At 37.7% G+C, this 57,492-nt stretch carries 64 protein-coding genes and 1 other RNA gene (2 of these 65 cut by a window edge); 38 read left to right on the top strand and 27 right to left on the bottom strand.

Translation table 11 applies throughout. The features are described 5' to 3' along the window. Positions 1–42 carry the start of a polysaccharide deacetylase family protein gene (locus tag W908_RS02630; protein WP_053819807.1) on the bottom strand. Its footprint begins 981 nt before the window's first position, so 42 of the gene's 1,023 nt are visible here — the first part of the coding sequence; the start codon lies at positions 40–42; its stop codon lies beyond the left edge, outside the window. A gap of 81 nt (positions 43–123) precedes the next feature. Here W908_RS02630 and W908_RS02625 point away from each other — a divergent pair, with 81 nt between their 5' ends. The 14 genes from W908_RS02625 to W908_RS02560 all read left to right on the top strand — a co-directional run bounded on the left by W908_RS02625 (position 124) and on the right by W908_RS02560 (position 10,785). Continuing rightward, a complete protein-coding gene (locus W908_RS02625) occupies positions 124–1,038 on the top strand; it encodes a PhoH family protein (RefSeq protein ID WP_053819806.1) in 915 nt (304 codons plus the stop codon). Further along, a complete protein-coding gene (gene mnmA, locus W908_RS02620; RefSeq protein WP_053819805.1) occupies positions 1,039–2,127 on the top strand; it encodes a tRNA 2-thiouridine(34) synthase MnmA in 1,089 nt (362 codons plus the stop codon). Further along, positions 2,120–2,725 (top strand): high frequency lysogenization protein HflD, encoded by a 606-nt coding sequence (gene hflD / locus W908_RS02615; protein ID WP_053819804.1) that lies wholly within the window; start codon positions 2,120–2,122, stop codon positions 2,723–2,725. Before mnmA ends, hflD begins: the two co-directional genes overlap by 8 nt. Before the next feature lie 82 nt (positions 2,726–2,807). Beyond that, a complete protein-coding gene (gene rpsT / locus W908_RS02610; protein WP_053819803.1) occupies positions 2,808–3,068 on the top strand; it encodes a 30S ribosomal protein S20 in 261 nt (86 codons plus the stop codon). Positions 3,069–3,165: 97 nt separating this feature from the next. Beyond that, on the top strand, positions 3,166–3,660 hold the full coding sequence (locus W908_RS02605; protein WP_053819802.1) for a Smr/MutS family protein: 495 nt from the start codon (positions 3,166–3,168) through the stop codon (positions 3,658–3,660). Next, on the top strand, positions 3,653–4,918 hold the full coding sequence (xseA, locus tag W908_RS02600) for an exodeoxyribonuclease VII large subunit (protein ID WP_053819801.1): 1,266 nt from the start codon (positions 3,653–3,655) through the stop codon (positions 4,916–4,918). Before W908_RS02605 ends, xseA begins: the two co-directional genes overlap by 8 nt. A gap of 22 nt (positions 4,919–4,940) precedes the next feature. Next, the gene (locus tag W908_RS02595; protein ID WP_053819800.1) at positions 4,941–5,360 is read left to right on the top strand and encodes an RDD family protein; all 420 of its coding nucleotides are present in this window, start codon (positions 4,941–4,943) and stop codon (positions 5,358–5,360) included. Further along, a complete protein-coding gene (locus W908_RS02590; protein WP_053819799.1) occupies positions 5,350–5,709 on the top strand; it encodes an FtsB family cell division protein in 360 nt (119 codons plus the stop codon). Before W908_RS02595 ends, W908_RS02590 begins: the two co-directional genes overlap by 11 nt. A gap of 36 nt (positions 5,710–5,745) precedes the next feature. Beyond that, a complete protein-coding gene (gene ispD / locus W908_RS02585; protein ID WP_053819798.1) occupies positions 5,746–6,444 on the top strand; it encodes a 2-C-methyl-D-erythritol 4-phosphate cytidylyltransferase in 699 nt (232 codons plus the stop codon). Then, positions 6,441–6,917: a 2-C-methyl-D-erythritol 2,4-cyclodiphosphate synthase gene (ispF, locus tag W908_RS02580; protein WP_053819797.1), complete on the top strand. Its 477-nt coding sequence runs from the start codon at positions 6,441–6,443 to the stop codon at positions 6,915–6,917. Before ispD ends, ispF begins: the two co-directional genes overlap by 4 nt. Beyond that, positions 6,914–8,323, top strand: a complete 1,410-nt coding sequence (gene murC / locus W908_RS02575; protein ID WP_053819796.1) for a UDP-N-acetylmuramate--L-alanine ligase — start codon at positions 6,914–6,916, stop codon at positions 8,321–8,323. The genes ispF and murC overlap by 4 nt, the downstream gene beginning before the upstream one ends. An 8-nt stretch (positions 8,324–8,331) precedes the next feature. Continuing rightward, positions 8,332–9,165 (top strand): UDP-N-acetylmuramate dehydrogenase, encoded by an 834-nt coding sequence (gene murB / locus W908_RS02570; protein WP_200908878.1) that lies wholly within the window; start codon positions 8,332–8,334, stop codon positions 9,163–9,165. Then, positions 9,162–10,040: a D-alanine--D-alanine ligase gene (locus W908_RS02565; RefSeq protein ID WP_053819794.1), complete on the top strand. Its 879-nt coding sequence runs from the start codon at positions 9,162–9,164 to the stop codon at positions 10,038–10,040. Before murB ends, W908_RS02565 begins: the two co-directional genes overlap by 4 nt. Further along, the gene (locus W908_RS02560) at positions 10,033–10,785 is read left to right on the top strand and encodes a cell division protein FtsQ/DivIB (protein WP_053819793.1); all 753 of its coding nucleotides are present in this window, start codon (positions 10,033–10,035) and stop codon (positions 10,783–10,785) included. The genes W908_RS02565 and W908_RS02560 overlap by 8 nt, the downstream gene beginning before the upstream one ends. Here W908_RS02560 and W908_RS08690 read toward each other — a convergent pair. From W908_RS08690 to W908_RS02540, 4 genes are read right to left on the bottom strand one after another with little or no spacing between them, the layout of a single operon-like run. Beyond that, entirely contained in the window at positions 10,727–11,395 is a 669-nt protein-coding gene (locus W908_RS08690; RefSeq protein WP_020026081.1) for a hypothetical protein, read from the bottom strand. The two genes, W908_RS02560 and W908_RS08690, sit on opposite strands and share 59 nt — an antisense overlap. After that, complete coding sequence (locus W908_RS02550; protein ID WP_053819791.1) at positions 11,392–12,876, bottom strand: LysM peptidoglycan-binding domain-containing protein; 1,485 nt, start codon at positions 12,874–12,876, stop codon at positions 11,392–11,394. The genes W908_RS08690 and W908_RS02550 overlap by 4 nt, the downstream gene beginning before the upstream one ends. A 56-nt stretch (positions 12,877–12,932) precedes the next feature. Further along, positions 12,933–13,235: a BolA family protein gene (locus W908_RS02545; protein ID WP_053819790.1), complete on the bottom strand. Its 303-nt coding sequence runs from the start codon at positions 13,233–13,235 to the stop codon at positions 12,933–12,935. Continuing rightward, entirely contained in the window at positions 13,228–14,244 is a 1,017-nt protein-coding gene (locus W908_RS02540; RefSeq protein WP_053819789.1) for a CDP-6-deoxy-delta-3,4-glucoseen reductase, read from the bottom strand. Before W908_RS02540 ends, W908_RS02545 begins: the two co-directional genes overlap by 8 nt. A gap of 69 nt (positions 14,245–14,313) precedes the next feature. Here W908_RS02540 and miaA point away from each other — a divergent pair, with 69 nt between their 5' ends. Then, positions 14,314–15,243 carry a tRNA (adenosine(37)-N6)-dimethylallyltransferase MiaA gene (gene miaA, locus W908_RS02535; RefSeq protein WP_053819788.1) on the top strand — a complete coding sequence of 310 codons (930 nt, stop codon included), beginning with the start codon at positions 14,314–14,316 and terminating at the stop codon, positions 15,241–15,243. On the opposite strand, the gene murD is transcribed toward miaA, so the two are convergent. Next, on the bottom strand, positions 15,215–16,519 hold the full coding sequence (murD, locus tag W908_RS02530; protein ID WP_053819787.1) for a UDP-N-acetylmuramoyl-L-alanine--D-glutamate ligase: 1,305 nt from the start codon (positions 16,517–16,519) through the stop codon (positions 15,215–15,217). The genes miaA and murD overlap by 29 nt on opposite strands. A 62-nt stretch (positions 16,520–16,581) precedes the next feature. On the opposite strand from murD, the gene W908_RS02525 reads away from it, so the two are divergent. Further along, entirely contained in the window at positions 16,582–17,241 is a 660-nt protein-coding gene (locus tag W908_RS02525) for a Bax inhibitor-1/YccA family protein (protein ID WP_020024604.1), read from the top strand. Next, on the top strand, positions 17,241–17,774 hold the full coding sequence (locus W908_RS02520) for an RNA pyrophosphohydrolase (protein ID WP_053819786.1): 534 nt from the start codon (positions 17,241–17,243) through the stop codon (positions 17,772–17,774). The genes W908_RS02525 and W908_RS02520 overlap by 1 nt, the downstream gene beginning before the upstream one ends. Here the strand turns inward: W908_RS02520 and W908_RS02515 are convergent. Then, the gene (locus tag W908_RS02515) at positions 17,769–18,437 is read right to left on the bottom strand and encodes a GntR family transcriptional regulator (RefSeq protein WP_053819785.1); all 669 of its coding nucleotides are present in this window, start codon (positions 18,435–18,437) and stop codon (positions 17,769–17,771) included. The genes W908_RS02520 and W908_RS02515 overlap by 6 nt on opposite strands. Before the next feature lie 99 nt (positions 18,438–18,536). On the opposite strand from W908_RS02515, the gene glaH reads away from it, so the two are divergent. Both glaH and lhgO read left to right on the top strand, forming a co-directional pair. Then, entirely contained in the window at positions 18,537–19,463 is a 927-nt protein-coding gene (gene glaH, locus W908_RS02510; protein WP_053819784.1) for a glutarate dioxygenase GlaH, read from the top strand. A gap of 31 nt (positions 19,464–19,494) precedes the next feature. Then, a complete protein-coding gene (gene lhgO / locus W908_RS02505; RefSeq protein ID WP_053819783.1) occupies positions 19,495–20,706 on the top strand; it encodes an L-2-hydroxyglutarate dehydrogenase in 1,212 nt (403 codons plus the stop codon). Here lhgO and W908_RS08855 read toward each other — a convergent pair. The 6 genes from W908_RS08855 to W908_RS02480 form a co-directional block, all read right to left on the bottom strand. Further along, positions 20,698–21,015, bottom strand: coding sequence for a type 1 glutamine amidotransferase family protein (locus W908_RS08855; RefSeq protein ID WP_236849161.1), 318 nt, complete (start codon positions 21,013–21,015; stop codon positions 20,698–20,700). The two genes, lhgO and W908_RS08855, sit on opposite strands and share 9 nt — an antisense overlap. Further along, positions 20,991–21,413 (bottom strand): glutamine amidotransferase-related protein, encoded by a 423-nt coding sequence (locus W908_RS08850; RefSeq protein WP_236849160.1) that lies wholly within the window; start codon positions 21,411–21,413, stop codon positions 20,991–20,993. Before W908_RS08850 ends, W908_RS08855 begins: the two co-directional genes overlap by 25 nt. Before the next feature lie 18 nt (positions 21,414–21,431). Further along, the gene (speB, locus tag W908_RS02495) at positions 21,432–22,403 is read right to left on the bottom strand and encodes an agmatinase (RefSeq protein ID WP_053819782.1); all 972 of its coding nucleotides are present in this window, start codon (positions 22,401–22,403) and stop codon (positions 21,432–21,434) included. A 30-nt stretch (positions 22,404–22,433) separates the two neighbouring features. Next, positions 22,434–23,702, bottom strand: a complete 1,269-nt coding sequence (locus W908_RS02490) for an NAD(P)/FAD-dependent oxidoreductase (RefSeq protein ID WP_053819781.1) — start codon at positions 23,700–23,702, stop codon at positions 22,434–22,436. A 13-nt stretch (positions 23,703–23,715) separates the two neighbouring features. After that, positions 23,716–25,089, bottom strand: a complete 1,374-nt coding sequence (locus W908_RS02485) for an aminotransferase (RefSeq protein WP_053819780.1) — start codon at positions 25,087–25,089, stop codon at positions 23,716–23,718. 193 nt (positions 25,090–25,282) lie between these two features. Continuing rightward, positions 25,283–25,888, bottom strand: a complete 606-nt coding sequence (locus tag W908_RS02480; RefSeq protein WP_236849159.1) for a GntR family transcriptional regulator — start codon at positions 25,886–25,888, stop codon at positions 25,283–25,285. A gap of 104 nt (positions 25,889–25,992) precedes the next feature. Here W908_RS02480 and W908_RS02475 point away from each other — a divergent pair, with 104 nt between their 5' ends. The 12 genes from W908_RS02475 (at position 25,993) to W908_RS02420 (ending at position 39,145) form a co-directional block, all read left to right on the top strand. Beyond that, the gene (locus W908_RS02475) at positions 25,993–27,351 is read left to right on the top strand and encodes a glutamine synthetase family protein (RefSeq protein ID WP_053819779.1); all 1,359 of its coding nucleotides are present in this window, start codon (positions 25,993–25,995) and stop codon (positions 27,349–27,351) included. A 95-nt stretch (positions 27,352–27,446) separates the two neighbouring features. Next, positions 27,447–28,541 carry a polyamine ABC transporter substrate-binding protein gene (locus tag W908_RS02470; protein ID WP_053819778.1) on the top strand — a complete coding sequence of 365 codons (1,095 nt, stop codon included), beginning with the start codon at positions 27,447–27,449 and terminating at the stop codon, positions 28,539–28,541. Positions 28,542–28,609: 68 nt separating this feature from the next. After that, complete coding sequence (locus W908_RS02465; protein WP_053819777.1) at positions 28,610–29,740, top strand: ABC transporter ATP-binding protein; 1,131 nt, start codon at positions 28,610–28,612, stop codon at positions 29,738–29,740. Between the two features lie 5 nt (positions 29,741–29,745). Further along, positions 29,746–30,660: an ABC transporter permease subunit gene (locus W908_RS02460; protein ID WP_053819776.1), complete on the top strand. Its 915-nt coding sequence runs from the start codon at positions 29,746–29,748 to the stop codon at positions 30,658–30,660. Continuing rightward, the gene (locus W908_RS02455) at positions 30,657–31,451 is read left to right on the top strand and encodes an ABC transporter permease subunit (protein ID WP_053819775.1); all 795 of its coding nucleotides are present in this window, start codon (positions 30,657–30,659) and stop codon (positions 31,449–31,451) included. The genes W908_RS02460 and W908_RS02455 overlap by 4 nt, the downstream gene beginning before the upstream one ends. A 76-nt stretch (positions 31,452–31,527) precedes the next feature. Continuing rightward, positions 31,528–32,982 carry an NAD-dependent succinate-semialdehyde dehydrogenase gene (locus W908_RS02450; protein WP_053819774.1) on the top strand — a complete coding sequence of 485 codons (1,455 nt, stop codon included), beginning with the start codon at positions 31,528–31,530 and terminating at the stop codon, positions 32,980–32,982. Positions 32,983–33,105: 123 nt separating this feature from the next. Next, the gene (locus W908_RS02445; protein WP_053819773.1) at positions 33,106–34,383 is read left to right on the top strand and encodes a homoserine dehydrogenase; all 1,278 of its coding nucleotides are present in this window, start codon (positions 33,106–33,108) and stop codon (positions 34,381–34,383) included. Positions 34,384–34,396: 13 nt separating this feature from the next. Beyond that, positions 34,397–35,470, top strand: coding sequence for a threonine synthase (thrC, locus tag W908_RS02440; protein WP_053819772.1), 1,074 nt, complete (start codon positions 34,397–34,399; stop codon positions 35,468–35,470). 39 nt (positions 35,471–35,509) lie between these two features. After that, positions 35,510–36,409 (top strand): cysteine synthase CysM, encoded by a 900-nt coding sequence (gene cysM / locus W908_RS02435; protein WP_053819771.1) that lies wholly within the window; start codon positions 35,510–35,512, stop codon positions 36,407–36,409. A 108-nt stretch (positions 36,410–36,517) separates the two neighbouring features. Continuing rightward, positions 36,518–37,375: a transporter substrate-binding domain-containing protein gene (locus W908_RS02430; RefSeq protein WP_053819770.1), complete on the top strand. Its 858-nt coding sequence runs from the start codon at positions 36,518–36,520 to the stop codon at positions 37,373–37,375. A gap of 46 nt (positions 37,376–37,421) precedes the next feature. Further along, complete coding sequence (locus W908_RS02425) at positions 37,422–38,387, top strand: amino acid ABC transporter permease (RefSeq protein ID WP_053819769.1); 966 nt, start codon at positions 37,422–37,424, stop codon at positions 38,385–38,387. A gap of 2 nt (positions 38,388–38,389) precedes the next feature. Further along, positions 38,390–39,145, top strand: coding sequence for an amino acid ABC transporter ATP-binding protein (locus tag W908_RS02420; RefSeq protein ID WP_053819768.1), 756 nt, complete (start codon positions 38,390–38,392; stop codon positions 39,143–39,145). Here W908_RS02420 and ltaE read toward each other — a convergent pair. Genes ltaE through hemJ form a run of 3 tightly spaced genes read right to left on the bottom strand, consistent with a single transcriptional unit; the run spans position 39,138 to position 41,311 of the window. Continuing rightward, positions 39,138–40,208 (bottom strand): low-specificity L-threonine aldolase, encoded by a 1,071-nt coding sequence (gene ltaE, locus W908_RS02415; RefSeq protein ID WP_053819767.1) that lies wholly within the window; start codon positions 40,206–40,208, stop codon positions 39,138–39,140. The two genes, W908_RS02420 and ltaE, sit on opposite strands and share 8 nt — an antisense overlap. Positions 40,209–40,220: 12 nt before the next feature. After that, entirely contained in the window at positions 40,221–40,877 is a 657-nt protein-coding gene (locus W908_RS02410) for a hypothetical protein (RefSeq protein WP_053819766.1), read from the bottom strand. An 8-nt stretch (positions 40,878–40,885) separates the two neighbouring features. Further along, positions 40,886–41,311, bottom strand: coding sequence for a protoporphyrinogen oxidase HemJ (gene hemJ / locus W908_RS02405; protein ID WP_053819765.1), 426 nt, complete (start codon positions 41,309–41,311; stop codon positions 40,886–40,888). A 153-nt stretch (positions 41,312–41,464) separates the two neighbouring features. On the opposite strand from hemJ, the gene ftsY reads away from it, so the two are divergent. Continuing rightward, positions 41,465–42,418 (top strand): signal recognition particle-docking protein FtsY, encoded by a 954-nt coding sequence (ftsY, locus tag W908_RS02400; RefSeq protein ID WP_053819764.1) that lies wholly within the window; start codon positions 41,465–41,467, stop codon positions 42,416–42,418. Here ftsY and W908_RS02395 read toward each other — a convergent pair. Together W908_RS02395 and hemC are read right to left on the bottom strand one after the other, a co-directional pair. Beyond that, entirely contained in the window at positions 42,415–42,699 is a 285-nt protein-coding gene (locus tag W908_RS02395) for a 4a-hydroxytetrahydrobiopterin dehydratase (RefSeq protein ID WP_053820774.1), read from the bottom strand. The two genes, ftsY and W908_RS02395, sit on opposite strands and share 4 nt — an antisense overlap. Positions 42,700–42,706: 7 nt before the next feature. Then, the gene (gene hemC, locus W908_RS02390; protein ID WP_053819763.1) at positions 42,707–43,615 is read right to left on the bottom strand and encodes a hydroxymethylbilane synthase; all 909 of its coding nucleotides are present in this window, start codon (positions 43,613–43,615) and stop codon (positions 42,707–42,709) included. 220 nt (positions 43,616–43,835) lie between these two features. On the opposite strand from hemC, the gene argH reads away from it, so the two are divergent. Together argH and fmt are read left to right on the top strand one after the other, a co-directional pair. Continuing rightward, positions 43,836–45,221, top strand: coding sequence for an argininosuccinate lyase (argH, locus tag W908_RS02385; protein WP_053819762.1), 1,386 nt, complete (start codon positions 43,836–43,838; stop codon positions 45,219–45,221). Beyond that, the gene (gene fmt / locus W908_RS02380; protein WP_053819761.1) at positions 45,221–46,150 is read left to right on the top strand and encodes a methionyl-tRNA formyltransferase; all 930 of its coding nucleotides are present in this window, start codon (positions 45,221–45,223) and stop codon (positions 46,148–46,150) included. Before argH ends, fmt begins: the two co-directional genes overlap by 1 nt. 16 nt (positions 46,151–46,166) lie before the next feature. Here fmt and W908_RS02375 read toward each other — a convergent pair whose 3' ends face one another. After that, positions 46,167–46,616, bottom strand: a complete 450-nt coding sequence (locus W908_RS02375) for a tRNA (cytidine(34)-2'-O)-methyltransferase (protein ID WP_053819760.1) — start codon at positions 46,614–46,616, stop codon at positions 46,167–46,169. 148 nt (positions 46,617–46,764) lie between these two features. Here W908_RS02375 and prmC point away from each other — a divergent pair, with 148 nt between their 5' ends. Continuing rightward, positions 46,765–47,550, top strand: coding sequence for a peptide chain release factor N(5)-glutamine methyltransferase (prmC, locus tag W908_RS02370; protein ID WP_053819759.1), 786 nt, complete (start codon positions 46,765–46,767; stop codon positions 47,548–47,550). Here the strand turns inward: prmC and W908_RS02365 are convergent. After that, a complete protein-coding gene (locus tag W908_RS02365) occupies positions 47,542–48,489 on the bottom strand; it encodes a DMT family transporter (RefSeq protein ID WP_053820773.1) in 948 nt (315 codons plus the stop codon). The two genes, prmC and W908_RS02365, sit on opposite strands and share 9 nt — an antisense overlap. Before the next feature lie 220 nt (positions 48,490–48,709). On the opposite strand from W908_RS02365, the gene W908_RS02360 reads away from it, so the two are divergent. Next, entirely contained in the window at positions 48,710–49,903 is a 1,194-nt protein-coding gene (locus W908_RS02360) for a cystathionine gamma-synthase family protein (RefSeq protein ID WP_053820772.1), read from the top strand. An 11-nt stretch (positions 49,904–49,914) separates the two neighbouring features. Further along, positions 49,915–51,093 (top strand): M24 family metallopeptidase, encoded by a 1,179-nt coding sequence (locus W908_RS02355; RefSeq protein WP_053819758.1) that lies wholly within the window; start codon positions 49,915–49,917, stop codon positions 51,091–51,093. Positions 51,094–51,103: 10 nt separating this feature from the next. On the opposite strand, the gene W908_RS02350 is transcribed toward W908_RS02355, so the two are convergent. The 7 genes from W908_RS02350 to W908_RS02325 all read right to left on the bottom strand — a co-directional run bounded on the left by W908_RS02350 (position 51,104) and on the right by W908_RS02325 (position 56,665). Next, on the bottom strand, positions 51,104–51,595 hold the full coding sequence (locus W908_RS02350; RefSeq protein WP_020026131.1) for an Lrp/AsnC family transcriptional regulator: 492 nt from the start codon (positions 51,593–51,595) through the stop codon (positions 51,104–51,106). A gap of 104 nt (positions 51,596–51,699) precedes the next feature. After that, on the bottom strand, positions 51,700–52,434 hold the full coding sequence (locus W908_RS02345) for a maleate cis-trans isomerase family protein (protein ID WP_053819757.1): 735 nt from the start codon (positions 52,432–52,434) through the stop codon (positions 51,700–51,702). A 6-nt stretch (positions 52,435–52,440) separates the two neighbouring features. Further along, the gene (locus tag W908_RS02340) at positions 52,441–52,770 is read right to left on the bottom strand and encodes a DMT family transporter (protein ID WP_020026133.1); all 330 of its coding nucleotides are present in this window, start codon (positions 52,768–52,770) and stop codon (positions 52,441–52,443) included. 115 nt (positions 52,771–52,885) lie between these two features. Beyond that, positions 52,886–53,731 carry a hypothetical protein gene (locus tag W908_RS02335; protein ID WP_053819756.1) on the bottom strand — a complete coding sequence of 282 codons (846 nt, stop codon included), beginning with the start codon at positions 53,729–53,731 and terminating at the stop codon, positions 52,886–52,888. Continuing rightward, complete coding sequence (locus tag W908_RS02330) at positions 53,731–54,621, bottom strand: inverse autotransporter beta domain-containing protein (RefSeq protein WP_053819755.1); 891 nt, start codon at positions 54,619–54,621, stop codon at positions 53,731–53,733. Before W908_RS02330 ends, W908_RS02335 begins: the two co-directional genes overlap by 1 nt. A 128-nt stretch (positions 54,622–54,749) precedes the next feature. Further along, an RNA gene (rnpB, locus tag W908_RS08660) (RNase P RNA component class A) lies at positions 54,750–55,101 on the bottom strand. 67 nt (positions 55,102–55,168) lie between these two features. After that, entirely contained in the window at positions 55,169–56,665 is a 1,497-nt protein-coding gene (locus W908_RS02325) for a fumarate hydratase (RefSeq protein WP_053819754.1), read from the bottom strand. 90 nt (positions 56,666–56,755) lie between these two features. Here W908_RS02325 and W908_RS02320 point away from each other — a divergent pair, with 90 nt between their 5' ends. After that, positions 56,756–57,492, top strand: partial view of a rod shape-determining protein gene (locus W908_RS02320; protein ID WP_020024554.1) — the 5' portion only. Its footprint extends 295 nt past the window's final position; only the first 737 of its 1,032 coding nucleotides appear in the window; it begins with the start codon at positions 56,756–56,758; its stop codon lies off the right edge, out of view.

Genomic DNA, 57,492 nt, shown 5'->3' with positions numbered 1-57,492 from the left:
AATTACTACTAAGAGCTTTAAGAGGATTTTAGATAGATTCATAAGTTAAATGATAAATTAATTATGAAGCAAAATCATGCAACTTAACATTTGTTTTCAATGGAATTCAGTAAAATATAAATCATGAAATTTACTCTCAATATAAAGCGCTCTGAACAGCTTGTTAATATTTGTGGAAGCTTAGATAAAAATCTAGAAAATTTAGCCACTAATCTTGATGTAGATATCTCTAATAAAGGGGCTGATTTTAATATTAAGGGTGACAATGCTGACAAAGCCGTTTCTGTCCTTCAAGAGCTATTAATCCTGTCCGAAAAGAAGACGATTGATTTTAGTGATATTGATCTCAGCATCAAATCACTCAGCCGTCCAAATGGAGAGGCAAAATCAGTCACAATAAAGACCAGTAAAAAGCATATACATATTAGAAGTGACAACCAACAAAAATATGTGAACTCGATCATTGAAAATGATGCAGTTTTTGCGATTGGACCTGCAGGAACAGGAAAGACATATTTAGCTGTTGCAAGAGCTGTTGAGGCCCTTGAAAATTCAAATGTAAAAAGAATAGTTTTAGTCAGACCAGCAGTCGAGGCTGGAGAAAAATTGGGCTTTCTACCTGGCGACCTGAGTGAAAAAGTGGACCCATACCTGCGACCGATTTATGATGCTCTATACGAGTTTATTGGCTTTGAAAGAGTCAATAAATTAATAGAAAAACATGTCATAGAAGTTGCCCCATTAGCTTTCATGAGAGGCAGAACACTTAACGAGTCATACATCATTCTTGATGAAGCTCAAAACACCACAATACCCCAAATGAAAATGTTTTTAACGAGGATGGGTTTTGGCTCAAAAATGGTCATAACAGGTGACGTGACTCAGATTGATTTACTAAATCCAAGCCAATCTGGACTAACTGATGCAATCAAAATTCTTCAAAATATTGATCAAATTGCTTTTTGTCATTTCGGTGCGCATGACGTTGTAAGACACCAGTTAGTTAAAAAAATTGTAGGTGCTTACGACCAAAACTAAATGAGTTCTCAAAATAAAATTATAGTTGGTCTTTCTGGCGGTGTCGATTCGTCAGTCACTGCATACTTATTACTTCAACAAGGCTTTCAGGTTGAGGCCTTATTTATGAAAAATTGGGATGAGGATGATGATGATGAATATTGCAGTGCATCAGAAGATCTTGCAGACGCTCAGCAGGTCGCTGACTTATTGGGAATTAAGCTGCATACAGTCAACTTTTCTCACGAATACTGGGAAGATGTTTTTGAGCATTTTTTATCGGAACATAAAAAAGGTAGAACGCCCAATCCTGACGTATTGTGCAACCAAAGAATCAAATTTAAAGCTTTTCTAGACTACGCAAAGGACCTTGGTGCAGATAAAATTGCTACAGGTCACTACGCCAGAATTGCAAATGAAAATGGAAAATACTTCCTTAAAGCTGGAGTGGATGGTAACAAAGATCAGAGTTACTTTCTGCATTTACTGAACCAGGATCAACTCTCACAAAGCTTATTTCCTTTAGGTGAAATTGATAAAAAAGAAGTGCGTGAAATTGCGAAGAATCAGCAATTTGGGAACGCAGATAAAAAAGATTCAACAGGTATATGTTTTATCGGTGAAAGACCATTTTCAGAATTTTTAACTACTTTCCTTCCTAAAGAAAAAGGCGATATCATTGACCAGGATGGTTCGTTTATTAAACACCATAATGGCCTCCCCTTTTATACAATAGGCCAAAGAAAGGGTTTAGAGATCGGAGGTGGATTTGGAGACTCTCAAGAACCCTGGTTTGTTGCAGATAAGCTTGTTGATTCGAATAAAATTGTCGCTGTTCAAGGTAATCATCAAATGCTCTACCATAACTCACTTGTGGCAGATGACGTTCATTGGATTGATGAAGAGCCTCAGTTTCCAATCAATTGCAGCGCAAAAATACGGTATCGACAGGCTTCCCAAGAATGTTGTGTCAATATCAAAGATGATGGAACTATACAAGTTAACTTTAGTGATCCTCAAAGAGCTATTACACCAGGGCAATCAATCGTTTTTTACAATAGTGATACTTGTCTTGGAGGGAGTGTAATAAAATCAAGGGCCAATGAATAAATCAGCAAAACAAACTATTGCTCTAGCGAGTATATTTCAGTCTTCAGCGCTAGTTCATCAGCTTGCCGTCTCTGGAAAATGTGATAGTCACTCGAATAAAGCAAGCCTTAACAGTATTGTAAGTAATAGCGACTCAATAGATGAAATTTTTACTTCACCTGAAGATCTTAAAATTGGCTTTGACTCCTTAAAGCTTATTCTTGAGAAGAAAACCATTGATATGCATAACGTTATGATCTATACAACAGCTCTCATTAATCTAGAAAAAAAATTAATGAAAAAACCTAAACTCTTAACTCAAATCTCAGAAGAAATTAATCTTATCAATAAGCAAGAGTTTTTTGATATTTATCATAGTAATTCGATTGCCCGACTGGCTGAGCTCTATAAAAACACTTTGGGTAGCCTCAATCCAACAATTATGGTTCGTGGAGAGCAAATATACTTATCGAATCAACATACTGCAAATCATATAAGGGCCCTTCTCTTAGCAGGAATCAGGGCTGTCTCTTTATGGAAAAATCAGGGCGGAAAAACTTGGCATTTGTTATTGGGTAAAAAGAAAACCCTGGAATATATTAAATCTTTGGCAAATTAAGCTAATACAAACAAATGCTTGCATAAATTAAGGTGAGACTCTATAATTCATGTTTTCTTAATTTAAGCAATAATAAATAAATATGGCCAACTCAGCAGGTTCTAAAAAACGCGCAAGACAGGCAGTTAAGCGCAACAAACACAACTCTCAAATTAGAGCAAAAGTACGCACCTTTATTAAAAAGGTTACTTATGCGATTGATGCTGGAGACAAAAAAGAAGCCACGAGTGGTTTTACAGATATGCAAAAAAATATGGATCAAGCGGTCAGCAAAGGTTTAATCCATAAAAACCAAGCTGCAAGAAAAAAATCACGTATCAGTGCCCAAATTAAGGCACTTTAATAAGTTATCCTTAAGGTTAATTTATTGATTACAAAATCATTGATATAATTAAAACCCTCTTTTGAGGGTTTTTTTATATCTAAAATTGATTAATACTATGATTGATGAAAGCGACAAATCTTTATTTAGATCAACGGTTGATTTCCAAAAACCTCTTGATAAAGATAGCCACAAAAAACAAAACCCTCGCAAAATGAGCTCGAGTAAACCGTTTGAAAATTATAGCTTTTTATACGAAGCCAATATAACAGGATCTGAGGTGATTACTCACTTTAAAGATGGTTTATCGCCCAAAGTTCTAAAAAAAATGAAACAAGGTAATATTGGATCGACTCCATCAATTGATTTGCATGGATATAAAATTGAGCAGGCATGTCAATCAGTATCTGACTTTATACATTTCCATTCTGATAAAAGATTTATTCAAATCATTCATGGCAAGGGCTATCATTCAGATAATGGGCTTTCAATTATGAAATCTCAAGTTGTGCACTACTTAAAGCAACACCCCAATGTCTTGGCTTTTTGCTCTTGCCCTCAAGATATGGGGGGCACTGGAGCAGTCTTTGTGCACCTTAAAACTGATGTTTAATATTGATGAAATTTATAGTGTTACACACTTTGTAAGATTGTGTAAGAATTCAATTGAAAAGCACATCCCACAAAGCTTTATACAAGGTGAGATTTCAAATTTATCTAAGCCATCTTCAGGTCACTGGTATTTCTCCCTTAAAGATGAAAATAGTCAAATCAGGTGCGCATTTTTTAGATTAAATCAACGCAAAATTCAGTTTACTCCTGAAAATGGTATGTCGGTTATCATTAGAGGAGTAACCACACTTTATCCTCAAAGAGGTGATTTTCAGCTTATTGTTCAGCAGATGGAGCCAGCAGGCGTTGGAAATCTGCAGTTGGCCTTTGATCAACTTAAAAATAAGCTACGGATGGAAGGCTTATTTGATTCTGAAAACAAAAAAGAAATCCCAGAATATCCAGAGAAAATTGGCGTCATTTCTTCATCAACTGGCTCCGTCATTAGAGACATTATTGAAGTTCTTAAATCACGCTATCCGTTATCAGAGATATTACTCTATGATACGATTGTTCAAGGTGAAAATGCTCACCATAAGATTATTAAAGCACTTAAAGCAGCGGATGATCAAAAGATCTGTGATGTATTAATCCTTGCAAGAGGAGGAGGCTCTCTAGAGGACCTTTGGGCATTTAATGAAGAAGAGCTTGCAAGAGCAATATTTGATTGTTCAACGCCAATCATTAGCTCGATAGGTCATGAAACTGATACAACAATTGCAGATTTTGTTGCAGACTTGAGAGCACCAACACCTTCTGCAGCAGCTGTATCTGCAACCCCTGATGTTGATGCCATCCTTTACAATGCCGCAAAACTAAAAAAATATTTACTTGAATCGATAAAGCAATCTGTTGAATCCAATAAATACTCTCTAGCTCTCCTCAGACAAAGAATTATTGATCCAAGTCAGCAACTTCTTCTGAACGCACAAAAACTTGACGACTTGGAGCTCAGACTGATAAGAACCAATAAACGGATCATTGATGAGAACAAAAGAAAACTAAAATTGCTAATTTCTCAATTACAAAACTACTCTGAAAACTTTATAAAACTTCAAAAAAATCAGCTCTCTAATCGTGCGAGTGTTTTGAGCCTTCTCTCTCCGCTTAACACTCTATCAAGGGGATATACAATTACACAAAATAAAAAAGGTGAAATTGTAACTTCGCACAACCAAGTAAACTCTGAAGAATTGATTATTACTCAATTTCATGATGGAAAAGTTACTTCCAAAGTAGTCAATAAAGAGGATAATTAATTAACTCACTAAACGTTCAGTTATGAAATCAAATGTATCATTTTTTCGACGAATTGGCTCAATATCTTATGACCTCTTTCTAGTCTTTTCATTTGTTTTTTTTATTGCTGGAATCATAATCCTTATTAACAATAAAGAGCCAATTACAAATCCGTTTTTTTTCTTTCTAGTTACCTTACCAGTAATGTATTCATATTTTTCAATATCATGGGTAAAGGGCAAACAAACTCTAGGGATGAGGGCATGGAAATTTGAAATTATTCAAGAGGATGGGGGCAATATAACTTATTGGCAATCGGCTATCCGTTTTTTTCTAGCAATAATTTCATTGGCAGGAATAGGCTTTATTTTTCAATTTTTAAACAAAAAAAAACTTCCATTTCATGACTATTATTCTCAAACTTACCTAATGACAATCTACAAAGAATTAGATGAGCAATAAATCACAAACTGGTTTAATTGGTTTTATTTATAAAAATAAAATCACCCTAATTCTAATCTTCATTCTTTTTGCTTTAATCAAACAGAACATTATTGATAACAACTTTCCGGGAGTTGTCATTGATAAAGAGAGAGCTCTCAATCAAATAAAGCTGAATAATGAAGATTTAGAAAATGATAATGTCTCTCTTCAAAGCAAAATAGGTAGCTATACTCAGGAAGATTTAAATCTAATCGAATCAAAAGCAAGGTTTAAATATGGACTGATTAAAGAAGGTGAGTACTTTTTTAAAATAAATAGGGCCATTAAAACTGAACCATTAGCAGAAAATGATAGTGCTACTTTATAATTGACTAAACACTAAATTAAGGATGTTCTTGCGGACATGAATAAAGACAAATATTTTTTAATCGTTCCAGCAAGTGGTGTCGGCATAAGAATGGGCTCTTCAGTCCCAAAACAATATTTAAAGCTTGAAAATGGCCTGACAATTATTGATCAAAGCCTTAAAACCCTTTTGGAAATTAATCTGATTTCAGGCTTTATAGTTTCTTTATCAAGAACAGACTCTTTTTTTAAGTCTTCATCTTTTTTTAATCACTCAAAGCTTTTAGAAGCTGTAGAAGGTGGCAAAGAGAGGTTCAATTCTGTACTGAACGCATTAAATTCTTTAAATAAATACGCCCAGCCCAATGACTGGGTTTTAGTTCATGACTCTGTCAGGCCATGCACAAAAAAGAGCGACATAGAAAAACTAATCCGAGAGGTTTCAAATGATTCTGTAGGGGGAATCCTTGCAACCAGAGCTATTGATACGGTTAAAGAAAAAAATGCAACTGGTCCAATATCAACTATTGATCGAAAAAAACTTTATATGGCTCAAACCCCTCAAATGTTTCGATTTGGCATCCTTAAAGAAGCAATTGAGAGCTCTATAAAACTCGATAATAAGATTACTGATGAATCTGAAGCGATTGAAAAATTGGGTCATTCAGTCAAAATTATTGATGGCTCTTCTAGTAACATCAAAATTACCTCAAAGGATGACATTGACTTGGCAAACTACTTTTTGAAAAAATTATGATCATTAAAACGGGCTTAGGACAAGATTCTCATCAGTTTGAAAAAAAATCTGGAAAAGACTTGGTTTTGGCAGGTATTAAATTTGACTATCCATTTGGATTAAAAGGTAATAGTGATGCAGATGTCATTTTTCATTCAATCACAAACTCCATCTCAAGCATTACAGGTAAAAATATTTTAGGTGACGTTGCTGATCAACTTGTAAAAACGGGTATAAAAGAGAGCGCAAAATACCTTCAAATAGCGCTTGATGATCTAGGGGATTGGAAAATTAATCATATTGCAGTTGCTCTTGAATGCGCAAAGCCAAAAATAGCTAACCATGTCGAAGCCATGAAGGAAAGCATTGCCAATACTTGTCAAATTAATCGATCAGATGTCGGCATTACAGCTACCTCCGGTGAAGGTCTCACCTCGTTTGGAAGAGGTGAAGGAATTCAAGCAATAACTATAATCACTGTTAGTAAATCATGACTTTAATAGACAACCCTACACGATCAAAAATCAATAAAATTCATTTCATAGGTATTGGAGGCTCTGGAATGAGTGGAATTGCTGAAGTGCTTGTCAATTTGGGTTATGAAATCTCTGGTTCTGATATTCAGTCAAGCCCAATTACTGAAAAACTTGAAAAGATCGGCTGTCAAATTAGTTACTCTCAAAAGGCTGAAAATGTCACAGGTAAACAGGCGGTCGTTGTCTCTTCAGCTATTAATAAAAATAATCCCGAACTTCAGGAAGCAAGACACCAAAGACTATTGATTGTTCCTAGAGCAGAAATGCTAGGAGAGTTAATGCGATTTCGATTTGGGATAGCTGTCTCTGGAACGCATGGCAAAACAACGACAACAAGCCTTATTGTTCATATAATGAGTGAAGCTAAACTGGACCCTACTTACATTATTGGTGGAATTATTAATGCGACAGGGATGAATGCAAAACTTGGCAAAAGTGACTACCTAATCGCGGAGGCAGATGAGAGTGACGCCTCCTTTCTTCACCTTCAACCAATGTTAAGCGTCATTACAAATATAGATGAAGACCACATGTCAACTTATAACCATAACTACGATAATTTGACTGAGGCTTTCATCAGCTTTACCTCTAACCTTCCATTCTATGGCATTTGTGTTGCTTGTGTTGATGACAAAGGGGTTAAAAATATTCTTAAAAAAATTCATAGGCCAGTTTTAAGTTATGGATTTAGTGATTCAGCCGATGTAAAGGCTTCAAATGTATCGCAAAATGAAATGAAAATGTCGTTTGATGTAAGCTGTGTGAAGTATGAAAAAAGTTTTCCTATTTCACTCAATCTAATCGGCAGACATAACATCTTAAATGCACTTGCTGCAATAAGTGTTGCTATTGAGCTTGATATTAAAATAGATGTTATTCAAAAAGCTCTTTCCCATTTTAGTGGAGTATCTAGAAGATTAGACTATCACCAAAAACTTACTATCAACTCAAATAAGACTCCACTATTTGACGACTATGGCCATCATCCAAATGAAATATCTGAGGTCATAAGCACCTTAAGAAATACTTATCCAGACAAAAGGTTGGTTGTCATCTTTCAACCTCATAGATACTCTAGAACAAGAGATCTGTTTAATGAATTCGTTAGTAGTCTGTCTAAAGTTGATGCATTAATATTGCTCAATATATACTCAGCAAATGAAGCCCCAATAAATACAATTAGCTCATCAACACTAGCAGATTCTATAAGAAGAAGAAGCTCAATTGATCCAATTGTTGCCAAAGATATTGCAGAAATAATTGAAATTATCCCAAATATCGTTACTGAGAATGATGTCATCCTTACCCTTGGTGCTGGTGATGTAAATAAAATTCCACATCAATTAAAAGATCATTTTTGTTAAAAGACTCTATGCTTAAAATTAATGAGCCAATGTCAAAACACTGCTCTCTAAGGTCTGGAGGCGCTACCAGTGAGTTTTTTCAACCCACAAATATTGATGAGCTTTCAGAATTTTTAAAAAATAACAAAAAGCCGGTTCTTCTGGTTGGTTTGGGCAGTAATCTTTTAGTGCGGGACAGGGGCTTTAAGGGTGTCACGATCCATACAAAAAATCTAAAAGAGCTATCGATTTCAAAAAGCTTAATTGAATCTGGTGCAGGCACCTCCTTGGCTAAACTTTCTAGATTTGCTCTCGCGCAACTTAAATATGGAGCTGAATTTCTGAGTGCAATCCCTGGAACTGTAGGCGGTGCTCTAGCTATGAATGCTGGTGCTTTTGGCTCTGAAGTCTGGGAGTACGTCAGCTCTGTCAAAACAATGAGCCTTTCTGGGGAACTCCAAAATAGAACTCCGAAAGACTATGAAATTTCATACCGTTCGACATTGCATCGATTCAAAAATGAATTTTTTGTAAGTGCTACTTTCGACTTTAATCTTGAGAAACAAAATGATAATGTGGGTGAGCTTCTCCAAAAAAGAAATTCAACTCAGCCAATTGGCTTGCCAAGCTGTGGAAGTGTATTTAAAAATCCTAAAAATCACTACGCTGCTCAATTAATTGAGGATAGTGGTCTCAAGGGTTTTTGTGTTGGAGGCGCATGCGTATCAGAGAAACATGCAAATTATATTATTAACCAAGATAATGCATCAGCAATGGATATTGAGAATTTAATTACCCACATACAAGAGACGATCAAATTGAAGCACAATATTGCTCTTGAAACCGAAATAATCATCATATGATTGCGGTTCTCATGGGGGGCTACTCCGCTGAGAGAGAAATTTCACTTCTCAGTGGAATGGCAGTCTATGATGCCCTTTCTAACTCTAAATTAGACTGCTTTGCATACGATCTTACTGAAGATAATCTCGATCAACTGTGGTCACAAGAGTTTGATCAAGCATTTATCGTTCTTCATGGAAGGGGTGGCGAGGATGGATTTATTCAATCTGAGCTTGAAAAAAACAATATTTCATATACTGGATCTGGCGCCAAAGCTTCAAAGCTATGCATGGACAAAGCTGCAACCAAAGATTTATGGAGCAATCATAAACTTCCCCTCTCAGCTTCGATCGTTGCAACAAAAGGTAAAGATTTGGACACAGTTACATTTCCCCTACCTTGGGCTGTAAAACCGACCCTAGAAGGCTCAAGTAATGGGGTTACAAAAGTATCAAAGGAATCAGAACTTGATGCCGCACTTGAAATAGCTTTTCAATATGGAAATCAGGCATTAATAGAGGAGTGGATTGATGGCGATGAATATACTGTCTCAATATTAAATGGTGAAACTTTACCCAGTATAAAGATAATTTCAGATCATGATATTTATGACTATCATTCAAAATATTTCAGCAATAAAACCGAATACCTTTGCCCATCAGACTTAACACAAGAGCAGGAACTTAATCTCCAAAAAATTGCACTAGAAGCATTCAATTTAACCGGCGCATCGGGATGGGGGAGAGTTGATTTTATTCTTGATAAAGATAGAGTTCCTTTTCTACTGGAAATTAATACTGTGCCAGGTATGACATCTCATTCTCTTGTCCCAATGGCTGCAAAAGCTTTAAATATAAGTTTTGAAGAATTAGTAATAAAAATACTACATGGCTAAAGAAAGACTCAATCGTCCAAAGCAACAAAAAAAACCACTAAAGAGTGTCTTAAAGAGGGCGCTGAAGATCTGCATATTCTTTCTGATAGCTTTCTCAATTGCCTTTGTCGTATATCTTGTGGATCGCTCAAAATTACTGGAGCCTCATATCTCCTGGGAAGTTGATGGCGAGCTAACTACTCATGCTCATCAATATGATGATTTAATTAAACCCGTTTTAAATAATAAATACCTGCTAAATTTGAATAAAATTAAAAGTAAGATTTATCAAAACCCATGGGTATTAAATGTTGAAACCCAAAGAATATTTTGGAATCGTATCAAGGTATCCATTAAGAAACACGATGTCGCAATGAGATGGGGCTCTCAAGGCTATATCTCTTCTCAAGGTGTACTATTTAAGCCCAATCTGACAATCAACTCGGATGCGCCAATTGGATTAGTGTCAGAAGTATCTGTCAAAAATTTTTATGATGATTTCGTTCTATATCAATCAATCTTAGATCCGGTCAAAATCTCTACTTTCGAGAGAAACTCAATTGATGAGCTTACTCTAGAGAATAACATTAAAGTCATTCTAGGACATCAAAAGCAAAATGAACGACTTGAGATATTTGTAAAGTCTTTTGAAAAGTTAAAAAAATACAAAAAAATTCGCACAAGGGGTATTTTTGATATGCGCTATCCTAATGGCTTTGCGCTGAGCTATTCGCCATTATCACTGCATAGCATAGAGCCAAACTAATTGATGTCCAAAAAATGGAAAAGAACGTCAGAACGAAATCTAAATAACTATTCCCAATTAATCCTAATAAAGTTATAAAAAGAAATGGAGCAATAAAATTAATTATAAAGATATTCAGTCGAGCTCTAAATGATACTTGTATGCTCTTGTATGGAACGTCATTCGCAATGGATATCAAATTAAGTGAAATGGGTATTAATAACAAGTAAACGATTGGAAATAAGAAAGGAATAAACAAAGAAATTATTTGGCCCATTACGAGAGGAATAGACAAAAGAAGGAAGCGACCTACCCTTACATTAGGGATAACAATTCCCAATCTAGCAATAGAATTATTTCCTGATACAACTATTCGATAGACATTCATTAATAATGCTAAAGTTGCATAAATAAACATTAATAAATATATTAAAGGGAAGTTAACGTCACTCTCAAGCATGACTTCAGGGTTATATGTAGAATTTATGATATTCATGAGTTCAGGTAGTACGGTCGCCAATGGTAAGCACATTAATATCGGAAAAATACTAGCTTCTAGAAGCTTTCTCCAGTTAGAAAGTGAAAATGCTAAAGTCGCAAGGATAGTTTGGTTTATAGGAATATTGTTCATGATAAATTTGAATTGACTACGTTAATTGTAATGGTTAATTTGTCACCCGGTTGCAAAATATACTCTTCATTTAAGTCATTCCAAGCTCTTATTTCAGATACTTTTACTTTATATTTTTGAGCAATTAGTGAGAGATTATCACCAGATCTAACTGTGTAAACTATTTTTTTATTGATATCAATCCCTGTATTCATTATTTTAGCAAGCTCAGTCTTTTTTTTATCCTCATTCAAGATAACAAGCTCTTTACCAATTGAGAGCGGCTTAGAAGGGGCAATTTGATTCCATCTGACCAGTTCATTCACAGTTACATCATGCTTGACTGCAATCAACCATAAGCTATCACCAGTCACCACTTTGTATACTTTTTTCTCTGAATTTTTATTGATATTTAGTCTACTTTTTTCCCGTTGAGCTTCAGACAAAGAATAATATTCTTCGGATTCCTTTGCCAAAGGAACAATCAGATAACTGTTTAGCTTGATTAAGTCATTATTAAGCTCGTTAGCACTTTTAATTTGATCAACCGTCGTCTTATAGTTTTCAGCAATGAGACTAAGGCTGTCGCCCTTTTTAACCTGGTAACGGGTCCAACTTATTTTTGTTCTATTACCCTGTTTAGCCAAGTTATCACTAAATTGATTGATTACCTCTTGAGGCAGCAAGATTGTATATGGAAGATCTTCGGGGGTCGCCCATCTCTTTAATCCGGGGTTATATGAATAAATTTCCTTGATACTTAAACCAGTCCACTGAGCAATTAATGCAAGATCAAACTGGGAGTCTAGTTGGATTGCCTCCAAGAAAGGTTTGTTTTTAATTTTCGTCAGGGTTTGATTATGAAGGGCTGGATTTTTAAGTACAGAACCTATTGCAAGCAGTTTTGGAACATACCTCTCAGTTTCTTGTGGTAAATCCAAGCTCCAGTAATCTATTTTTTTTCCTTCTTTAAGATTTTTATCAATCGCTCGTTGGACCCTTCCTGGGCCAGCGTTATAGGCTGCGATAGAAAGCAGCCAATCACCATCAAACATCTTATTTAAATCTTTTAAATAGCGTATTGCAGCCTCTGTTGAGGCCAAAACATCCCTTCGATCTTCATGCCACCAATCATCATCTAGGCCATACATCTTTCCAGTAGAGGGAATGAATTGCCATAACCCCGTTGCCGTTCCATGAGAGTATGAAAATGGATAATAATCAGACTCAACAATTGGCAACAAAGCAAGTTCAATTGGAACGCCTTGCCTTTCAGTTTCAGAAACAACAAGGTATAGAAATGGCTCGGCTCTTTTTGAAATTGAGGCCAGATAATCTGGTTGAGTACTAATCCAGTCGATATGGTTTTGAATTCTGGTATTAAATCCAAAATTAATTTCTTGGTTATTTGCAATATAACCCCAAAGATCATCATCTTGAAAATTTTGACTTACATTTGAATTTGGTGCATTGAATCGAGCTAACTTGTTATTACTATCCACAAGCCCCTGGCAGCCAGATAAAACTATAACAAAGAGTATTAGTGCCGATCTCACTTCTAAGACTTGCTAGAGCATTCTGGAGAGTCAGGCGCCGCCTGACGTTTTTCCCATTCTTTTGGTGTATAGGTATGCATCGCCATTGCATGGATCAATTTGAGTTCATCAACAAAAAGCTTGTTGATAAAGCGGTGGCGATCAATAAGCTTCATCTCTTCAAAGTCAGAACTCACAACAACAATTTTAAAGTGAGACTCTGAAGCTGGGCCTGAATGCTGACTGGATTCATTAACCACCTCATAGTACTCTGGATTTAAGGATAACTCAAGCTGCCCTTCTAAATGGCTCTGCATGCTACTCATCAGCTGTACTCACAGTTGCATACTCAAAAGAATCAGAAAAAAAGTTCTCTTTCATAAGATTATTTTCAAGGCAACTTTTTGCCGCCGCTTTAACCATCACCGGAGGCCCACAGGCATAAACTTCATAATCAGTTAAATTTTCAAAGTCTTTCACAACCGTTTCATGAACATAACCCGACTCTCCGCTCCAAGAACTATCAGGTTCTGATAATACTGGAATAAAATTGATGTTAGAGTGATTTTTACTCCAGTCTGATGGTAGATTTAAATATATATCTTGCTCTGTCCTCACCCCCCAATATAGGTGGATTGGTCTTGATGATTGAATTAGTATTAAATGTTCTATGATTGCTTTTATAGGTCCAAATCCAGTGCCGCCTGCAATAAATATAATTGGGCAATCGCTATCCTCTCTGAGAAAAAAACTACCCTTTGGCCCTTCAATTCTTAAGATTGTCTTTTCTGTTAAAGTATTGAAGACAAAGTTAGTAAACTGTCCACCCTCAACCAAACGAACATGCAGTTCAATTAAATTTGAATTGACCGGTGCATTGGCAATTGAGAAAGCTCTGGGCTCAAAGTCAGGATGCTCAATGTCAAGATATTGACCAGCTAAATATTGAAGAGATTGAGACCCAGGAATTTTTAACGTAAGCTGAATGACATCATGATTTAAATGATTCACTTCTTCAACCCGACAGGGCATACTTCGGATCTGAATATTGGCAAGTGAGTCTAACTCATCAACTGCGATGTATAAGTCACTTTTTGCTTTACATTGACACAATAAAGCTATATTAGCATCCTCTTCTTCTGAGCTAATAGCCTCTGGAGTCACACCATCATATGAAATTTCACCGTTCAAGATAACCGCTTTACATTGGCCACAAAATCCATTTTGACAGCCATATGGAAAATTATAGCCATTTGAAAGAGCGCCATCTAGAACTGATTCTTCACCACTAGATTGAAAGGATTTACCACTAACCTGATTTAAAACTGTAAACATCGTTTAAGTGATACAAATATAAAGCTGATATTATAATGTAGGTCATACAGAATTAAGCCTAGTATTGTTATGACTATTGAGTCAAGTAATTTTGTTTTGTTTTTGATGGGACCTACAGCTTCCGGAAAAACTGAACTAGCTATTGAAATAAGTAAGATCATCGACTCAACATTAATCAGCGTTGATTCAGCGCTAATCTATAAGGGTATGGATATAGGCACTGCAAAGCCTGACAAGGAAACGCTTAAAAGCTTCCCTCATAAGTTGATAGATATTTGCAATCCAGAGGACAGTTTTTCAGTCACGGAATTTATTACTCTAGCAAAAAAATATATTACTAATGCTTTAAATGAGGGTAAGTTGCCAATATTAGTGGGTGGTACCTCGTTTTATTTTAATGCTTTAGAGCATGGCTTATCTGCACTTCCTGCCGCAACAGATGAATCTCGAAAATACTTTAACAATCTTTTACAAAAAATGGGGAGTGAAAAATTACACGACAAGTTACAAGAGATTGATCCAAAATCAGCAGAAAGAATTCACCCTAATGATTCACAGAGAATAACAAGAGCACTCGAAGTTTACGATCTTTCGGGAGAAACTTTAAGCGCACTTCAGGGCAACAAAAATCAAAACAAGCTAGATCTTAAAATAAAAAAAATTGTTCTTATGCCTGAACGATCAGATCTTCATATTAGAATTGAGAAGCGATTTATTGAAATGATAAAAAATGGCTTTCTTGATGAAGTTAAATTACTAAGAGAAAATAAAAAACTTAATCTTGATTTAGCATCTATGAGATGTGTTGGCTATAGACAGGCATGGAATTATTTTGAAGGTATTTATTCTAAGAAGGAAATGGTAGAAAAAGCAATCGTAGCAACGAGACAGCTATGCAAGAGACAGTGTACTTGGCTAAGAAATGAGAATGAAGCTTTAATTTTAAAGGGGCTGGAAACCAATCAAGCAATTAATTATCTTCAAGAACATGATGCTTGAAAACCTCTCCTCTATTGTTAAAATTATCAAACATATCAAAACTTGCGCAACCTGGTGATAGGACAACTGCTCCAGATTCTGAAGCTTCTTTAGATATTTCAACTGCTTCCTTCATTGACTCAGAAACTACTACTCTAGGTCCATCTATATGTCTACAAAAATCAGAACTAGACTCTCCAATTAAGATAACGGTCTTCACCTTTTGACTGATTAATTTAAACAACTCTGAGTAGTCTTCTTTTTTCGCAATTCCACCTAAAATTAAAACAAGATTCGCATACTTGGCATCAAGAGCATTAATTGCAGTTATAGTTGAAATAGCGTTAGTTGATTTTGAGTCGTTATAAAAATCAACTTGGTTTATAGTTGACACAAATTCTAATCGATGAACCAGCCCTTTAAAGCCCATTACAGTCTCTTTCATAACATCGACTGATAAACCAAATCGATACCCCAGAGTCAAAGCAGCAAGAATATTTTCAATATTATGTTTTCCAACTACTGATATATCATTGCTAGACATTAAAAGCTTATCTTGATGAAAAACTTCATACAAATCATTTTTCTCACTTGCAAAGAAATCACACCTGGATTCACTCTGCTCAATTGAAAATAAATTATCTCCAATAATCTCACTAACCTCAGACTCATTGAGATTAACAATATTAAACTTAGAGTAGTTATAAATTGATAATTTTGAAGAAATATAATCATTATAGGTTGAATACCTATCAAGATGATCTGGCGAAATATTCGTTATTACCCCAGCATATAAATCCAAATGATTGGTATAGTCTAATTGGTAACTCGAGAGCTCGACAATATATAGCTCAGCATCATCATTCATACTCTCCATGACTGGATTTCCAATATTGCCACAAATATAAGCTTTTAATGAACTTGCAAGCGCCATTTCGCCTAGCAATTGGGTCACGGTTGACTTTCCATTTGAGCCTGTGATGCCAATCATTGGCGCTTTCACATATCTTCCAAATAGTTCAATATCGCTAATGATAGAAATATTTTTTTTGCGAGCCCATCGAACAATTAACTCTGATTCAGCTATTCCAGGGCTGATGATGATTTCTGAAATATCATCTAATAAAGATACATTCCATTCTCCAAAATAGAAATCATGCAGTAGATTTTCATTTTTACTAATTTTCAGCATCGGAGGCTCTTGTCGGGAATCTGCAATCCGAAAAGAAATATTATTTTTATTAAAAAAACGAGCTACTGAAAGACCTGTAACCCCCAAACCTAAAATAAGTTTCATGAAAACCTTGTGTTTTCGACCAAAATTGACTATATTTTACACTTTTACTTTACTATTTTATTATGCCAACAAATGTTCAAACAACTTCTAGTTCGATTGTAATTAATCGAACACTAAGAAACACTTACCAGCTCCTTTCTGCAACGCTATTATTTAGTGGACTCATGGCTTATCTATCGATGTCACTCAATCTACCATATTTTGGTCTTTTGATAACGCTTGGTGGATATTTTGGGCTTTTGTTTTTAGTCACAAAGCTTAGAAACTCAGCCTCAGGAATATTTGCTGTCTTCGCTCTTACAGGCTTTATGGGTCTGACTCTGGGCCCTATAGTAGGCGCCTATACAACTGCTTTCTCAAACGGAGCAGAGCTTGTTGCTATGGCCATGACTGGAACTGCAGCTATTTTTCTATCGCTTTCTTTTTATGCACTTGTATCTCAAAAAGACTTTAGCTTTTTATCTGGCTTTTTAACGGCTGGCATTGTGGTTGCATTTTTAGCAGGTATCGCTGCGTACTTTTTTCAGATTCCTGCTTTATCTTTAACTGTTTCAGCTGCATTCATTCTTTTAATGAGTGGGCTGATTTTGTTTGAGACCAGTAATATCATTCATGGTGGCGAGACAAACTACATCATGGCAACAGTAACGCTATATATTTCTATTTATAACTTATTCTTAAGCCTGCTTCACCTCTTAGGTGTTTTCTCTGGCGATGACTAGTGATAGATAGCGATGGATATCGCGCTAACGTAGGTATTGTAATTACTAATGACAAAAAGCAGATACTCTTAGCAAAGCGGTGTAAACAAGACGCGTGGCAACTTCCTCAGGGTGGAATCGATAAAGATGAAACCGAAATAGATGCTCTCTATAGGGAGCTTGAGGAGGAGGTTGGCCTCTATCCTGCGCACGTCAAATTAATTGCAAAAACACCCAAATGGCTTCGATATGATTTACCATTAGAACATATTAGAAGAAGTCAAAAACCCACCTGCATTGGCCAAAAACAAGTCTGGTTTTTATTAAAACTAGAATCAAGCGATGACAATATCTCTCTTAACCTGCACCATGATATTGAATTTGATGACTGGAAATGGGTTGACTACTGGAGTCCGGTCGATGAAGTCATAAATTTTAAAAGAGATGTATACGAGGATATGCTGAAAGCACTAGCTCCAATACTTTTTGACAATGAACATAGTATCCCTAATGAGCTATCTAGACCATTACAATTCAGTGCTATTAAATTATAGTTGAGATAGACTTTTTTTGATAATTCCGACTGGGGTCATAATGTGCTCTTCAATAAGCTTAGAAATAGCTTTCTTATCTCTCTCAAGGGCTAAGATCATCAGAGCTGCATGCTCATTTTGATTGATTTTCAATGTTGTCGCATTAGATACATTTTCTTTTAACCATAAACTACGATATCTCTTTGATTTTTCAATAAGGGAACTTCTAATTTGAAATAGCCTAGGTGAGTTACACCCAGACACTAAGGCCTCATGGAAGTCACCATGCCTACTTTGCCACTCATTGGTATCTGGTTTATCTTTTTTGCTATATTTATTTAATCTGTGGGAAGCTGCTATTAAATTTGCCTCCCAATAGTCATCACCTTTATCAATAGACATTTCAATACATAACGACTCTATCTTTGCTCGTGTCTGGTAAATATCTGTCAGGTCTTCAAGTGAGATATCACTGACATAAAAACCTCGCTGATTTTTTGAGACAACTAAATCGTTCGCCATTAATTGAGATAGAGCCTCCCTGAGCGGACTCGTACCAACATTATATTTTTCTTTTAATGTTTTAATGTGAAGCTTTTGCTTGGGAAGATACTCACCCGAAATAATGTCATTTTTCAATGAGTCCAGTATTTTCGAAGCAGTGTTATCTCTAGAATCAGTCATTTATAAACCAAATTAAATCATTAAGAAATAGATATTTCAGTTTGAATTTTATCACAAATGTAGTTATAATTGCTAAATGTCGACATTTTATAATTTGCAATGATTTCACACACAAATAATATCGGATTTAGTTTTTTAAGTCATAAGGGTAGCCCCCGTCTTCAGTTACTTACAATAGATAATGAAGTAATTGATAAATTTATTAAATGTATTGATCATCTCGATGTTCAGTCAATTGAATACAAGCCATTTCTTCGTTTTTATATTGCTAACTGCCTTAATGAACTTACAAAGAATACCCTTGGTCTTTGCTTACTCGATATTTTAAAAAATCGACAAACTGGTGCAGTATTGCTTCAATATGAAAATGATAAAAATTTAGTAGGTGAACAGTTTATTGATTTTAATATTCTTCTTTCTACAGCTATATCCCATCTTATAGGTCTTCCAAATCTTGATTCAATGTCTGGAAAATTTTATGCGAGATTCTCTGTCAAGAATGAAGACAACAGCGACAGCTACCTTCGTCAAGCCCATAGAAGAATGGAGCTTCATAATGATGGTACTTACGTTAAAGAGAAAACTGACTGGGTTATTATGCAAAAAATTCTAGAATTAAATGTTGAAGGAGGTGGCTCACTCCTTTTGCACTTAGATGACTGGGACGAATTAGAAAAATTTCATAGTCATCCAGTTGCCAAAGAAGATATTCAATGGGGCTCCCCTTCCAGCAAGAATATTAGCTATAAAACAACGCATCCAATCTTTATTGAAGAAGAGGGTGAGGAGCCCATAATGTCATTCATTGATCAATTTGCAGAACCAACTAATATGAATCAAGGACTCTATCTCTATGAACTGGGTGAATCCCTAGAAAAAGACTCTAATACATACAATATCAAGCTTAGTGAAGGAAGTATGTTGATCATTAATAACTATTTTTGGCTGCACGGTAGAGATATGTTTTTTGCAAATAAAGACCTTCATAGAGAGCTTCTTCGACAAAGAGGCGTATTTATTCAATAAAATGGAAGTGATAGCTCACTTTAAATAATTAATGAAGCCAATGTATGACTATGTAGTTTTGGGTGGAGGAATAGTAGGCGTATCTACCGCACTATCTCTTATTAATAAACACCCGGACAATAAAATTCTATTAATTGAAAAAGAAAACTCTTTTGCAAAACACCAAACTGGCCACAATAGCGGCGTTATTCATGCGGGTGTTTACTATCAACCTGGAAGCCTAAAGGCTGAATTTTGCCGCGAAGGCCTCAAAGAGACAATTAGCTTTTGTTCTGATAATAATATCCCCTATGAGCAGTGCGGTAAATTACTAGTTGCCACAAATAAAATCGAGCTTCAACGAATGTATGAACTGCATGAAAGATGCAAAGCTAACGAAATAGACGTTGAAGCCTTAGACCAAAAGCAGCTCAATGAGGTTGAGCCTAATATTATTGGCATTGGCGCTCTTCTAGTAAAGTCCACAGGGATTGTTGACTACAAATTAATTACAAAAAAAATGTCTGAGGAATTTGAATCAAAGGGTGGCGAGTTTCTTCTTAATTCTGAAGTAGTTAATTTAGAGGAAGATGAAGAAAAAATTAAAATTATTACTTCAAGAGAATCCTTAAATTCTAAATATCTAATCTGCTGTGCTGGACTAATGGCTGATCGAATAGCAAAACTACTTAATATAAAAATTAATTTCCAAATCGTTCCATTTCGAGGGGAATACTTCAGACTTCCAAGTAAACACAATAACCTTGTTAAACACTTGATTTACCCTATACCTGACCCAGACCTACCATTCCTAGGGGTACATTTAACAAAGATGATAGATGGAAGTATTACTGTTGGTCCAAACGCAGTTCTTGGATTCAAACGCGAGGGGTACAGTAAATTTAATTTCAGTATAAAAGATACCCTTCAGTTCTTATCTTTTAAGGGGTTTCATAATGTTATCAAAAAGAATCTTAAATCTGGACTATATGAAATGAAAAATTCCATTTTTAAACGTGGTTACTTGAAAGAGGTGCAAAAATACAGCCCACAAATTAAGCTAAATGATCTAGAACACTACCCGGCAGGCATTAGAGCGCAAGCCGTTCTGGAGGATGGGTCACTGGTACACGACTTTTTATTTGCAGAAAGTAGGCGTTCTATTCATGTTTGCAATGCACCTTCTCCAGCTGCAACCTCTGCAATCCCTATTGGAAAATACATCACCCACAAAGCGACAGAAGCTTTTAAGAAACTATCTTAAAAAAAACTGCCTTATTGTTTCAGCAAACTGGCTTGACTGGAGACTATCTGGCTCTGCTTCGAGCTTTAATAAAGCTGGATCAACAAACTCTTTGGGTATCGTTAAGTCTCTTCGTGCTGTCAGGAGTGCTTCAATAAAATCGACTAAAAACTCTGGGTGAGCCTGCATTGTTAAGACTTTGTCTTTAATATAAAAGCCAGCATTTTCACAAAAATCAGATTTAGCATATACCTTAGCACCCTCAGGAACCTGAAGAACCTGATCTTGATGGCAGATGTTCAGAGTCAACTCTTTTGGCAAATTACCCATATAGTCTGTCTTATTATTAATTTCATAGGTATGCAGACCCAAACCCCAGCCCTTAATGGATTTCTCAACATGGCCGCCAAGCCAGCGGGGGCGATCAGTTGATGCCCAAAACAGACCCCAAAAATGGGTAAGCTCGCATGATAGATATCATTAATAAGCTCACTCACAGTTGGTATCCATGAGTGCTCTTCGTAGACACCGTGTGGAGAGCCAGTAACAATCCAGCCGTCGCACTCTAAATGGTTTTTAGGAAGCACAGAATCTAGAATATTAAATGTCTTAAACTCAAATACTTCCTCTTTAGAGTTGATAAGTGAAATAAGCATTTCAGCATATGTTCCATATTTTTCAACTAAATCATCAGTCGCTCTTCCTACTAACAGTATTCCTATTTTCATTATTTTTTTTGGTTTGGTTTATTTGTCTTGGCTTCTTTTTTGTTTTGCCCTTAGTACCAAATAGTCATGAGCAATCGTGGCAGCTATAATAGCAGTTATATCGGCATGATCATAGGCAGGTGCCACTTCTACGACATCAGCACCTATAAATTTCAAATCTCCCAAGCCTCTAACAATTCCCAAGGCTTGCGCAGAGGTTAGTCCGCCAGCAACTGGTGTTCCAGTTCCAGGGGCATAGGCTGGATCAAGGCCATCTATATCAAATGTAAGGTAAGCAGGTCGATCTTTGACTGTCTCAATAATTTTTTTGATGACTTGATTAATTCCATTCTCATGGACCCATGGTGCATCTAGAATTTTAACGCCTTTGGTATGACTGTTATGAGTCCTAATTCCAATCTGTATAGAATGCTCCGTATCAATTAAGTTCTCTTTAATGGCTCTTGAAAACATCGTTCCATGGTCAAGTCTTCCATCTTCATCAGGCCATGTATCTGTATGCGCATCAAAATGCACAAGTGCGATAGGGCCATGTTTTTTTGCGTGAGCCCTTAAAAGAGGATAAGTTACAAAATGATCTCCGCCAAAAGTCAGCATTTCGGCTCCAGAGTCTAATATAGTATCAGCATGATTTTCAATTTCAGACACAATGTTCCCATGAAAACCATAATCCAACTCACAGTCTCCATAGTCTGTAACAGCTAGGGTTTTAAATGGATCAATCCCATCTGGAAAAGCCAACAATTCTGCAAGCTGTACTGATGCCTCTCTTATTGCCTTTGGACCAAATCTAGCGCCTGGCCTGAAACTAGTTGCAGCGTCATATGGGATGCCACTGACTGCTATATCGACACCCTCTAAATTTTTTGTATATTTTCGCCTAAGAAAGCTTAGAGCGCCGCCATAGGTCATTTCATTAGCCCTGCTATAAAGACTTTTTCTAGTGAAGGCTTGGTCAGTCTTCATATCTTCAAAATCATCAATACTCATGCAATTCTCTTTTTTAAATAAACAAGGCTATTATATTCTGTCCAACAACGAGTAGTAAAGCATACCAATTTTCATACTAGGATTTCGTAAAAACCGGCCTCCTGGAAAGCTTGGCCTTGGAATTTTAGACATAATATCAAATACTTCTCCAGTGCCTGTTATTTTCTCAGATACTATTTTGCCAGAATAGCTTGCTAAAGCAACGCCTTGCCCAGAGTAACCTTGAGCCGAAATAACCTTTTCATTGTGAAGAGATGCAAAGAATGGAAGGCGATTCATTGTAATTGCAAGTTTGCCGCCCCAAGCGTAATCGATTTTAATACCCTTAAGAAATGGATAAATTTTTTCTAGGGGTCTAGTAACAATGGGAACTATATTCTTAGATAATTCTTGTGAATAATTCTCTCCACCACCAAATAGTAAGCGCTTATCTGCACTCATTCTAAAATAATTGATTACGAATCTTGAGTCAGCAAAGGCAATATCTTTAGGGTTTATCTTTTGAACCGTTTCATCATCAAGTGGCTTAGTTGCAACAATATAGTTGTTCATTGGTAAAATTTTAGATGTTAAGCTTTTCTCTAAATTCTCAAGATATCCATTACAAGCAAGGACAATTCGGTCAGCTTTAATTGAGCCATTCTTAGTGTTTACCCTGACATGATCATCTAAAACCTTATAACTAGTCGCAGGACTATTTTCATAGATTTTTGCACCTGCAGATAGCGTAGCCTTTGCAATGCCTAGAGCATAGTTTAAAGGGTGGCAATGGGCCTCAGCTTCATCATAACTTCCGCCATAATAAGTATCCGAGCCTGTAACCTCCCTCATTTCATCATCACTAAGATAGACCATATCCTTATAGTCATAGTTCTGAATCATATGGTCAACATATTGCTTTGATTCTTCACAATATTTCTGCTTGTGGTTTGGGTGGGCAATCCCCTTTTTATAGTCGCACTGGATTTGGTATTTATCAATCAGCTCTTTGGCATGGTATTTTGACTTTTCTCCAATTCCCCATAAAACTTTGGCGTAATCCACGCCTAAAGTTTTTTCCAAATAAAATTGATCTCTTCGCATGCCGCCAGAAACCTGACCACCATTTGCCCCAGAGGCGCCTGATGCAATTAGATTTGACTCAATAAGAAGGACATTGACGCCTTCATTTGCTAAATAAAGAGCGGTTGACAGACCGGTATATCCGCCGCCAATAACGCATACATCTGCAACATGGTCCCCAATGAGTTCTGGCTGATCTATCTGGGTATTTCTACTAGCCTGATAATATGATTGCACGCGAAAATTTAAATTACTTTATTGACTGAGCTGTTAAATCAAGACACTTCCAAACCTTTGCAATAATTTCATCAATATGTTCGTTATTGCATATTAATGGTGGCGCAATAACCATCTTGTTTTTAATAGCTCTCATTACGATGCCATTTTCATAACAAAAGTTTTTGCATCTTCCAACAATCTCTGCGCTATTGTCAAATCTCTTACAGTTCTCTTTATCTTCAACAATTTCTATAGCCGCAAGCATCCCAAGATGTCTCGCCTCTCCAACCAAAGAATGACTCTCAAGATCCTTCCACTTGTCGCCAAGGTATGGTGCAGTATTATTTTTGACTTGATGCAAGATATTTGTGCTCTCCATGAGCTCGAGATTTGCAACAGCGGCAGCCATACAGGCTGGATGCCCTGAATAGGTATAACCGTGAGCAAATTCTTGTTTTGCATCAGCCAACACCTCAACAATATCATCTCTAACAATAACGCCTCCAACTGGAAGATATCCTGAAGTGACTCCCTTTGCAAAAGGCATTAAATCTGGCTTAAAGTTAAAGTGGCCTGATCCAAACCATTCACCCGTTCTTCCAAAGCCGCAGATCACCTCATCCGCAACCAAAAGAATATTTCTCTCCTTACAAATTTTACTAATCTCAGGCCAATAAGTTTTTGGAGGAATAATAACGCCACCTGCCCCCTGAATTGGCTCTGCAATAAATGCAGCAACTCGGTCTTCGCCAAGCTCATCAATTTTTTTAGCCAGGCTTTGAGCAACTTTAATTCCAAATTCATCGGCATCAATCTTACCGCCTGCCTCAACGCAAGCATCATAATAATAGGGCTGATCCACATGTTCAATATCAGCTATTGGCAAACCACCTTGAGCATGCATAGCGCTCATTCCGCCTAAACTAGCTCCCGCCATGGTTGATCCATGATAAGCATTTGTGCGGCTAATAATGACTGATTTAGAAGGTTTTCCTTTGGCAGCCCAGTAGTGCCTTGCCAACCTGACAACAGTATCATTCGCCTCAGATCCAGAACCACAAAAATAAACCTTATTCATGCCTTCTGGGGTTTTATTTGCAATCATTTCAGATAATTTGATAGCAGATGGGTGGCTCGATCCAAAGAAATTATTATAATAAACCAGCTCTTTCATTTGCTTATTCACTGCCTCAATGATTGATTGCTGACCATAGCCCATGTTGACACACCAGAGGCCAGACATGCTATCTAAAATTTTCTTACCATCGTTGTCGTAAATATATACGCCATCTGCTTTACTTATAATGTGCGTCGACTCGGGATTTTTGATGTAACTTAAGTCACTGAAAGACTGAATTAAATGCTTTGCATTTTTTTCTTGGAGAGCAGAAGTACTGATATTCATTATATTCCTCATTTAAATGTAAATAATTGGTTTAATAAAATTTGTGATCACAGATAATAATATAGAGAAAAGAGAATAAACGCAAGAAATTTTCACGCTTATGTGCAAATAGAATTAAGTTAAATCATTTTTACTCATTTAGCGATTCATTCAGCATTTCCATTCCTTCTAATATGTCGCTATGCATACGTGGCTACAATGCAACAGAATCTTTATCTTTAATAGCATCAATAGCTGATTTATGAAAATCTTTCATAGTTTGAGTCCCTGCTCTTCCTGCAACAATTCTATAAAAAGGTGAAAAACGAAGCCATAAAGTCCTTACAAGAGGAAGCAATACTGGTGATGATCCAGCCTCATAAATACCAAAATGAAACTGGTAATTGTATTTAATGTAGTCTACAACATTTCCCGTTGAGATAGCATAATCAAGATTTTTATCTATATTTATAAGTAGGTTAACTCTTTTAGAATTTATATGATTTAAAGCAAGACCTGCTAAATGTGGCTCTAAATTTAATCTAGCAACTTTCAACTCATCAAACTTAGATTGAGTCATTTGCGATACAGTAATTCTTCGTTTTTCAGACATATCAAGAGCACCCTCTGAAATAAGTCTATTAGCAGCCTCACGCACAGGCATAGTACTAACTCCAAATGAATTAGCAATCCCTCTAAAAGTAAAAGAAATACCAGGAACAAATTCTCCAGAAAGAATTAACTGGCATAAAGAGTTGTAAACCCATTCATTTGCATTTAGCTTTAAATCCCTTGGCTCAACTTTCGATAAAATATCCATACTAATCTTTTATAATATTTTTTTATATTATTAATTTGTGATCACAAATATGATAGAATTATCTCACATTTAATGTAGGCAAATAATATTTTCAAAAACAATCTATGAAGAATTTTGCAGAAAAATTTCTTGATGAAAATCCTGATCTTGAGAAAGTTGAGTTTATCTATGTTGACTTTAATGGGATTCCTAGAGGTAAAAATGCCTCTCCTAAAACTTTGATTAAAGCCTCCAAAGGTGGATTAAAAATGCCTATCTCAAGCTATGTTCTCGATGTTTGGGGAGACAATCCTAAAGGGACAGGACTGGTTATGTCCGGCGATGGCGACGCCATATGCAGAGTCGTTGAGAATTCCCTTGCCATTACCCCTTGGAGTTCTCGTAAAAATGCGCAGTGCCTGGTCAGTATGGAAGATGGCGATGGGAATCCTATTTACGCTGACCCAAGGCATATCCTCAGCACAGTTTTGAAACGCTTCGAAGAGCTAGAACTTAAGCCAGTTATTGCGCCTGAAATGGAGTTTTATTTAATTGATCAAAAACTTCAAAAAAACGGTCATCCCCAAATGCCACTCATTCCTGGCACCAATAGAAGATATGAAGAGGTTCAACTTCTAAATTTAAATGAAATGGATGACTTCGAAGGGTTTTTTGACCTGGTAGAAAAAAGTGCACACTTACTAGGGATACCTGCTGAAACTGCTATAAAAGAGTGTGCTCCTGGACAGTTTGAAATTAACCTACTGCATCATGATGACGCTTTATTAATAGCAGACCAAGCCTTCTTAATGAAGCGCTCTATCAAAAACAGCGCGAAAAAATTTAATCTTAACGCTACATTTATGGCAAAACCATTTTCAGAACATGCAGGCAATGGGATGCATGCTCATCTTAGCCTTATTGATAAAAATGGCAATAATGTCTTTGAAGTTGATAAAGACAAGCAACCCAAAGGCATCTTTGCAAACTCAATAGCTGGTCTATTAAAAACAACACCAGACTTTCTGTCGTTTTATGCACCCAGTGCGAATTCATATCGAAGACTCGTTCACAATGCTGATCATGCGCCAACGACTCTGAGCTGGGGAAATGAAAATAGGACCTCACTCATTAGACTTCCAGAAGCATCTTCAAGCGCAACGAGATTAGAATTCAGATTACCAAGTGCAGATGCAAACCCATATCTTGTCTTTGCCTCTATTCTCTCAAGCGTTCTTTCAGGAATTCAAAATAAAGATCTACTCGATAATGAAACGATTGGCAATGCTCATGCTCAGCATAAGCCTGAATTAGGAATCACATGGAGGGAGGCCGTTAAAAAAACAAGTCAATCTTCAGTTGTGAAGGAGTTTTTTGGTGAGCAATTTCAAAAATCTTATCAAGTTGTTAAAGAATCCGAAATCAATAGGTTTGATAGCACAATTACAGATTTTGAATACAATTCATATTTGCGTCATCTTTGATCAAATGGACTGTATTTTTAAAAAAGGTGATTATTAAATATAAAAATTTAATATAATCCAATAACTTAAAAGTAAAAAATAAAAGGAGAGTAATAATGAAAAATAAGTTAAATAAGCTGCTCATAGCTGGAGCACTGACGTTTTCAGCTCAAGCGGTGATTGCAGAAGAAGTGGTTAATGTTTATAACTGGTCAGATTATATTGACGAGCAAGTTAACGAGGACTTCACTGCAGCAACAGGTATTAAAGTTGTCTACGACGTATTCGATTCTAACGAGTTTTTGCAGTCTAAACTGCTAGCAGGAGGATCTGGGTATGATGTAGTCGTTCCATCGAGCAGCTTCTTAGCACGTCAAATTCAAGCAGGTGTTTTTCAAAAACTAGATAAATCAAAATTATCAAATATTAGCAACATGTGGGGAAAGATTGAAGAGCAAGTGGAACAATTTGGCCCTCTGAATGACTACTCAGTCAACTACATGTGGGGAACAACTGGAATTGGTTACAACGTTGAAATGATAAACGAAAGGATGGATAATGCGCCAACGACTTCTCTTGCGATGGTTTTTGATCCGGATGTTGTTTCTAAATTCGCAGACTGTGGTGTTCATCTTCTAGATGCTCCTGAAGAAATAATTCCAGCAGCCCTAGCCTATCTTGGTGAAGATCCAAGAAGTACTGATAAGGATGTCATAGCGAAAGCTGAGGATGTTCTGACTGCAGTTCGACCATACATCCAGAAATTCCATTCATCACAATATATTGATGCTCTTGGAAATGGAGATATCTGTCTCGTAGTTGGCTGGTCTGGAGATGTATTTCAGGCATTATATGCAGCTGAAGAAGCTGAAAATGGTGTCGAGATTGTCTACGCAATTCCAGATGAAGGAGCTCTTATGTGGTTCGATCAGTTAGCAATTCCTAAGGATGCCCCAAATACTGCTAATGCTCATAAGTACATCAACTGGATAATGGACCCTGAGCAGATTGCGACTGCAACAAACTATGTTTGGTATGCTAATGGTAACTTTGCATCTCAGCCATTACTTGAGCCTGATTTGCTGAGTGATCCAGCTGTCTATCCTACAGAAGAAGTCATGCAGAATACTTATATTAGCCCAAGCTATAGTGATCCCAAAATTCAAAGAGTGGTCACTAGAACATGGACTAAAGTAAAAACTGGTCAGTAGTTGAAAAAATCAAAATTACCTTCATGATGCCTCGCATCATGAAGGTTTTTTCTCTTTAATTTAAAATCATGTCTGAAACACTATCAGCTTCACCGTGGCTCAATTCGTCTGAAAAGCCTTACATTCAAATAGAAAATGTCACTAAAAAATTCGGCGACTTTACCGCTATTGATAACCTTAACCTTGATATATATAAGAATGAGTTTTTCTCGTTATTAGGGCCCTCTGGCTGTGGCAAAACAACTCTTCTTAGAATGCTAGCAGGGTTTGAGAAAATAACTGATGGAAGAATCCTTCTGGACGGTGACGATATCTCAGAAATACCGCCTCACCTCAGACCCATCAATATGATGTTTCAGTCCTACGCCCTTTTTCCGCATATGACAGTCGAAAAAAATATTGCCTTTGGCTTGAAGCAGGACAATCTTCCGGAAAATGAAATCAGGCAAAGGGTTGAAGAAATGCTTGAACTGGTCGAGCTGACAGATTTTGCTAAACGCAAACCCAATCAACTTTCTGGTGGTCAAAGTCAGCGCGTTGCTTTGGCTAGAAGTCTTGCCAAACGACCAAAACTATTACTTCTTGATGAACCTCTTGGAGCCCTTGATAAAAGGCTCAGAGAGCAAACACAATTCGAACTTATGGACATTCAAGAAAAACTTGAGGTCACCTTTGTTATTGTGACTCACGACCAAGAGGAAGCGATGACAGTCTCCAGTCGGATTGGGGTGATGGACTCAGGAAACCTAGTCCAGGTGGCAACACCTACTGAAATTTATGAGGCGCCAATCAACAAGGATGTGGCAGACTTTATCGGGGATGTCAATATATTACAAGGCATCTATAAAGGCCAAAATGAAACTGGTACTCAACTAGAATCTGAGGACTCTAAATCCATTGTTTTTGCAACGCAGGAGGTTGATGCATCTCCTGGAGATATGATGTGGTTTGCGATTAGGCCTGAAAAGCTTGAAATCTCTAAAAAGAAGCCGTCTGATAATCACAATATATTAAAAGGAAAAATTGAGGATATAGCCTATGGTGGTAGCTTTTCAACTTACCATGTCAGGCTTGATAATGGAAGAATTCTCAAAGCAATTCGGGCAAATCGTGAAAGAACTGAAGAACACCATCTAACCTGGGAAGATGAGGTTTATTTACAATGGGCACCCCACTCAGCGGTCGTTCTTCTGTCGTAACCATCATGAAAAACAAGCAAAAAATGTCAAGCCCCTTCAGATCTTTACTGAGTGGCAGACTTGCAGTCATAGCAGTTCCCTATGTATGGCTTTTGTTGTTTTTCCTTCTCCCCTTTATCTTTGTTCTCAAGATCAGCCTTGCTGAACCGATTATGGCGATACCGCCCTATACTTCTCTTCTGGATTGGGGAGATTCTTGGTTTCCATCAGTCCAAGCAAGTCTTGAGAGTTATTTATTTCTTTTCAGTGACTCTCTTTATATTAAGGCATACCTATCAAGCCTAAAAATTGCCGTCATTTCAACAGTCCTGACCCTCATCATTGGATATTCAATTGCATACAGCGTGGCAAGAGCGCCAACGCGTTGGAGGGGGATACTGTTAATGCTTGTAATTCTTCCATTCTGGACCTCATTCCTCATCAGGGTCTACGCTTGGATTGGTATTTTGAAAACAGAGGGTTTATTAAATTTGGCCTTGATGACCATTGGGCTCATCGAAAAACCTTTAATTATTATGAACACTGACCTTGCCGTTTACATTGGTATTGTTTACTCGTATCTTCCATTTATGATTTTGCCGCTCTATGCCAATTTAGAAAAAATGGATATGAGTCTTTTAGAGGCTGCAGCTGATCTTGGATGCAGGCCTTTTAAAACTTTTTGGACAGTCACTGTTCCGCTCTCTCTTCCAGGCATTTTAGCAGGCTGCTTCTTAGTCTTTATTCCTGTCATGGGTGAGTTTGTCATTCCAGATTTACTAGGAGGCTCAGAGACTCTTATGATTGGAAAAGTGCTTTGGACTGAGTTCTTCTATAATCGCGATTGGCCAGTTGCATCAGCCGTTGCTATAATATTACTAGCTTTGCTTGTGGTTCCAATAATGCTTTATCAAAGATCTCAAGAAAAGGCTATCTCATGAAAAAGTTTGGAAACTTCAACATTTTAGCTTTGGTAATTGGGTTTTCGTTCTTATACATACCCATCATCCTGCTAATCTTATTTAGCTTTAATGAGTCACGCTTGGTTACTGTCTGGGGTGGATTTTCTACTAAGTGGTATGGCGAACTGATGCAGAATCAAGGTATAAAAGATGCAGCCTGGGTAACAATCAAGGTCGCATTTGTATCGTCAACTGTTGCAACCATTCTTGGAACTATTGCAGGCCTAGTCATGACGCGTTTTGGCCATTTTAGGGGTCGCACACTTTTTTCAGGGATGATCTACGCTCCAATGGTTATGCCAGAGGTCATTATTGGACTTTCAACTTTACTGATGTTTGTTGCTTTAGCAGTTGATCGAGGAGTTTTTACAGTTACACTTGCTCACATAACCTTTTCAATGTGTTACGTTGCTGTTGTCATTCAGTCAAGAATGTCTAGCTATGATGACAGCATTACAGAGGCTGCACTTGACTTAGGCTGCACTCCTTTTCGAACCTTTATCTTGATCACTCTTCCCATTATCCTTCCTGCAGTTGTTGCAGGATGGCTCTTATCTTTCACCTTATCGCTTGATGATTTAGTCATTGCAAGTTTTACCTCTGGCCCTGGATCAACCACACTGCCTATGAAGATTTACTCAATGGTAAGACTTGGGGTTACACCTGAAATCAATGCAGTTTCAACTATTCTGGTGGGTCTCGTTACGCTTGGTGTTATTAGTGCATCCATCATTGGCAGAAGGCAAAAGCAAAACGTCATAAAAGTCTAATAAGTTTGCTATACACATTTAGTGAATAGGACTTTATAATTAGCATCTTTAAATAATTCAGCAATTAGGATAAATTATGTTAACAAACTCTAGTCTTTTGAAAGCGCACGGTTATGTCAATGGAAAATGGGTTGGCGATGATGCAGATTCTCGCTTTGATGTTACAAATGCCTACACCAATGAAGTCATAAGCACTCTTCCTGATATGGGCAAGAAAGAGACCGATGAAGCCATCAATGCTGCCAACGAGGCCTGGCCAGATTGGAGAGTTAGAACTGCCAAAGAGAGAGCAATCATCCTCAAAAAGTGGTTTGATCTGATTATGGCAAACCAAGAAGACCTTGCTATATTAATGACAGCCGAACAAGGTAAGCCAATTGCTGAAGCAAGAGGAGAAGTGGGTTATGGCGCATCATTCATTGAATGGTTCGCAGAAGAAGGTAAAAGAACCTATGGAGACATTATCCCGACTCCATCAAATGACAGAAGGATTTTAGTTATCAAGCAGCCTATTGGTGTTGTTGCATCAATAACGCCATGGAATTTTCCAATTGCAATGATCACTAGAAAGTGTGCTCCTGCCTTAGCTGCAGGTTGCCCAGTGGTCATTAAACCAGCTGCAGAGACCCCATTATCAGCTCTTGCAATTGCTGAACTGGCTGAGCAAGCTGGAATCCCTAGTGGTATTTTAAATGTCGTGGTTGGGACTCAATCGAGTGAAATTGGAAAGGCTTTAACCGATAGTCCTATTGTTCGAAAACTATCATTTACCGGATCTACAGCTGTTGGAAAAATCTTAACACGTAACTGTGCTGATACTATGAAAAAGGTTTCAATGGAGCTTGGAGGCAATGCCCCATTTATCGTTTTTGATGATGCTGATTTAGATTCTGCGGTGGCCGGCGCGCTCATCTCAAAATTTAGAAACACGGGACAGACCTGTGTTTGCACAAACCGCTTTATTGTCCAAGAAGGCATTTATGATCATTTCGTTGAAAAACTAGGAGAAGCCGTTAAAACGCTTAACGTTGGCAATGGAATGGATGAAGGCGTTAATCAGGGCCCACTTATTAGCTTTAAAGCACTTGACAAAGTTAAAAATCACTTGGCAGATGCTTTAGATCGTGGCGCTGTCATTGTTGCTGGCGGAAAGCCCCATAAGAATGGCGGCACTATGTTTGAGCCAACCGTTATTGGAAACGTTGATGCCTCCATGAAAATGGCCTCAGAGGAGACTTTTGGACCTCTTGCACCCGTTTTTAAGTTCAAAACTGAGGAAGAGGCAATCCAACTTGCAAACGATACTGAGTTTGGCTTAGCTTCTTATTTCTACACAACGGATATTAATCGCATTTGGCGGGTCTCAGAAGCTTTAGAGTATGGCATGGTGGGTATTAATGAAGGCGTTATATCTAATGAAGTAGCTCCATTTGGTGGCGTGAAAGAATCGGGACTTGGAAGAGAGGGCTCTCACTATGGTATTGATGACTTCATGGAACTTAAGTACATCTGTATGGGTGGACTTAAATAATTGACTCATATAAATTGTTGGTTATCAGAGTTCAATTACTGTAGCAACATTTTTAAACATGATTTCTGATGAGTCATTTCGCTGCTTGGTATAATGGCGCATTCGAATTTATAAAATACAATAATGAAAGTTGGAATTCTTGGTCTCGGGACAGTTGGTGGTGGCGTTATCAATGTGTTACAAAAAAATAGTGCATCGATAGAAAGGCGCACTGGTGTTCAAATAGAGCTCGTCATAGCGGGTGTTCGAGATGTAACAAAAAAACGAATTTGTGACACCTCTAATATTAAATTAACGGAAGATCCATTCGAGGTTGTCAATCATCCTGACATTGATGTTGTTTTGGAGCTTATTGGTGGTTTTGGTCTAGCCAAAGAATTGGTTGAGGCTGCTATCAATAATGGTAAGCATATTATTACGGCTAATAAAGCACTCATTGGTAATCATGGTAACGAGTTAATGAAGCTTGCAAATAAGAAACAAGTTCGCTTCTTATTTGAAGCCTCAGTTGCTGGAGGAATTCCAATCATAAAGGCCTTAGGCCAAGGCTTAAGCGCTAATAACATTGAATCAGTGGCAGGTATTATTAATGGAACTGGAAACTTCATCCTAACCGACATGAAGGAAAAGGGTAGAGACTTTGATGATGTATTAAAAGAAGCTCAGGCTCTTGGCTATGCAGAAGAAGACCCTACCTTTGATATTGAAGGAATTGACGCTGCACACAAACTCTCAATCCTTGCGGCAATTGCTTTTGGAACAGAAATTCAATTCAGTAAAGTCTATACGCAAGGTATTAGCAAAATTACAACGGAAGATATCCTCCATGCAACAGAGTTGGGTTACACAATAAAACATCTCGGAATTGCAAAAAGAGTAGAAGATGGTATAGAACTTCGTGTTCATCCAACCCTGGTTTCTAACAGTCAATTAATTGCACAGGTGGATGGCGTAATGAATGCTGTCCTGGTTAAGAGTGATGCGCTCGGGACGAGCCTATATTATGGTGCTGGTGCTGGTGACGAAGCCACTGCATCTGCCGTCATTGCAGACCTTAATGATATTATCAATAATCAAACCAGCAACCACATACTAGGATGGAAATCTCAAGAAAAGATTAATGTAGTTGACAACGACGCAATAGTTAGTGAATTCTTTTTAAGGCTACTAGTGTCTGATATTAAGGGTGTTCTTTCAAAAGTAACAGGAATTTTTAACGATCACAATGTCAGTATAGAAGCCTTAATTCAAAAACAAGTTGATGAGAATAAAAATGCACATATTGCAATCACAACTGACAGAGTCAGCACTAAGACAGTGATGAATATTAAGAAAGCAATTGAAGCAAGTGACTTTAACCAAGCTGAAGTCCAACTCATTCATATTGAACTACTAGACTAAAATATTAATAATTATGAGATACACAGGATTAATTGAGAAATATAGAGACAGACTACCTGTTGGTGAAAAGACTCGTCTGATAAGCCTAGGTGAGGGTAACACCCCACTAATAAAACTGGAAAACATTCCATGCGAAATGGGCACTCAGGTTGAGCTCTATATCAAGTATGAAGGATTAAATCCTACTGGTTCTTTCAAAGATCGAGGTATGACTATGGCAGTCACTAAAGCTGTCGAGAGTGGCTCCAAGGCGATCATTTGCGCATCAACTGGAAATACCTCTGCCGCTGCAGCCGCTTATGCTGCAAGAGCTGGAATTAAAGCTTTTGTTGTTATACCTGAGGGGAAAATTGCTTTAGGTAAGCTCGCGCAAGCCATGATCCACGGCTCAACCATTATTCAGATTAAAGGTAACTTTGATGACGGAATGCAGCTTGTTAAAGAGGTAGCTGAATTCGCACCAGTGTCCATCGTAAACTCGATCAATCCTTTCAGACTTCAAGGTCAAAAAACGGCAGCATTTGAAATTGAAATCATTGAAGAGCTCGGTCATGCCCCAGATTTTCATTGTTTGCCTGTAGGTAACGCAGGAAACATAACGGCACACTGGATGGGTTATACAGAATATTTTAAAGCTGGAAAAGCCTCCTCAACCCCTACAATGCTTGGCTATCAAGCAGAGGGTGCTGCACCATTTATCAAGGGCTCTAGGGTCGAAAAACCTGAAACGATTGCAACTGCAATTAGAATTGGTAATCCTCAAAGTTGGGATCAAGCACTCAAACTAAGCAAAGAGTCAAACGGTTGGTTTGATTCATTTTCTGATAAAGAAATTCTAGCCACTCAAAAATTGTTAACTGAAAAGGAAGGAATTTTTTGTGAGCCTGCTTCAGCTATTTCAGTGGCAGGAGCATTAAGAGATATTAAATCTGGAAAAATTCCTGATCACTCAAGCGTTGTATGTACGCTGACAGGTCATGGCCTGAAAGATCCAGATACAGCGATCTCTCAATGTGACACGGGGGCAATGATTAATATCAACCCAACATTAGATGAAGTTAAAAAAGCTATCCTGGACAACATGTAGCTTTTTAAGGCTATAAGTTTATGATACTATCTAAGATTTATGAGCAAACAGCCCTACAAAACAATTGATCAATGTGTCGGTGGAACGCCACTCGTTCGCCTTCAAAGATTAAACCCAAACCCTTCAAATATTATCCTTGGCAAGCTAGAAGGGAATAATCCTGCCGGCTCAGTCAAAGATCGTGCAGCTCTCAAAATGATATCTGGAGCTGAAAAGAGAGGTGAAATTCAGCCTGGAGACACCTTGATAGAGGCTACAAGTGGAAACACAGGAATTGCACTTGCTATGGTTGCAGCAATCAAAGGCTATAAGATGATTCTTGTCATGCAAGAAAACTTATCGCAAGAACGAAGGGATGCGATGACAGCCTATGGCGCTGAACTAATCCTCGTTTCTGAGCAGCTTGGTATGGAAGGTGCTAGAGATTTAGCGAATGAGATGAGTCAAGATGGAAAAGGGCTTCAACTCAATCAGTTTGCTAATGAAGATAATCCAAATGCCCATACCTCTTCCACTGCAAAAGAAATATGGAACGACACGAACGGTGAAATTACTCATTTTGTAAGCTCAATGGGGACTACAGGAACCATTATGGGCGTTTCAAAATACCTTAAAGAAAAAAAACCATCCATTCAAATCATTGGCATTCAGCCTGATGGTGACTCTCATATTCCTGGCATTAGAAGGTGGCCAGAGGGATACTTACCAACCATTTTCAAGCCATCCCGCGTTGACAGAATTATGGATGTCTCACAGGCAAACGCTGAGCAAGCAACAAGGGATCTTGCTATTCATGAGGGTATTTTTTCTGGCATATCTGCTGGCGGTGCAGTTGCTTCAGCCATTGAGCTTTCTAAACAAGTTGATAATGCTGTGATTGTTACAATCATATGTGATCGCGGGGACAGGTACCTTTCTACAGGCGTTTTTAAAGCATAAAACGCTTCACTTTTTTTATTGTTTAATCTGTTTTGATGACTAGATTCATTTCAAAATATGTGTACAATTGTAGGTTCATAAATTCTTAAACATATAAAGGAGAGATAAATGAGTATTAAGTTAGGCTTTAAAAAGTCATCAATTGTTTTTGCAGTAGCACTTCTATCAATAGGAATGACTGCTAAAGCAGGAGTTGTTTATGATTACATTAAAAACAATAATGAATTAATGATTGCAACCGATGCAAACTGGGCACCATTCTCATACATTAATGATGCGGGTGAAATGGAAGGCTTTGATGTAGACGTCGGTAGAGAAATTGCTAAGCGTATGGGAGTTGAAGCTCGATTCATCACACCTGCTTGGGATGTGATTACTTCCGGTAACTGGAATATGCGTTGGGACGTGTCAGTTGGGTCAATGACTCCAACTGAAAGTCGCTCTGAAGTCCTAAACTTCCCGGCTGTATACTATTACACGCCAGCTGCATTTGCAGTTCATACTGGCTCACCTGTAACGACATTAGCTGGATTAAATGGTAAGAATGTTTGTACTACAGCAGCTTCAACTTGGGAAATGTATCTTCAAGGAAGTCTTGATATGCTAGATGCTCCTGCATTTAAATACAAGGTGACTCCAGGAACCATTACATCTTTGGTTGATGGCTCTGCTTGTCTAGATGACACTCGCCTAGGTGCAGGTGTTCGTAATGATGGTATTATTGATTCTGTCCCAATGATTCAAAATGCAATTGATGCAGGCTACCCAATCAAGTTCTTAGGTGATCCTGCTTTCTATGAGCCGCTAATAGTTGCAACTGATAAAGGCAATAGTGATTCTGAGCTAGATGCTGAGATTGCTAGAATTATTTTAGAAATGCAAAAAGACTACACGTTGACTTCTCTGTCAATGAAGTGGTTTAAGAATGCAGATGGTAGCTCTAACGATTACACTACTGCATACTAATATAGTTATTATTAGTAAAAGTTTTACTTAAGCTTTAGAAAAAGGTATGTTCGTCGATACCGTTGTTGAAGATAAGGCGCTGCATAAGCCAGCTTTCCTTATCGGACTCTCAGTAACGGTATTGGCGTTTTTCTTTGCCTTTAATTTCACCAATACAATCTTTGGTGAATTTCTTAGTCCTGTCATTGGAAACCCTGAAGAAAGTGGTCTTTTTGGAAGACTTGTAGTCTCTTTTGTCCTATCAGTAATTTTTGTACTTAATCTGCTTGCAATTAGTTTAACTAGAATAAAAGTACAAATTTTCATTGTGTGGATAGAGTTATTTCTTTTGTTTCTTGCGTTTGCATACTCATTTGACTTAAAACTCTCATTCATTCAAAGCAGAATTGGCCTCATGATATCCAAAGGCCTATTTACCACAATATATATTTCAGCAGTATCAATTGTTATTGCAACTGCTATTGCAATAGTTGGCGCAATAGCTAAATTATCCAATAATGGCTTTGCTTATGCTATCGCCAGTTTTTATACATCCTTGTTTAGAGGTCTCCCTCTTCTACTTCAAGTGTATTTGATTTATAAAGGATTACCTCAGCTAGGATTTATGGTTGACGCCATACCATCAGGAATTGCAGCACTCTCACTTTGCTATGGCGCCTATATGACTGAAATTTTTCGTGCTGGTATACAAAGCATACCTAAAGGGCAATGGGAAGCATCAAGAGCTTTAGGCTTTAAGTCCAGTCTCATTCTGCGAAAAATCATCTTACCTCAATCGATCCCAATTATAGTTCCTCCAACTGGAAACCAATTTATTGCAATGCTTAAAGATAGTTCATTGGTCTCTGTGCTCGGAATTTGGGAGTTGATGTACCTTGCTAAAACACTAGGCCAAAGAGATTTTAGGCACATGGAGATGCTTCTAACAGCCGCAATGATTTATTGGGGTTTAACGATTATTCTAGAGATGATTCAGGCGCGCATTGAAAGAAAATATCAACAAAAAACTTGACTATGAATGATAGTATAAAAAATGAAAAGCCAGTCATCTCTTTAAAAGGAGTCAATAAATGGTATGGAGATTTTCAGGCCCTTAAAGATATCAATCTAGAGATTAATCCAAAAGAAAAGATTGTAATATGTGGCCCATCAGGTTCAGGAAAATCCACCCTAATTAGATGTCTTAATCGATTAGAGGCGCACCAAGAAGGCCAGATACATGTCACTGATGTTGAGCTTCATGAAACTATGAAAGATATTGATATTATTCGACAAGATATCGGCATGGTGTTTCAAAGTTTTAACTTATTTCCTCACTTAACAGTTTTAGAGAATTGTATGGCGGGACCTAATTGGGTCAGAGGTATTGACCAAAATGAAGCAAAAGAAAGAGCAATGGCACTTCTTAAACAAGTAAAGATTCCTGAGCAAGCTGATAAATACCCAGAGCAGCTTTCAGGTGGACAGCAGCAGCGAGTTGCGATTGCAAGAAGCTTGTGTATGGAACCTAAAGTTATGCTTTTTGATGAGCCAACTTCTGCACTAGACCCTGAAATGGTCTCAGAAGTTTTGGATACTATGATTGAGCTCGCAAAAAGTGGGATGACAATGATTTGTGTGACACATGAAATGGGTTTTGCAAGGCAAGTTGCGGATAGAATTATCTTTATGGATGCTGGTGAGATTGTCGAGGAGAATACGCCAGAAGAATTCTTTAATAATCCTCAAAATGAACGCACAAAAACCTTTTTAAATCAGATTCTTAGCTAGTCTTTTTAAAGTATTCTTTAAAAGAATCAATCACAAATAATATATCTTTTTCCTCTATACCAAGGTGGCAAACTAAACGCCCTCTATCCAGATTAGAGATCATAATTTCTCTATCCGATAGGAATTTTTCTAGAGACTCTCTATGCTTTTTAGGACAATTGACAAATACCATATTGGTTTGATTATTAGCATAATCAATTGATAACTCTGAAATCGATGATAACCCATCAGCAAGAAGTTTTGCGTTATCATGGTCTTTCTGAAGTCTTTTAACATTATTTTTTAATGCATACATTCCGCATGAAGCAATTACACCAACTTGCCTCATTCCTCCGCCAAGCATTTTCCTTAGACGGCGGGCTTTATCAATGGTAGTTTGATCTGAAACAAGCAAGGAACCAATAGGTGCTCCAAGGCCTTTAGATAGGCATATTGAAATACTATCAAAACAGTTTGTTAAACTTTTCATTGAGGTGCCCGAATAAATATGCGCATTAAATAGTCGAGCACCATCTAAGTGCACTTTAAGATTTTTTTGATGCGCAGCATTAGCTAGCACTTCAAGATGATTTTGAGGCTGAACTTTTCCTGAAATAGTATTTTCTAAGCAAAGTAATTTAGTGACTGCATAATGCGGATCATCATCTTTAATTTCACCAAGCATGTCAGCAACATCCATCAAACCTGAATCAGAAGTTTCAATGGGACAAATACCTACACCTCCTAGAACAGAAACTCCCCGCGCTTCATAAACATTGGTGTGGTAGTTTTTTCCAATGAGCACCTCATCACCACGCTGGCAATGGGAGAGCATTGCCGTTAAATTACTCTGAGTCCCACTTGGAAAAAATAAGGCTGCCTCTTTTCCTAATAAGTTAGCTGCATATTCCTGCAGCTCATTAACCTCCTCATCCTCCTCATATACATCGTCACCCATCTTGGCTTCTTGAATGCTTGATAACATTTCTTTAGAAGGAAGAGTTACGGTGTCACTTCTAAAATCAATAAGATTTTTAAATTCATTTTTTCGAGAATGACTACTATTTCTTTTGTATTGATTCATATTGATTTAGATTTAAGGCTGGTACTCAGGATAGGCTAGCGTGGCGACAAGGTGTGTTCTGGGATGCTCACCACCATTTAGAGCTGTGTGGTAACCACGCGTATCCGTAAAATACACTGAGCCGTCAGCAGGTAGATGGGTGCAGTGGTGGTTGACTATAAATAAAGAGCCTGGATTAGTATAAATGGGAATATGAATTCTAGGCTCTGGGTCTCTATGCCAAGAATTACAGTTATAGCTATCTTTTTCAAGTATTCTGACTCTTCCAATGGGGTAGCGTGCCGTTAATTCTTTGTAGATTGTCTCAAAGTAAGTCCCCTTAAAGATATCAACAAGCTCGCTAAATAATGATTCATCAACCAGCTCATCTTTGGCTATCTCCTCGTAGCTGTCATCAACACGTGTATAGTAGCGGCCCACTAAATCGTTGTCAGAGTCTGCTGTACCATCTTTCCTTCGCGTCATCGCAAGCGCATGAAAACCAGACGCAGCAGTCTTGAACTCCGAGGTCGACTTGATATGATCAAGAGCCCCTCTAATGCTTTCAATATCAAACTTAAGCTTAAGCTTGACTATATGCTCATTCCCTTTAAAAGTCGCAACGGAATCAATATCAACTCGTTCATTAATATATGAATTTAATTCTTTTGTATCTTCAGAAATACTCATAAAAGTCCTTAAAAAGGTTTAACGACTGCGAGGATGATAATAGAAATCAGGAAAACGACTGGAAATTCATTAAACCACCTAAAAAAAACATGAGACTTATCATTTTTATCAGCCGCAAAAACGCCGACTAGATGCCCACAGTAAAAGTGATACGCTATAAGAATAGCCACAAGAAACAGCTTAGTCTTAAGCCAATACATGCTACTGTATACCTCCCAGGCATAGCTCTGAAGCATCCATAGACCCATTATAGTGGTTAAAATAAAGCTTGGCATCATGATGCCGTTGTAAAGCTTTCTTTCCATAACCTTAAAGCGCTCTATGCTGATCGCATCTTCCGCCATCGAGTGATAAACAAATAACCGAGGCAAGTAAAACATTCCTGCCATCCAAGAAACAAATCCAAAAACGTGTATGGCCTTAACCCAAAGCATAATAATCCAAAAAAAATATAAATCATAATACCGTTTTTGACCGGTTATTATGTCGGATATTCGCAAAGATTAGTTTATTTATCATTTACTCATTAATTTATCTTATGACTTATGACAGAGTAAAATTTGATATCAAACATACAGTTTTATAGAATGCTAAATTTTTTTAAAAAAACGCAAAGCCAAGATTCTCAGGAAGTAAAAAATAAAACTTCGCTTAAGGAAAGACTATTTAAATCCAAAAAAAAGCTTGGTGATGGCCTCTCTTCACTTGTTATTGGCAAAAAAAAGATTGATGAAGACCTCCTTGAAGAGTTGGAAATGCTCTTAATTGGATCAGACATTGGAATCCAAACAACTGATAAAGTAATTGAAGTCGTTAGAAAAAAAGCATCCAGAAAGGAATTAAAAGATGAGGATAGCCTCTATCAGCTGATTAAGGAGGAACTAGAGTCGTTATTAATCAAGGAAAGTCTATTACAGCCTAGCTCTAACAATCCTTTTGTCATTCTTGTGGTGGGAATAAATGGTGCTGGAAAAACGACAACTATTGGTAAGCTTTCAAAGTTATTTCAAGGTGAAGGTAAATCAGTTATGCTTGCAGCTGGAGACACATTTAGAGCGGCTGCGGTTGAGCAGCTTCAGGTATGGGGTGAGAGAAATGATATTCCCGTCATCGCTCAAAAAACAGGGGCTGACGCAGCCTCGGTTGTATATGATGCCTATCAGTCAGCGATTGCTAAAGATATTGATATATTAATTGCTGATACAGCGGGAAGACTTCATACTCAAGATAACTTAATGCAAGAGCTTGAAAAAATTAAGAGAGTGCTTAAAAAGCATAATGAGGATGCGCCTCATGAAACCCTTCTTGTGATTGATGGAGGCTCAGGGCAGAACGCCATTCAACAAGCAAATGAATTTCACAAGTCCATTAATTTAACAGGTTTAGCCATCACTAAACTAGATGGCACAGCGAAAGGTGGCGTCTTATTCTCAATATCAGATTCCTTAAAGTTGCCTATTCGCTATATTGGAGTTGGGGAAGCAATTGAAGATCTAAAGCCTTTTAATGCAAAAGATTTTGTCAACGCTTTATTTGATTAGAGCTTAAAAGTACTGAAATGAGAATCAATCTCTCTCGCTAAATCAATATCAAGCTGCGTAATTCCGCCCTCACTATGAGTCACTAGATATATCTCTACTTTATTGTAGACATTCGACCACTCAGGATGGTGATCCATTGCCTCTGCAGTGATTGCAACTTGATTCATAAACTCAATAGCTTTATTAAAGTCTTTAAAGCGAAGAACTCTAAATAGTTTTTCATCTTTTATACGCCATTCAGCAAGCTCTATTAAAAATTGCACTAGTTGTTCATTAGACAAGATCAAATCATACTCCGCTTAATAGTTTTCTTGCACCCAAAGATAAAAGCTTATTGGCTACTCGTTCGCCCAAATCTTTTGGTTGGCTCAAATCACCATGCTCATCTACCCTTATCACTTTCCCAGAATCAACATTACCAACCATGCCTCTAAGGTTTAATTCACTCCCATTGCTTGTAGCATAAGCACCAATTGCAACCGAGCAACCTCCCTGAAGTGATGCATTCATAGCTCTTTCAGCACTTACTTCATCCATCGTTTTCTTGTGAATGAGTGGCTCTAAAAGCTTGATAATTTGACTATCGTTTTCTTTCACCTCAATTCCAAGGGCGCCCTGTCCAACAGCTGGTAACGATTGTTGAGCATTAAGATGCTGCTTGATTCGATCCTCAAAACCAAGCCTCATAAGGCCTGAGCAGGCCAGAATGATTGCATCATACTCACCATCATCAAGTTTTTGTAAGCGGGTATTGACATTTCCTCTTAAGTCTAAAATAACTAAGTCTGGCCTCAATGCCTTTAATTGGACGATTCGTCTTAGACTACATGAGCCAACTCGTGAACCAATTGGAAGGTCTGTAATACTGTTGAAATGGTTTGATACAAAAGCATCAAATGGATTTTCACGCTCCAGAATAGCTCCAACAACAAAACCTTCCGGTAATTCATAGGGAACATCTTTCATTGAATGAACTGCTATATCAGCCCTACCTTCGATCATTCCAATTTCAAGCTCCTTAATGAAAAGGTTTTTGCCACCAATTTTTGAAAGGGGAGTATCAAGTATCTTATCACCCTGAGTCGTCATTTTTACTAACTCTATCTTCAACTCAGGATAGAAATGCTCTAGCCTTGACTTAACAAACTCTGCCTGCCAAAGAGCCAGTGGACTTTTGCGTGTTGCAATTCTAAGCACTACTTTGATTTCTCCAAAATATCAATTTCATCAATATTTTATCGAGTGTTTCTTGATAATGTGGGCTATTAGGACAATATTGTAGTGAAAACATTGAAATATATCCGCTTTAAATATCTACTTAAAAAAGCTTTTTATATCATTTTCAGTAACTTATCTTCCATATGCTGGAATAATGTGCAGTAATTTAAATTTGTATTTAATAGAGAGTAAAAATAGAATGACTTCTAAAACAAATCATTTATGGGGTGGCCGTTTCAATGAGCCAACTGATGAGTTTGTCAAAATATTTGGCGCATCTGTTGCTTTTGATAAAACCCTTGCGCTCTATGATATTGAAGGCTCTATAGCGCATGCAACTATGCTCATGGAAGCTAAAGTACTAACCAGTGACGAGTTAAAGAAGATTTTAAAAGGGCTTGAACAAGTCAAACAAGAGATCATTTCAGGAGAATTTACCTGGTCAGTTGATCTTGAAGATGTTCACATGAATATTGAGTCTCGATTAACAGAGATTTGTGGCGAGCCAGGTAAAAAACTTCATACTGGGCGCTCTCGAAATGATCAGGTTGCTACAGATATTAGGCTCTATCTAAGAGATAATGTCCAGCGCATCCAGAATGAGCTTCAAAAACTTCTGCACGCCCTTCTCGATCTTGCCGAACAAGAAAATGAGACCATTATGCCCGGTTTTACTCATCTTCAGGCTGCTCAGCCAATCAGTTTTGGGCACCACCTATTAGCCTACTTCGAAATGTTTAAGCGTGATAAAGAGCGTCTTGAGGATAGCTTTAAGCGAATCAATACAATGCCTCTTGGTAGTGCTGCCCTTGCAGGAACGAGTTATCCAATTAATCGTGAACGAACCGCTGAACTCTTGGGCTTTGAGCGTATCAGCTTGAACTCTTTGGACGCCGTTAGTGACCGTGACTTTGCAATTGAGTTTGCCTCAAATGCGAGCCTCATCATGATGCATCTTTCTAGGTTCTCCGAGGAACTCATTCTTTGGTCTAGCGCTCAGTTTGAATTTATTGCTCTTCCTGATAGTTTTTGTACGGGCTCATCGATTATGCCCCAAAAGAAAAATCCAGATGTGCCAGAGCTGGTTCGAGGAAAAACAGGAAGGGTTAATGGTAATTTGATTGCTCTTCTTACTCTGATGAAGGGCCAACCATTAGCTTATAACAAAGATAATCAAGAAGACAAAGAGCCGCTCTTTGATAGCGTAGAAACAATCTACTCTTGCCTCCATGTTTTTTCTGAAATGATGCCTACAATTAAAGCCAATAAGGATAATATGTATCAATCAGCAATTAAGGGGTACACCACTGCTACCGATCTGGCAGACTATCTTGTCAAAAAAGGTTTGGCCTTTAGGGATGCCCATGATGTTGTCGGTAAAGCTGTTGCCTTTGGAATCAAAGAAAATAAAGATCTAAGTGAATTTACTTTAAATGAGTTAAAAGAATTTGATACATCTATCGAAAATGATGTATTTGAAGTGATCTCACTAGAGGGGTCTATTCAATCACGTAATCATATAGGTGGAACCTCTCCTGAGCAAATCCTGATTGCCATTAAAGCTGGTCGCAAAGCTATAAAGTAATGCGCATAGTTTTCGCAGGTACACCCAATTTTGCGGTCAAAGCACTATCTCACCTTCACAATTCTAATCATGAGATTATTGCTGTTTATTGTCAGCCAGATAGACCTAAAGGAAGAGGAAAAGTCTTAACTCCTTGCCCAGTTAAGCTCTATGCCCTTGAGAATAATTTAACTGTTGTACAGCCAGAAAAATTAAGCCATCCAGAAAATTATAAGAGGTTATTGTCTCTTAATCCCGATGTAATGATTGTTGCAGCTTATGGCCAGATTCTTACCAAAGAAATACTCGAAGTGCCAAAGTTTGGTTGCCTAAATATACACGCTTCTCTTCTGCCGCGATGGAGAGGCGCTGCACCTATTGAAAGAGCTATTATTGCAGGAGATAACGAAACAGGAATCACCATTATGCAGATGAATGAAGGACTCGATACTGGTGACATTCTCCTGAAGGATAAACACCCTATCTCAAATACAGAAACCTCTGGCTCGTTAACAGAGTCTTTATCAGTTATGGGCGCCCATCTAATTCTTAAGACTCTAGATAGCATAAATCAAATAAAACATTTACCTCAAAATTCGAGTGATGCCATCTATGCAAAAAAAATACTGAAAGCTGAAGCACAAATAGACTGGAGTCAAAGTGCTCTTTCAATCAGTCAAAAAATAAGGGCTTTTAATCCACGCCCTATTGCGCAATCTCAAGCTGAGGCGAAACAGTTTAAAGATAAGGTTATTAGAATTATTGATGCTGAACCATTAAACATTGAGTGCTCAAAATCCCCTGGAATGGTTGTTGAGCAGAAAAAGGACTCTTGCCATATTGCCACTGGAAGTGGACTATTAAGCATCAAAAGAGTTCAGCTAGCGGGCAAAAATGAGGTTTCCATTAGAGACTTCAATAATGCCTATCAGCTCATTAAACTCAGCTAGAAATCACTATAAAAGGTTAAGTCTCAAACCCTAGTTGACGCCATGCCTCGTATGCAACTATTGAAACACAGTTTGAGAGATTTAAACTCCTTGAGCCTTTTTGCATTGGAAGTGTGATGCCATCATATTCATCCATTATTTCTTTTGGAAGCCCTTTAGTCTCGGAGCCAAAAAGAAATGAATCCCCCCTATGATATTTAACATCGGCATAACTCGTTTTTACTTTTGTGCTCACTATATAAATTTTAGTTGGACAAGCCTTATCTAAATAATCATCAAAATTATCGTATTCATATAAATTTGCTAACTCTTTATAATCAAGCCCAGCGCGTCTCAATCGCTTATCATTAATCTCAAATCCATATGGTTTAATGAGGTGGAGATTAGAACCCATATTTGCTGATAATCGAATAAGGCTCCCTGTATTAGTAGGAATCTCAGGTTCAAATAACACTAAATTTAACATGTCGTTAGTTTATATAAATAATGCTATCATCCCATAGAACATAAAACATTTTTCAAAACTCACTGATTGATATAATATCGCTCGTGCAAGATAACTTAAAAAGTATCTCAGTTAATACAAGCCCTCAAAGTCTGGTCTAATTATTTATATGAAATCAATTAAAGACTTTCTAAGGAATGATGTTGAAGATATTTCTAAACTGTTGTGTCTGGCGCTTAACAAAACCCAAGAGCAGCTATATGCTAATTTAGATTACCAACTGGTGGATACTGAACTATCAGTTCTCTTAGGCTATATCGACCAAAGAAAAAAAGGTAAGCCATTCGCCTATATCAAAGGCAGTCAAGGCTTTTATGATTTAGATTTTATAGTATCACCTGCAACCCTTATTCCTCGACCTGAAACTGAACTATTAATAGACATAACACTCAATTTACTTGATAAAAATAAAAATCTCAATGTATTAGACTTAGGAACAGGTAGCGGGGTTATTGCAATTACAATTTCTGAAAAGCGTCCTAAATGGAAACTCTCAGCTACTGATCTGTCATTAGATGCGCTTAATATTGCCAGACTCAATTCAACTAAAAATATTGATTTTTATTGTGGCAGTTGGTTTGATCCAGTCCCACCTGAAACATTTGATTTAATTGTTAGTAACCCACCCTATATTAATGAGCATGACCCACACTTACAAGATCTAAGATATGAGCCTATAGAGGCCTTAGTTTCAGGCGATGATGGTCTAAATGACATTAGAGAAATTATCAACAAATCAACATTATTTCTTAATAGTGGTGGTTACTTACTCCTTGAGCATGGGTATGATCAAAAAGATAGAATTGTGAAGTTATTAGAAGAGTCTTATACAAGTATCAAAACATTTAAAGATCTGAACAAGGTTGACAGGGCAATCCTTGCAAAACTAAGGTAGCTCAAAAAAATCTGCTTTTTTCTTCGAAGACTTTTGTTGCGCTAATATGACCCCAGAAATTACGATTAGAGCCCCAACAGCTTGGTGCCATATCCAGCGATCACCAAGAAGAAACAGCATAAACATGACGTAGAATGGAACCGCATTCAAATGAAATGACGAAATACCAATACCCAGCTGACTCACAGCCTTTATCCATAAGATTTGTGAAATGCCTAGACCAAGCCAAGCATAGATTAGGACTAAACCAAGATGCTTGAGTGTTATTGATGAGGCGCTATTCGTTAAATCCATAAAAATAGTGCAAATAAAATACAGCGCAATTGAAAGCCCAGCCATTCCAAATGATGTCACTGCTACCTGACCTAAAGTAGTCATACCTGGAAGGTTTTTAACGGTTGCTCTAGATCCCCATGCAAATAGTGCTACCCCTAGAAACCCAATCAGAATAGCAAATCCAATATTACTCTCAACCAATGAAGCTCCAGAAGCAATATAGCCGCCCCAAAGAACCAAAACAACACCAAAGAAAAACCAAAACGTCATTTTGCGTCCATCAAGGAGCATCTCAAGTGAAACCGCAAATACAGGCATCGTGGCTACCGCTAATGCCGCAATCACTGGAGTTGTAATAGACTGTAGGTAAAGAATCAAAAATGCCCCAATACCAAATCCCGAGACCCCAATAAAAAAACCTTTAAGCCATTTAGCAGATTTAACCTTTTGAATCCCCTCAATGGATAACCATATTAAGAAAATTAAAATAAATGAAAATACATTTCGAGCAGTAATAACGCTGACGACATCCCAGTCATCCAATAAGTACTCTGCAGCAGGAAAGCCCATTGCAAATAAAAGGATTGAAAAGACACATATTAAATTAGACTTAATAGCGCCTTTATCTTTTTCAGCTTGATTTTTTTGGGGATTGCTATTCATAACAGTTGCAAAACTATCTAACATCAATAAAGGTTTGAAATATATCAGAAAACTTTATTTAATGATGTTTTTTTTCTTAGCCAACATTTCTTGGATTGTCAAACGATTCGATCTCGATGTATAATCAAATTTATCAAGATAAAGGCTTTTAAAGCGCTGCCTTGAAAATAGAATAAAAAGATATTTTTATTTAAACTCAATGCAATTTAAAGGAATGGCTATGCTTGATAAAAAACAAATCGGAAAGTCTACTCAAAGTATCTGGAGCGGTGAACAGGAACATGAGCTTTATGAGCGCTCTACTCAGGTGCCCGTTGTTCACAGTGTTTCATTTGCTTATAAAGATATTGATACATGGCACAAAGTCGCCCTAGAGGAGGCTGAAGGACATATTTACTCTAGAAATACGAATCCAACTGTTCGTGCTTTTGAGGACAAGGTAAAGGAGTTAGAGAGCGCCCAGGCTGCTACCAGCTTTGCCTCTGGCATGGCCGCCATTAGTAATACGCTGGCCACCTTTTTAAAGCCAGGAGACCGAGTTGTTTCTATCAAGGACAGCTATGGAGGCACTAATGTTATCTTTAATGAGTTTTTACCCCCACTAAATATTATTGTAAGCCTATGCGAAACAGGCGACTATGAGCAAATAGAAGCAGAAATAGCTAAAGGTTGTACCTTGCTATATCTGGAAACACCAACAAACCCCACCATAAAAATAACGGACATTAAAAGACTGAGCGCTGCGGCCAAAAAAGTGGGGGCACTTGTCGTTGTTGACAATACATTTGCTACCCCTATTAATCAAAACCCTTTACTGCTTGGGGCCGACATCACGCTTCACTCTGCATCTAAGTATCTTGGCGGTCATGCTGACGCCCTTGGAGGTGTCATATGTGGCAACAAAGATTTAGTAAAGAAGGTTTATCACTACCGTGAAATCAATGGTGCAACGCTTGCACCGATGGATGCCTATAGCCTCCTAAGGGGTATGAAAACTTTAAAGCTTCGCGTTGAGAGGCAGAATGAGAGCGCTCTCAAAATTGCAAATTTCCTTGAAAACCATCCACTAGTTGAGCAGGTAAACTACCCAGGATTAGAATCTCATCCTGGCCATCAGATTGCGAAAGTTCAAATGAATGGTGGCTATGGTGGGATGCTTAGTTTTTCTGTCAAAGGGGGTCTGGAGTCAATCAAAAAATTTCTACCCAAACTCAAATATGCCCATATGGCAGCGAACTTAGGTTGTGTTGAGACGGTAGTCGGCCCTCCTTTGACGACAAGTCATGTGGAGTGCAGTGCTGAAGAGAGAAAGGCTGCAGGCATTCCTGAAGGTCTAGTAAGGTATTCCACAGGAATTGAGGATGTTGAGGATCTAATAGATGATTTGAAGCAAGCATTTACACATATATCTTAAAGGGAGGGGTCATGAAGAAAGAGAGAAGAAGATTTAGCAAGGAGGAGTATCTAGCAAGACAATTAAAAGTTCGGCAATCTATGAATGCCTCAAATGTTGATGCTCTCATAATTTATGATCCTGCCAACATGTTCTGGCTGACAGGCTATGATGGATGGTCATTCTATGTTCATCAGTGTGTTGTTATTTCAACAAATGGTGATCTTTTTTGGTATGGCAGAGGGATTGATGCAAAGGGTGCTGAACTCACTACAGATCTAAAATTAAAAAATATTCTCTCTTATCCTGACGACTACGTGATGACCCCTGAGAAACATCCTATGGAGCATCTTGCTGGAATTCTCAAAGAAAAGGGATTCTCCAATAAAAGAATTGGCTTAGAGAAAGATAATTATTATTTCTCAGCCAGAGCTGCTGAATCTTTATATAGCTCACTTCCGGATGCGACATTTAGCGATCATACGGGTCTTATTAACTGGCAAAGAGCCGTTAAATCTGAAACTGAAATTACCTACATGAAAAGGGCTGGTAAGGTAATTGAAGGGGTTTACGAGAGAGTTATGCAGGTCGCAGAGCCAGGGATGAGAAAAAATGATTTGGTAGCTGAAATCTATCATGCTGGAGTCAAGGGTCATCAGGGTCACTATGGTGACTACGCCTCTTTTGTGCCATTGATTGGTGCAGGTGAAGAAGCTGCTGCGTGTCATATGACTTGGAATGATGAGCCACTAAAAAATAACGAAGGCATGTTCTTAGAGCTTGGAGCTGCCTATGCGAGGTATCACTGTCCCTGCTCAAGAACCTTATTTCTAGGAACACCTCCGCAACAATACCTTGATATTGAAAAAGTTATTAATGAGTGCATTGAGAATGCGATTGGAATGTTTAAGCCAGGTAATACTTGTGCACAAATATCAGATAACTTTACTGCAACGCTAAAAAAATATGGCTATGAAAAGAATAATCGATGTGGATATCCCATCGGCTGTAGTTACCCACCAGACTGGGGTGAGCGCACGATGAGTCTTCGTGGAAATGATCAAACTGTACTTGAAGAAAATATGACTTTTCATTTTATGCCAGCGATCTGGTTCGATGACTGGGGTTTTGAGATGACTGAAAGTATTCGTGTTGGAAGTAATGGCGGAGAATGTTTATCAGCTGTCCCAAGAAAGCTATTAGTTAAATAGCTTTTTCAGCTTATTTTGCTAGATCAGATCTTTTGATTAAGGTCTCAGAGATCATATCAGTATGCTTGATTGTATCTAATACCGCATAACTGAAATAACGCCTCATGCCTATGTCTGCCTTTAGAACTCTCTTAAGGAAGTCTTGATAATCACTCACATCCTTTACAAATACTCTCAGAATATAATCCAGGCTCCCGCCCACTGACCAACAGGAGAGGACCTCATCAAACTCCATAATGGCCTCTTCAAATCTAGCGAACTCGCCCTGCTTGTGGCTCTCTAACTCAACCTCTGTAATGACAAGATGAAAGTTACTTAAAAAGGATGAAGATAGCTTAGCACCGTAACTTTCAATGATTCCAGCCTCTTCAAGTCTTTGAAGCCTATCCCAAGATGGGGTAAGTGATAAATTCAGTTTGTCAGCGAGTGCAGTCTTGGTAATCCTTCCCTCTACTTGAAGAATAGATAAAATTTGGATATCTCTTTCATCGAGCTTATGCATAAGTACATTATCGCTCTAAATGAAACTTAAATTATCAAAAAAATTCAATCAAGTATGAATTTTTGATATTAATCAGTGATTTACAAAATTATATGGAACTATTTTTAGGTATGAAGATTCTCAATCATATTAGAAATTTGATCAAAAGTAGCTTGGTTAGATGTGAATACAGGCTTACCAATTGCAGCCTCAATCTCTGGGATGATTTCTGCCGATCTCATTGCTGTGCACGATATAAAAATGGCGTCAGCATCATTATGTATTGCAGCTTTAGCTGCTTTAATAATTTCATCAGCCGGAAGCATAGCGACATCCCTATCATCATCCATATCCATATGCATTGAGGATACCATTTCAACTCCATTACGCTCTAGATAACCTCTTAAAAGAGAGGAGACCTCTTCGCTATAAGGCGTTAATACACTGATTTTTTTAAAACCTCGCGCCTTAAAATTGGCAACAACTGCTTGAGAGGTAGATAAAACTTTTGCAGTTGGCTTGCTCTCTTGAATTGCAAGCTCTATTGCTTCATCACCGACAATGGATGAAGATGAAGTACAATTAAATACAACTAAATCAAGGTCATAATTGGGAAGTATAAGGGCAGCTGCTTCAGTCAAATCATCGCCAATTGCAGCTAAGGACTCTGGGGTCATTGGGTTTGCGAAATAAATCCTATTAAAATAGAAGTCATAGTCTGGCTTTTGCTCGGTGTACATTCTTACAAAATCACGTTCAAAGGTGAAATCAGTATTCAAGACTATCAGACCTACTGATGGCCTATCCCTCCTCTCACTCAAAGCATCGGATATCTGATATTTTTTTGATTCTATTGTCATAATAAATTAATGTTTGATTGATGTTGAGAATAGGTGCATCACTACTACACCTGAAATAATTAACAACATACCAATTATTGAAGCCAAATCTGGCATCTCTTTATAAATAATTGCCCCAGAACAAGCTACTAAAACAATTCCAAGTCCAGACCAAACAGCATAAACAACGCCCAATGGTAACTCCCTAAGTGCAAGAGTCATCAACCAAAAAGAGATTAGGTAAAAAATAACCAAGAACGTAGTTGGTATGAGTTTCGTAAACTCTTCAGTAGCCTTTAGAAGTGTTGTTCCAGCAACCTCTGCTGCGATTGCAAGAGCTAAATATACATAGGTCATTATGATTAAAGTTTCTGTAAAAAATCACAGTATAACCTTAAGAAATAATCTTTACAAAGGATTTAACTTAGCCAACTAACAAATAATATTCGAAATTTTATATTTCATAATTAATCTAATCAGTAATAGTTATTTCACTTTTGACATAATATGGTGAAATAGAGCAAGAAGTTCCATTTGATGTATCTGCACTCAGAGACATTTTTGTACCAAATGCAATGTCTATTTTGGGTGCAACTTCAGATACCGTATAAGGCTCCTTTAATGCAAATATCATCGAAAAGTCATCATCAGAGTTGGTAATATCTTCAATGCTTAAACCAAAACGAGAATCAGTAGAAGTAGGCAGATCTTTATTATAGTTTGTCCAACTATAAGTACTACTACAATCTTGATTAAGACACTGTTTCATTAAATTTGCTGCATTTTGACTAGTGTAAGTAACCCCATTTTGAGTTTGTTCACCACTATCAGTATTCAAATAATAAGTCATCAAAGTTGGGGAACCACTAGTTTTTCCAGCAAGAAGTCTATTATATTTATTAGCGCCATTAAGAGTTGCAGAAGAGTCTGTATGACAAGTGAATGTTGTAAAGCCACTTCCTGAAACTGAAACTGATCCTTGCAACTGAATTTTTCTTAACATTGTTGGCTTAATATGGGTAAAGGTCGTTCCAATTGGAAGGCCTTTCGTTGAAGCAAATGTCGCAATAGCCTGTCCAGCGGATACTGAAGTAACATCAAACTCTAAGGAGCCTGTTCCAACCGTCGTTGCTCCATTACAAGTCACATCGTAAGGACCAGTATTTGGAACACTAGTGCAAAGCTCCAGTTTAGTCATAGTTAATATATACTTAGAAGGTTCAGCACAATTACCATTACTACCTGCACAGCCAGCTGAATATACTTGCAATGAAATTAATCCTAAAAATAATGGTAGAAGTTTATATATTTTATTCATTAGTCAAGCCTCGAAATAGTTACACCAACACCCTCAGACTCGAGCGTAATTTTATTTGATCGTTTAACTTTAGATAAAAGCTGTGAGCTCATATCACCATCTGGGAATGCTTCATCTGAAATAAAGTCTGTTGATGCAGATGGTCCTTTTCTTGGAGGAAAGACAATTGTTATTTTAGCAAAGTTGTCCTTCTTTTGAATGTTGTTGTCATTAACACCAAACTCCATAATGACATTAGGAGTCAAAAGTAAGTCAAAGCTTAGCTTGTCACCCTTTGAGTTTTTTGAATTATTGACCTTCTTCCATTCATAGTGCATGAGATTAATTTTTGCCCAGGGCAGATAGGGGATCTGACCATTAATGCTCATGTCATTTCCATTAAGCGCTCTTTCTTTAAAGTCACCCACCGTCTTTTGACCCGAGATTGCTTCATAGTGGTTAATTAAGACATCAAAGACTGTCGTTCTAAATTCAAAACCTAAGCTGTATCTTGAGTTGCCTTCTTCATCATAATCAACAAAAACGTTTCCGCCAATCATAGATTTTTTATTATCAGATAATGTCCTGTAACCAAGACCAATATTGGTTGTCAGCCTACTTTTACTTCTAATTTGAGTATTACTCAGTTGAAGCTGCACAAACCAGGCATCCTTTCCTGGATGGATAGATATTGGACGAACAGTCATAATTGAAAATTCAGGCTTGTTGCTTTCTTTCATACTAAATTGAACTTCAGTATCACCTTTACCACCAATCACACTCTCAATACTAGATGCGATTCCAGAGGTCATGCTTGAAAGTAAACCTTGCTTAATAGCTTCTGAATCATCTGCATGAACACTACAAGCAAATAAAAAAAGTACAAAAACTTTTGCTAATTTATTTTTCATAATTGGGATTTTTGAATTTTTATATATACAAAAAATTATATCAAACTAAGAGGTATTTTTGGATCAATTTATAGAATAAATGAGCTGTAATTGGAACTTTGTATATTGATTTACAGAATAAGTCTATAAGTTGAAGTTGGCCTATAAGCCGGGTTCTGTATGACCGAAGCCATGATAGTCATTCATCTACGAAACCTGTTACCAAGAATCTTGAGCACTCTACCCGAAGACAACGCGAGCAGCGCCAATGCCTCCCTATTTGAGCTTGCTCCAAGTGGGGTTTACCATGCCAAACTTATCACTAAGTTTGCGGTGTGCTCTTACCACACCATTTCACCCTTACCTACCTAAGTAGGCGGTTTATTTTCTGCTGCACTTTCCGTCGCATCACTGCGCCTAGCCGTTAACTAGCACTTTGCTCTATGGAGCCCGGACTTTCCTCTCAATGCAATAGCATCCAGCGACTATCCGGCCAACTTCAGGGAAAATTATACGCTATGAATAGAGTATTTAAATACTGCCCGATGATGCAGAATCAAAAGCTATTCTAGCTCTTGAATGACACAGGAATACTATATTGGGCTTTATGAATATTTTCACCATCAGTATCAACTGCAACGGTGACAGGCATATCTTTAACTTCCATTTCATAGATCGCCTCCATACCCATTTCTTCAAATGCCACAACCTTAGCCTTTTTAATTGATTTAGAAATTAAATAAGCAGCGCCTCCTACAGCAATTAAATAACTCGCTTTGTGTTTTTTTATACTTGCAACTGTTTCATCACCTCGCTCAGCCTTACCAATCATCCCAAGAATTTTTGTATTTTCAAGCATTAAATCAGTAAATTTATCCATTCGAGTTGCGGTTGTTGGGCCTGCAGGACCAATCACTTCATCACCAACAGCATCCACAGGGCCAACATAATAAATAAACTTGTTATCAAAATTTACACCCTTTGGTAAACCCTCTCCATTCTCAATCATTGTCTTCAGTCTTTTGTGCGCTGCATCTCTTCCAGTAATAATGGTTCCAGTGAGAAGCAAAGTGTCACCTATATTCCATTCATTCATCTGAGATTGAGTCAGGCTATTTAGGTCAACCTTTGTATATTTTGAAACATCCATCTCTAGGTCAGGATAAAGACTTAAATCAACTTCTGGCAACTCTGCAACACCCGTTCCATCGAGTGAGAAGTGGACATGCCTCGTCGAAGCGCAGTTTGGAATCATAGCCACTGGCAGCGAAGCAGCATGCGTTGGGTAGTCATTTATTTTGACATCAAGAACGGTTGTAAGACCTCCCAAACCTTGAGCACCAATACCGAGTCCATTGATCTTATCAAATAAATCAATTCTTAACTTTTCAATATCACTTGGGTTAGCTTTCGTTTTAATGCTATTGATATCGATGGGCTCCATTAGGGATGCTTTAGCCATCAGCATCGCTTTTTCAGCTGTACCTCCAGCACCAATCCCAATCATACCTGGTGGACACCAGCCGGCGCCCATTGTTGGGATCGTTTTAAGGACCCAGTCAGTCAGACTATCATCAGGATTAAGCACCGTAAACTTTGACTTATTTTCAGATCCTCCTCCCTTTGCAGCAACTGTAATATCTAATATATCGCCCTTAACTATTTTGGTATGAATAACTGCTGGTGAGTTATCTTGGGTATTCTTTCTACTGAATAATGGATCATCTACTATCGAAGCTCTCAAACGATTATCCGGTTCGTTATATGCTCGTCTTACGCCCTCATTAATCATATCTTCTAAAGACAATTCTGACTCCCACTGAACGCTCATCCCAACCTCTAGAAATATATTAACAATTCCAGTATCTTGACAAATGGGTCTTTTCCCAAGCGCACACATTTTAGAATTAATCAAAATTTGTTCTATTGCATTTTTAGCACTCTGATTCGTTTCTCTTTCATAAGCTGAAACCATTGCATTGATAAAATCAGGTGAGTGATAATAAGAGATATACTGCAGTGCTGAATGGATACTTTCTATTAAATGCTCTTGTTTTATAATCATATTTATTTAGGCTTTGGTATTGTCTAAAGAGGGCAATCAGGTTATATTATAACCTCTAATCATTTTTATTTTTTTTGCTAGGGACCCCTTATGTTCAATTTATTCACAGGCCAAAATCTTTCTGTTGACCTTGGTACAGCTAACACTCTTATTTATATGGATGGAAAAGTCGTCCTGAATGAGCCTTCTGTTGTAGCGTTAAGGCATGAAAAAGGTGCCTCAGAGTCGTCTGTAATAGCTGTAGGACAGGAAGCAAAAAATATGCTTGGAAGGACGCCTGGCGCTATTGAAGCAATCAGGCCCATGAAGGATGGCGTAATTGCGGACTTTAAGGTAACTGAAAAAATGCTTCAATTCTTCATGAAAAAGGTACTAAAGTCAGGTTTTTTTTCTCCTAGCCCTAAAGTATTAATTTGTGTTCCTTGCGGTGCTACGCAAGTTGAAAGACGAGCCATTAAAGAAAGTGCTGTGGGCGCAGGTGCAAGAGATGTCTATCTAATTGAAGAGCCTATGGCTGCAGCATTGGGTGCTGGCATGGCCATTGAAGAGGCATCTGGCGCAATGGTTTTAGATATTGGAGGCGGAACATCAGAAATTGCTATCCTTTCACTTAATGGAATTGTATATTCTGACTCACTCAGGGTGGGTGGGGACGTTTTTGACGATACCATTGTAAAGTTTGTCAGAAGGGTTCATGGAATTATTATTGGTGAGGCTACAGCTGAGCAGATTAAAGAAGAAGTAGGTAGCGCTTTTGAATCAAAAATTATTAGAAAAAACGAATTTAGAGGACGCGCTGTTTCAACTGGACTCCCAGTTAGTTTTGA

Origin of the sequence: Candidatus Pseudothioglobus singularis PS1 (genome assembly GCF_001281385.1) — a bacterium.
GTDB classification, from domain to species: Bacteria; Pseudomonadota; Gammaproteobacteria; order PS1; family Pseudothioglobaceae; genus Pseudothioglobus; species Pseudothioglobus singularis.
Note: the sequence above shows the minus strand (reverse complement) of the source record. Positions and strands in the feature narration are given on the sequence as shown.

Coding starts and splice junctions, on each gene's coding strand:
- W908_RS02625 (WP_053819806.1), top strand. CDS start 124: ATGAAATTTACTCTCAATATAAAGCGCTCTGAACAGCTTGTTAATATT.
- mnmA (WP_053819805.1), top strand. CDS start 1,039: ATGAGTTCTCAAAATAAAATTATAGTTGGTCTTTCTGGCGGTGTCGAT.
- hflD (WP_053819804.1), top strand. CDS start 2,120: ATGAATAAATCAGCAAAACAAACTATTGCTCTAGCGAGTATATTTCAG.
- rpsT (WP_053819803.1), top strand. CDS start 2,808: ATGGCCAACTCAGCAGGTTCTAAAAAACGCGCAAGACAGGCAGTTAAG.
- W908_RS02605 (WP_053819802.1), top strand. CDS start 3,166: ATGATTGATGAAAGCGACAAATCTTTATTTAGATCAACGGTTGATTTC.
- xseA (WP_053819801.1), top strand. CDS start 3,653: ATGTTTAATATTGATGAAATTTATAGTGTTACACACTTTGTAAGATTG.
- W908_RS02595 (WP_053819800.1), top strand. CDS start 4,941: ATGAAATCAAATGTATCATTTTTTCGACGAATTGGCTCAATATCTTAT.
- W908_RS02590 (WP_053819799.1), top strand. CDS start 5,350: ATGAGCAATAAATCACAAACTGGTTTAATTGGTTTTATTTATAAAAAT.
- ispD (WP_053819798.1), top strand. CDS start 5,746: ATGAATAAAGACAAATATTTTTTAATCGTTCCAGCAAGTGGTGTCGGC.
- ispF (WP_053819797.1), top strand. CDS start 6,441: ATGATCATTAAAACGGGCTTAGGACAAGATTCTCATCAGTTTGAAAAA.
- murC (WP_053819796.1), top strand. CDS start 6,914: ATGACTTTAATAGACAACCCTACACGATCAAAAATCAATAAAATTCAT.
- murB (WP_200908878.1), top strand. CDS start 8,332: ATGCTTAAAATTAATGAGCCAATGTCAAAACACTGCTCTCTAAGGTCT.
- W908_RS02565 (WP_053819794.1), top strand. CDS start 9,162: ATGATTGCGGTTCTCATGGGGGGCTACTCCGCTGAGAGAGAAATTTCA.
- W908_RS02560 (WP_053819793.1), top strand. CDS start 10,033: ATGGCTAAAGAAAGACTCAATCGTCCAAAGCAACAAAAAAAACCACTA.
- W908_RS08690 (WP_020026081.1), bottom strand. CDS start 11,395: ATGAACAATATTCCTATAAACCAAACTATCCTTGCGACTTTAGCATTT.
- W908_RS02545 (WP_053819790.1), bottom strand. CDS start 13,235: ATGAGTAGCATGCAGAGCCATTTAGAAGGGCAGCTTGAGTTATCCTTA.
- W908_RS02540 (WP_053819789.1), bottom strand. CDS start 14,244: ATGTTTACAGTTTTAAATCAGGTTAGTGGTAAATCCTTTCAATCTAGT.
- miaA (WP_053819788.1), top strand. CDS start 14,314: ATGACTATTGAGTCAAGTAATTTTGTTTTGTTTTTGATGGGACCTACA.
- murD (WP_053819787.1), bottom strand. CDS start 16,519: ATGAAACTTATTTTAGGTTTGGGGGTTACAGGTCTTTCAGTAGCTCGT.
- W908_RS02525 (WP_020024604.1), top strand. CDS start 16,582: ATGCCAACAAATGTTCAAACAACTTCTAGTTCGATTGTAATTAATCGA.
- W908_RS02515 (WP_053819785.1), bottom strand. CDS start 18,437: ATGACTGATTCTAGAGATAACACTGCTTCGAAAATACTGGACTCATTG.
- glaH (WP_053819784.1), top strand. CDS start 18,537: ATGATTTCACACACAAATAATATCGGATTTAGTTTTTTAAGTCATAAG.
- lhgO (WP_053819783.1), top strand. CDS start 19,495: ATGAAGCCAATGTATGACTATGTAGTTTTGGGTGGAGGAATAGTAGGC.
- W908_RS08855 (WP_236849161.1), bottom strand. CDS start 21,015: ATGGGTAATTTGCCAAAAGAGTTGACTCTGAACATCTGCCATCAAGAT.
- W908_RS08850 (WP_236849160.1), bottom strand. CDS start 21,413: ATGAAAATAGGAATACTGTTAGTAGGAAGAGCGACTGATGATTTAGTT.
- speB (WP_053819782.1), bottom strand. CDS start 22,403: ATGAGTATTGATGATTTTGAAGATATGAAGACTGACCAAGCCTTCACT.
- W908_RS02485 (WP_053819780.1), bottom strand. CDS start 25,089: ATGAATATCAGTACTTCTGCTCTCCAAGAAAAAAATGCAAAGCATTTA.
- W908_RS02480 (WP_236849159.1), bottom strand. CDS start 25,888: ATGGATATTTTATCGAAAGTTGAGCCAAGGGATTTAAAGCTAAATGCA.
- W908_RS02475 (WP_053819779.1), top strand. CDS start 25,993: ATGAAGAATTTTGCAGAAAAATTTCTTGATGAAAATCCTGATCTTGAG.
- W908_RS02470 (WP_053819778.1), top strand. CDS start 27,447: ATGAAAAATAAGTTAAATAAGCTGCTCATAGCTGGAGCACTGACGTTT.
- W908_RS02465 (WP_053819777.1), top strand. CDS start 28,610: ATGTCTGAAACACTATCAGCTTCACCGTGGCTCAATTCGTCTGAAAAG.
- W908_RS02460 (WP_053819776.1), top strand. CDS start 29,746: ATGAAAAACAAGCAAAAAATGTCAAGCCCCTTCAGATCTTTACTGAGT.
- W908_RS02455 (WP_053819775.1), top strand. CDS start 30,657: ATGAAAAAGTTTGGAAACTTCAACATTTTAGCTTTGGTAATTGGGTTT.
- W908_RS02450 (WP_053819774.1), top strand. CDS start 31,528: ATGTTAACAAACTCTAGTCTTTTGAAAGCGCACGGTTATGTCAATGGA.
- W908_RS02445 (WP_053819773.1), top strand. CDS start 33,106: ATGAAAGTTGGAATTCTTGGTCTCGGGACAGTTGGTGGTGGCGTTATC.
- thrC (WP_053819772.1), top strand. CDS start 34,397: ATGAGATACACAGGATTAATTGAGAAATATAGAGACAGACTACCTGTT.
- cysM (WP_053819771.1), top strand. CDS start 35,510: ATGAGCAAACAGCCCTACAAAACAATTGATCAATGTGTCGGTGGAACG.
- W908_RS02430 (WP_053819770.1), top strand. CDS start 36,518: ATGAGTATTAAGTTAGGCTTTAAAAAGTCATCAATTGTTTTTGCAGTA.
- W908_RS02425 (WP_053819769.1), top strand. CDS start 37,422: ATGTTCGTCGATACCGTTGTTGAAGATAAGGCGCTGCATAAGCCAGCT.
- W908_RS02420 (WP_053819768.1), top strand. CDS start 38,390: ATGAATGATAGTATAAAAAATGAAAAGCCAGTCATCTCTTTAAAAGGA.
- ltaE (WP_053819767.1), bottom strand. CDS start 40,208: ATGAATCAATACAAAAGAAATAGTAGTCATTCTCGAAAAAATGAATTT.
- W908_RS02410 (WP_053819766.1), bottom strand. CDS start 40,877: ATGAGTATTTCTGAAGATACAAAAGAATTAAATTCATATATTAATGAA.
- hemJ (WP_053819765.1), bottom strand. CDS start 41,311: ATGCTTTGGGTTAAGGCCATACACGTTTTTGGATTTGTTTCTTGGATG.
- ftsY (WP_053819764.1), top strand. CDS start 41,465: ATGCTAAATTTTTTTAAAAAAACGCAAAGCCAAGATTCTCAGGAAGTA.
- argH (WP_053819762.1), top strand. CDS start 43,836: ATGACTTCTAAAACAAATCATTTATGGGGTGGCCGTTTCAATGAGCCA.
- fmt (WP_053819761.1), top strand. CDS start 45,221: ATGCGCATAGTTTTCGCAGGTACACCCAATTTTGCGGTCAAAGCACTA.
- W908_RS02375 (WP_053819760.1), bottom strand. CDS start 46,616: ATGTTAAATTTAGTGTTATTTGAACCTGAGATTCCTACTAATACAGGG.
- prmC (WP_053819759.1), top strand. CDS start 46,765: ATGAAATCAATTAAAGACTTTCTAAGGAATGATGTTGAAGATATTTCT.
- W908_RS02365 (WP_053820773.1), bottom strand. CDS start 48,489: ATGAATAGCAATCCCCAAAAAAATCAAGCTGAAAAAGATAAAGGCGCT.
- W908_RS02360 (WP_053820772.1), top strand. CDS start 48,710: ATGCTTGATAAAAAACAAATCGGAAAGTCTACTCAAAGTATCTGGAGC.
- W908_RS02355 (WP_053819758.1), top strand. CDS start 49,915: ATGAAGAAAGAGAGAAGAAGATTTAGCAAGGAGGAGTATCTAGCAAGA.
- W908_RS02350 (WP_020026131.1), bottom strand. CDS start 51,595: ATGCATAAGCTCGATGAAAGAGATATCCAAATTTTATCTATTCTTCAA.
- W908_RS02345 (WP_053819757.1), bottom strand. CDS start 52,434: ATGACAATAGAATCAAAAAAATATCAGATATCCGATGCTTTGAGTGAG.
- W908_RS02340 (WP_020026133.1), bottom strand. CDS start 52,770: ATGACCTATGTATATTTAGCTCTTGCAATCGCAGCAGAGGTTGCTGGA.
- W908_RS02335 (WP_053819756.1), bottom strand. CDS start 53,731: ATGAATAAAATATATAAACTTCTACCATTATTTTTAGGATTAATTTCA.
- W908_RS02330 (WP_053819755.1), bottom strand. CDS start 54,621: ATGAAAAATAAATTAGCAAAAGTTTTTGTACTTTTTTTATTTGCTTGT.
- W908_RS02325 (WP_053819754.1), bottom strand. CDS start 56,665: ATGATTATAAAACAAGAGCATTTAATAGAAAGTATCCATTCAGCACTG.